Source organism: Sphingobium terrigena (genome assembly GCF_003591655.1).
Classification (GTDB): domain Bacteria; phylum Pseudomonadota; class Alphaproteobacteria; order Sphingomonadales; family Sphingomonadaceae; genus Sphingobium; species Sphingobium terrigena.
The window spans coordinates 1-57216 of sequence record NZ_QVRA01000023.1 but is presented as its reverse complement, the minus strand read 5'-3'; the positions used below and the strand labels follow the sequence as shown (position 1 = coordinate 57216).

At 60.6% G+C, this 57216-nt stretch carries 52 protein-coding genes and 3 pseudogenes (1 of these 55 only partly in view); 34 read left to right on the top strand and 21 right to left on the bottom strand.

Annotated features, from left to right (window positions below; all coding sequences use genetic code 11):
• Positions 1-19 carry the 3' portion of an FAD/NAD(P)-binding protein gene (locus D0Z70_RS19195; protein WP_119749242.1) on the top strand. Its footprint begins 1628 nt before the window's first position, so only the last 19 of its 1647 coding nucleotides appear in the window; its start codon lies off the left edge, out of view; the stop codon is at positions 17-19.
• Complete coding sequence (locus tag D0Z70_RS19190) at positions 16-516, top strand: DUF1543 domain-containing protein (protein ID WP_119749240.1); 501 nt, start codon at positions 16-18, stop codon at positions 514-516. The genes D0Z70_RS19195 and D0Z70_RS19190 overlap by 4 nt, the downstream gene beginning before the upstream one ends.
• Positions 517-574: 58 nt before the next feature.
• Here D0Z70_RS19190 and D0Z70_RS19185 read toward each other — a convergent pair whose 3' ends face one another.
• Positions 575-754: a hypothetical protein gene (locus tag D0Z70_RS19185; protein WP_119749238.1), complete on the bottom strand. Its 180-nt coding sequence runs from the start codon at positions 752-754 to the stop codon at positions 575-577.
• 384 nt (positions 755-1138) lie between these two features.
• Here D0Z70_RS19185 and D0Z70_RS19180 point away from each other — a divergent pair, with 384 nt between their 5' ends.
• The 4 genes from D0Z70_RS19180 to D0Z70_RS19165 all read left to right on the top strand — a co-directional run bounded on the left by D0Z70_RS19180 (position 1139) and on the right by D0Z70_RS19165 (position 8204).
• Positions 1139-3841 carry a PAS domain S-box protein gene (locus tag D0Z70_RS19180; protein WP_119749236.1) on the top strand — a complete coding sequence of 901 codons (2703 nt, stop codon included), beginning with the start codon at positions 1139-1141 and terminating at the stop codon, positions 3839-3841.
• A 118-nt stretch (positions 3842-3959) separates the two neighbouring features.
• On the top strand, positions 3960-4175 hold the full coding sequence (locus tag D0Z70_RS19175; protein WP_119749234.1) for a hypothetical protein: 216 nt from the start codon (positions 3960-3962) through the stop codon (positions 4173-4175).
• Between the two features lie 52 nt (positions 4176-4227).
• The gene (locus D0Z70_RS19170) at positions 4228-7359 is read left to right on the top strand and encodes a DEAD/DEAH box helicase (protein WP_239019027.1); all 3132 of its coding nucleotides are present in this window, start codon (positions 4228-4230) and stop codon (positions 7357-7359) included.
• A 74-nt stretch (positions 7360-7433) separates the two neighbouring features.
• Complete coding sequence (locus D0Z70_RS19165; protein WP_119749230.1) at positions 7434-8204, top strand: SDR family oxidoreductase; 771 nt, start codon at positions 7434-7436, stop codon at positions 8202-8204.
• Between the two features lie 7 nt (positions 8205-8211).
• Here the strand turns inward: D0Z70_RS19165 and D0Z70_RS19160 are convergent, their stop codons facing one another.
• The 4 genes from D0Z70_RS19160 to D0Z70_RS24675 are packed head-to-tail and all read right to left on the bottom strand — an operon-like array spanning position 8212 to position 10506.
• Positions 8212-9081: an inositol monophosphatase family protein gene (locus D0Z70_RS19160; protein WP_220475673.1), complete on the bottom strand. Its 870-nt coding sequence runs from the start codon at positions 9079-9081 to the stop codon at positions 8212-8214.
• Positions 9062-9952: a diacylglycerol/lipid kinase family protein gene (locus tag D0Z70_RS19155; protein ID WP_182914035.1), complete on the bottom strand. Its 891-nt coding sequence runs from the start codon at positions 9950-9952 to the stop codon at positions 9062-9064. Before D0Z70_RS19155 ends, D0Z70_RS19160 begins: the two co-directional genes overlap by 20 nt.
• 34 nt (positions 9953-9986) lie before the next feature.
• Positions 9987-10277, bottom strand: coding sequence for a hypothetical protein (locus D0Z70_RS19150; RefSeq protein ID WP_119749224.1), 291 nt, complete (start codon positions 10275-10277; stop codon positions 9987-9989).
• Positions 10278-10290: 13 nt separating this feature from the next.
• Positions 10291-10506: a hypothetical protein gene (locus D0Z70_RS24675; RefSeq protein ID WP_147418795.1), complete on the bottom strand. Its 216-nt coding sequence runs from the start codon at positions 10504-10506 to the stop codon at positions 10291-10293.
• 165 nt (positions 10507-10671) lie between these two features.
• On the opposite strand from D0Z70_RS24675, the gene D0Z70_RS19145 reads away from it, so the two are divergent.
• From D0Z70_RS19145 to D0Z70_RS19130, 4 genes and pseudogenes are all read left to right on the top strand, one after another.
• A complete protein-coding gene (locus tag D0Z70_RS19145; protein ID WP_119749261.1) occupies positions 10672-10899 on the top strand; it encodes a DUF3072 domain-containing protein in 228 nt (75 codons plus the stop codon).
• A gap of 148 nt (positions 10900-11047) precedes the next feature.
• Positions 11048-11623: an SRPBCC family protein gene (locus D0Z70_RS19140; RefSeq protein ID WP_119749222.1), complete on the top strand. Its 576-nt coding sequence runs from the start codon at positions 11048-11050 to the stop codon at positions 11621-11623.
• A pseudogene (locus D0Z70_RS19135) lies at positions 11623-12814 on the top strand (zinc-dependent alcohol dehydrogenase). The gene D0Z70_RS19140 and the pseudogene D0Z70_RS19135 overlap by 1 nt, the downstream one beginning before the upstream one ends.
• Before the next feature lie 11 nt (positions 12815-12825).
• Entirely contained in the window at positions 12826-13614 is a 789-nt protein-coding gene (locus D0Z70_RS19130) for an SDR family NAD(P)-dependent oxidoreductase (RefSeq protein WP_119749220.1), read from the top strand.
• Positions 13615-14100: 486 nt separating this feature from the next.
• On the opposite strand, the gene D0Z70_RS19125 is transcribed toward D0Z70_RS19130, so the two are convergent.
• The 4 genes from D0Z70_RS19125 to D0Z70_RS19110 all read right to left on the bottom strand — a co-directional run bounded on the left by D0Z70_RS19125 (position 14101) and on the right by D0Z70_RS19110 (position 16836).
• Positions 14101-14442 (bottom strand): helix-turn-helix domain-containing protein, encoded by a 342-nt coding sequence (locus D0Z70_RS19125; RefSeq protein WP_119749217.1) that lies wholly within the window; start codon positions 14440-14442, stop codon positions 14101-14103.
• Between the two features lie 6 nt (positions 14443-14448).
• Positions 14449-15363, bottom strand: coding sequence for a phytanoyl-CoA dioxygenase family protein (locus tag D0Z70_RS19120; protein WP_119749215.1), 915 nt, complete (start codon positions 15361-15363; stop codon positions 14449-14451).
• 12 nt (positions 15364-15375) lie between these two features.
• Positions 15376-16002, bottom strand: a complete 627-nt coding sequence (locus tag D0Z70_RS19115) for an acyl-homoserine-lactone synthase (RefSeq protein WP_119749213.1) — start codon at positions 16000-16002, stop codon at positions 15376-15378.
• A gap of 78 nt (positions 16003-16080) precedes the next feature.
• A complete protein-coding gene (locus D0Z70_RS19110) occupies positions 16081-16836 on the bottom strand; it encodes a helix-turn-helix transcriptional regulator (protein WP_182914034.1) in 756 nt (251 codons plus the stop codon).
• 740 nt (positions 16837-17576) lie between these two features.
• Here D0Z70_RS19110 and D0Z70_RS25850 point away from each other — a divergent pair.
• Positions 17577-18527: a DUF7146 domain-containing protein gene (locus D0Z70_RS25850; protein WP_420820393.1), complete on the top strand. Its 951-nt coding sequence runs from the start codon at positions 17577-17579 to the stop codon at positions 18525-18527.
• A 50-nt stretch (positions 18528-18577) separates the two neighbouring features.
• On the opposite strand, the gene D0Z70_RS19100 is transcribed toward D0Z70_RS25850, so the two are convergent.
• Positions 18578-18853, bottom strand: coding sequence for an HU family DNA-binding protein (locus D0Z70_RS19100; RefSeq protein WP_119749206.1), 276 nt, complete (start codon positions 18851-18853; stop codon positions 18578-18580).
• Between the two features lie 149 nt (positions 18854-19002).
• Here D0Z70_RS19100 and D0Z70_RS19095 point away from each other — a divergent pair, with 149 nt between their 5' ends.
• Entirely contained in the window at positions 19003-21042 is a 2040-nt protein-coding gene (locus D0Z70_RS19095; RefSeq protein WP_119749204.1) for a ParB/RepB/Spo0J family partition protein, read from the top strand.
• A gap of 114 nt (positions 21043-21156) precedes the next feature.
• A complete protein-coding gene (locus tag D0Z70_RS19090) occupies positions 21157-21408 on the top strand; it encodes a type II toxin-antitoxin system prevent-host-death family antitoxin (RefSeq protein ID WP_119749202.1) in 252 nt (83 codons plus the stop codon).
• A 169-nt stretch (positions 21409-21577) separates the two neighbouring features.
• Here the strand turns inward: D0Z70_RS19090 and D0Z70_RS19085 are convergent, their stop codons facing one another.
• Entirely contained in the window at positions 21578-22243 is a 666-nt protein-coding gene (locus D0Z70_RS19085; protein ID WP_088189794.1) for a UPF0149 family protein, read from the bottom strand.
• A gap of 128 nt (positions 22244-22371) precedes the next feature.
• On the opposite strand from D0Z70_RS19085, the gene D0Z70_RS19080 reads away from it, so the two are divergent.
• The gene (locus tag D0Z70_RS19080; RefSeq protein WP_119749200.1) at positions 22372-26652 is read left to right on the top strand and encodes a strawberry notch-like NTP hydrolase domain-containing protein; all 4281 of its coding nucleotides are present in this window, start codon (positions 22372-22374) and stop codon (positions 26650-26652) included.
• A 100-nt stretch (positions 26653-26752) separates the two neighbouring features.
• Here the strand turns inward: D0Z70_RS19080 and D0Z70_RS19075 are convergent, their stop codons facing one another.
• Positions 26753-27652: a Ros/MucR family transcriptional regulator gene (locus tag D0Z70_RS19075; RefSeq protein ID WP_119749198.1), complete on the bottom strand. Its 900-nt coding sequence runs from the start codon at positions 27650-27652 to the stop codon at positions 26753-26755.
• Positions 27653-27839: 187 nt separating this feature from the next.
• Here D0Z70_RS19075 and D0Z70_RS19070 point away from each other — a divergent pair, with 187 nt between their 5' ends.
• From D0Z70_RS19070 to D0Z70_RS19060, 3 genes are read left to right on the top strand one after another with little or no spacing between them, the layout of a single operon-like run.
• Positions 27840-28325, top strand: a complete 486-nt coding sequence (locus tag D0Z70_RS19070) for a hypothetical protein (RefSeq protein ID WP_119749196.1) — start codon at positions 27840-27842, stop codon at positions 28323-28325.
• Positions 28318-28980: a hypothetical protein gene (locus tag D0Z70_RS19065; protein WP_119749194.1), complete on the top strand. Its 663-nt coding sequence runs from the start codon at positions 28318-28320 to the stop codon at positions 28978-28980. Before D0Z70_RS19070 ends, D0Z70_RS19065 begins: the two co-directional genes overlap by 8 nt.
• Before the next feature lie 44 nt (positions 28981-29024).
• Positions 29025-29723, top strand: a complete 699-nt coding sequence (locus D0Z70_RS19060) for a hypothetical protein (RefSeq protein WP_119749192.1) — start codon at positions 29025-29027, stop codon at positions 29721-29723.
• A 410-nt stretch (positions 29724-30133) separates the two neighbouring features.
• Here the strand turns inward: D0Z70_RS19060 and D0Z70_RS19050 are convergent, their stop codons facing one another.
• From D0Z70_RS19050 to D0Z70_RS19040, 3 genes are read right to left on the bottom strand one after another with little or no spacing between them, the layout of a single operon-like run.
• Positions 30134-30481 carry a hypothetical protein gene (locus D0Z70_RS19050; protein ID WP_119749190.1) on the bottom strand — a complete coding sequence of 116 codons (348 nt, stop codon included), beginning with the start codon at positions 30479-30481 and terminating at the stop codon, positions 30134-30136.
• A gap of 60 nt (positions 30482-30541) precedes the next feature.
• The gene (locus D0Z70_RS19045; protein ID WP_182914033.1) at positions 30542-31093 is read right to left on the bottom strand and encodes a type II toxin-antitoxin system VapC family toxin; all 552 of its coding nucleotides are present in this window, start codon (positions 31091-31093) and stop codon (positions 30542-30544) included.
• A complete protein-coding gene (locus D0Z70_RS19040; RefSeq protein WP_043152347.1) occupies positions 31083-31355 on the bottom strand; it encodes a hypothetical protein in 273 nt (90 codons plus the stop codon). The genes D0Z70_RS19045 and D0Z70_RS19040 overlap by 11 nt, the downstream gene beginning before the upstream one ends.
• A gap of 183 nt (positions 31356-31538) precedes the next feature.
• Here D0Z70_RS19040 and D0Z70_RS19035 point away from each other — a divergent pair, with 183 nt between their 5' ends.
• The 3 genes from D0Z70_RS19035 to D0Z70_RS19025 all read left to right on the top strand — a co-directional run bounded on the left by D0Z70_RS19035 (position 31539) and on the right by D0Z70_RS19025 (position 34118).
• Positions 31539-32735: a DUF932 domain-containing protein gene (locus D0Z70_RS19035; protein ID WP_119749186.1), complete on the top strand. Its 1197-nt coding sequence runs from the start codon at positions 31539-31541 to the stop codon at positions 32733-32735.
• 93 nt (positions 32736-32828) lie between these two features.
• Positions 32829-33041: a hypothetical protein gene (locus tag D0Z70_RS19030; protein WP_088189804.1), complete on the top strand. Its 213-nt coding sequence runs from the start codon at positions 32829-32831 to the stop codon at positions 33039-33041.
• Positions 33042-33161: 120 nt separating this feature from the next.
• The gene (locus D0Z70_RS19025) at positions 33162-34118 is read left to right on the top strand and encodes a DUF5983 family protein (protein ID WP_119749184.1); all 957 of its coding nucleotides are present in this window, start codon (positions 33162-33164) and stop codon (positions 34116-34118) included.
• Positions 34119-34156: 38 nt separating this feature from the next.
• Here the strand turns inward: D0Z70_RS19025 and D0Z70_RS19020 are convergent, their stop codons facing one another.
• Together D0Z70_RS19020 and D0Z70_RS25005 are read right to left on the bottom strand one after the other, a co-directional pair.
• Positions 34157-35554, bottom strand: a complete 1398-nt coding sequence (locus tag D0Z70_RS19020) for a DUF6880 family protein (protein WP_147418794.1) — start codon at positions 35552-35554, stop codon at positions 34157-34159.
• Positions 35554-35730, bottom strand: coding sequence for a hypothetical protein (locus D0Z70_RS25005; RefSeq protein WP_182914032.1), 177 nt, complete (start codon positions 35728-35730; stop codon positions 35554-35556). The genes D0Z70_RS19020 and D0Z70_RS25005 overlap by 1 nt, the downstream gene beginning before the upstream one ends.
• 132 nt (positions 35731-35862) lie before the next feature.
• Here D0Z70_RS25005 and D0Z70_RS19015 point away from each other — a divergent pair, with 132 nt between their 5' ends.
• From D0Z70_RS19015 to D0Z70_RS18970, 10 genes are all read left to right on the top strand, one after another.
• A complete protein-coding gene (locus D0Z70_RS19015; protein WP_239019025.1) occupies positions 35863-37233 on the top strand; it encodes a sensor histidine kinase in 1371 nt (456 codons plus the stop codon).
• Between the two features lie 47 nt (positions 37234-37280).
• Complete coding sequence (locus D0Z70_RS25500) at positions 37281-37529, top strand: hypothetical protein (RefSeq protein ID WP_239019024.1); 249 nt, start codon at positions 37281-37283, stop codon at positions 37527-37529.
• Positions 37530-37594: 65 nt separating this feature from the next.
• Complete coding sequence (locus D0Z70_RS19010) at positions 37595-38158, top strand: DUF5983 family protein (protein WP_239019023.1); 564 nt, start codon at positions 37595-37597, stop codon at positions 38156-38158.
• Positions 38159-38252: 94 nt separating this feature from the next.
• A complete protein-coding gene (locus D0Z70_RS19005) occupies positions 38253-39455 on the top strand; it encodes an ATP-binding protein (RefSeq protein ID WP_119749177.1) in 1203 nt (400 codons plus the stop codon).
• A gap of 12 nt (positions 39456-39467) precedes the next feature.
• On the top strand, positions 39468-40754 hold the full coding sequence (locus D0Z70_RS19000) for a hypothetical protein (RefSeq protein WP_119749175.1): 1287 nt from the start codon (positions 39468-39470) through the stop codon (positions 40752-40754).
• Positions 40755-40981: 227 nt separating this feature from the next.
• Entirely contained in the window at positions 40982-41953 is a 972-nt protein-coding gene (locus tag D0Z70_RS18990) for a hypothetical protein (protein ID WP_119749171.1), read from the top strand.
• 402 nt (positions 41954-42355) lie between these two features.
• Positions 42356-42826, top strand: coding sequence for a DUF736 domain-containing protein (locus tag D0Z70_RS18985; protein WP_119749169.1), 471 nt, complete (start codon positions 42356-42358; stop codon positions 42824-42826).
• 86 nt (positions 42827-42912) lie between these two features.
• Complete coding sequence (locus D0Z70_RS18980) at positions 42913-43194, top strand: hypothetical protein (RefSeq protein WP_119749167.1); 282 nt, start codon at positions 42913-42915, stop codon at positions 43192-43194.
• Between the two features lie 72 nt (positions 43195-43266).
• Positions 43267-44277: a DUF2493 domain-containing protein gene (locus tag D0Z70_RS18975; protein WP_119749165.1), complete on the top strand. Its 1011-nt coding sequence runs from the start codon at positions 43267-43269 to the stop codon at positions 44275-44277.
• A 414-nt stretch (positions 44278-44691) separates the two neighbouring features.
• Entirely contained in the window at positions 44692-45672 is a 981-nt protein-coding gene (locus tag D0Z70_RS18970) for an SLOG family protein (RefSeq protein ID WP_119749163.1), read from the top strand.
• A 458-nt stretch (positions 45673-46130) separates the two neighbouring features.
• Here the strand turns inward: D0Z70_RS18970 and D0Z70_RS18965 are convergent, their stop codons facing one another.
• Positions 46131-46358, bottom strand: a complete 228-nt coding sequence (locus D0Z70_RS18965; RefSeq protein WP_239019022.1) for a hypothetical protein — start codon at positions 46356-46358, stop codon at positions 46131-46133.
• Between the two features lie 660 nt (positions 46359-47018).
• On the opposite strand from D0Z70_RS18965, the gene D0Z70_RS18960 reads away from it, so the two are divergent.
• From D0Z70_RS18960 to mobF, 4 genes are all read left to right on the top strand, one after another.
• Entirely contained in the window at positions 47019-47345 is a 327-nt protein-coding gene (locus D0Z70_RS18960) for a hypothetical protein (RefSeq protein ID WP_086486311.1), read from the top strand.
• A 159-nt stretch (positions 47346-47504) separates the two neighbouring features.
• A complete protein-coding gene (locus D0Z70_RS18955; RefSeq protein ID WP_086486312.1) occupies positions 47505-47804 on the top strand; it encodes a CopG family transcriptional regulator in 300 nt (99 codons plus the stop codon).
• Entirely contained in the window at positions 47801-49891 is a 2091-nt protein-coding gene (locus D0Z70_RS18950; RefSeq protein WP_086486313.1) for a type IV secretion system DNA-binding domain-containing protein, read from the top strand. The genes D0Z70_RS18955 and D0Z70_RS18950 overlap by 4 nt, the downstream gene beginning before the upstream one ends.
• A complete protein-coding gene (gene mobF, locus D0Z70_RS18945) occupies positions 49888-52842 on the top strand; it encodes a MobF family relaxase (protein ID WP_086486314.1) in 2955 nt (984 codons plus the stop codon). The genes D0Z70_RS18950 and mobF overlap by 4 nt, the downstream gene beginning before the upstream one ends.
• Before the next feature lie 1208 nt (positions 52843-54050).
• On the opposite strand, the pseudogene D0Z70_RS18935 reads toward mobF, so the two are convergent.
• The 3 genes and pseudogenes from D0Z70_RS18935 to D0Z70_RS18925 all read right to left on the bottom strand — a co-directional run.
• A pseudogene (locus D0Z70_RS18935) lies at positions 54051-54692 on the bottom strand (IS110 family RNA-guided transposase); the annotation flags it as partial.
• A 349-nt stretch (positions 54693-55041) separates the two neighbouring features.
• Positions 55042-56073 (bottom strand): IS110 family RNA-guided transposase, encoded by a 1032-nt coding sequence (locus D0Z70_RS18930; RefSeq protein WP_086486315.1) that lies wholly within the window; start codon positions 56071-56073, stop codon positions 55042-55044.
• Positions 56074-56231: 158 nt separating this feature from the next.
• Positions 56232-57122 (bottom strand): annotated as a pseudogene (locus D0Z70_RS18925) (IS3 family transposase); the annotation flags it as partial.
• Positions 57123-57216 lie beyond the last annotated feature (94 nt).

Sequence of the window (57216 nt, the reverse complement as noted above, 5' to 3'; positions counted from 1 at the left end):
GCAGGCTGACGCGGCATGAAGCTGTTTGCGATCTACATTGGAGGTGAGCATCCTGCGGCTCACATAGAAATTCATGATGTACGGTTCATAGTGGCACCATCCTTGAAGGCGACGCATGATGCGCTTCGCCGTCAGTGGTGGGGCGCGCCCGGCACGCTCCATATCGACTGCTGGGCAGAGATCGACCATGCGGACGGTTATGACGTTCAGCTGCGGCCGGAGCCATATAAGGGGCGCGAACGACTGTTTTTCGTAAATCTGGGTGGTTACGATCCGGCTGACTTCGCCGAACAGCATCGCAACATGTTCGTTGTCGCTGAGAATGTGACCCAGGCCAAGGCACGCGCGATGGCTACCCTCCCTGCGTGGAAGGAAGGCCATCGCGACGATCTATACGAGGCTGAAAAGGCGTTTGCTCTTCATGAGGTCATTGGCGAAAAACTTCACATCCACTTGGTAGCCACCGAAACGGCGCGACCACCGAAATTTGCCTGCCGTTACACTCCGCTAAAGTAAGGGAAAACGAAAACGCCGCCCTGTGAAGGGCGGCGTATTGTTCGGCAGAAATCAAATATTACTTTGCGCCGGTGCCTGGCTCAGAAGTCTTGGGCGCTTTGCCATCTTCCACGCGTCCTTCATTGCGCAGATCGCGCCCTTCCTGTGCCTTCTTCTGGCTTTCGGCGGACTTGCCATGCTCGAACGCCTCTTCCTTGACGTAGCCGGCTGCTTCTTTTGCTTTTCCTTCGATGCTCATCAGTCTCTCCTATATGACACTGCATTTATAACGAGCCGAGTTAGTCCAGTGTTCCCTTGATTGATTGGAACGTGACACGCTGGGATTTTAGATTAAATTTTCCGAGATGATCTGGAGAAAGACCGCTGTTTTGGGCAAGCCTGTCCTTACCGCCCTGAGTCACAGCGCAAACGCTGCGACGGAACCGAGGGCTATTAAAAACATTACGGCTTCGCCGTAATGCTGACCAAACGGTTTTAAGGGGGGGATGTGACAAACGACTGGCCTGACGTTTTCCCTGGCGATTCCCAAATGAGTGCTATCATGCGAGCGCATGATTGGAAGGCATCGAACTTAGGTCCGCCTGATCGATGGCCCGAAGAACTCAAGGCGTCGCTACGGCTCATGCTCCTGTCTCGGTTTGAGATGTGGCTTGGCTGGGGAGAAGACCTCAACTTCTTCTACAATGACGCCTATATTCCCACCTTAGGGTCCAAACATCCCACAGCGCTGGGTCGGCCCATGTCACAGGTATGGAAGGAGGTCTTTGAAGACGTCAAGGATCGCATCGTCTCGGTCATGCGAGATGGCGTTGCGACCTGGGACGAACAGTTGCTTCTGCTCCTCGAACGCAACGGCTATCCCGAAGAGACGTATCACACATTTTCTTACAGTCCTGTGATGGGTAGCGGCGGCGCTGTCGAAGGCCTGATGTGCGTCGTTCGCGAGGAGACCGACAGGGTCATCAGCGAACGGCGCATCAAGCAATTGAATGATCTGGCCGCCGCGTTGCTCCGATCGAAAAGTCGGTCTGACGTGATCGACGCAGTGCAAGGCCATTTTGGCAGCGAGAGCCGGGACTTTCCGTTCGCGAACCTACAACTGTTCGACCTGCCTGAAAGCCTTGATCCCGGCACTGGAGATGCTACGGGTTGGCCAGTTGCTGCGATTCAAAGAGGCGAAAAACAGGCCGTGGAAGCGCTGGGTGGCGCTTTTTCGAGGTTGCCGACCGGACCGTGGGAGATGCCGCCGCGTGATGCGTTGATCGTAGCTGTCGAGCAGCCCGGCGAAGCGCAAGCCGTCGGTGCACTTGTCCTGGGATTGAATCCCTACCGCCTGCTCGACGAAGCAACTCGTGATTTCGCCAACCTTATGGCCGCGCAGATAGCGGGGGCGCTTGCCACCATCGATGCCGTATCCGCCCAGCGACGGGACCGCGATCGGCTGTGGTCGCTTAGTCAGGACCTGATGCTGGTTTGCGACTTTGATGGCGTCATTCGCTTGGTGAACCCATCCGCGACGCGGCTCCTGGGGTGGCAAGAGGATGAGATGGTTGGACAGGTCCTGGCCGATTTCGTCCATCCCGACGATTTATCTGCCACAGCCAAGGAAGTCGAAAAGCTGGCTCAGGGCGTTACGACCCTTTTGTTCGAGAACCGCTATCGCTGCCAGGACGGCAGCTATCGATTGCTCGACTGGAACGCTGTGCCGGACGCGGGCCGCATCCACGCCGTGGCGCGCGATATAACCCGGGAGCGCCAACTCGCTCGCGACCGGGAGCGGATTTGGGCGCTCTCTCCGATCGTCAAAGTGGTGGCGACGACCAAAGGCATTATCAATGCCGTCAATCCATCCTGGACGAAGACGCTGGGGTGGAGCGAAGCTGATACGGTCGGCCGCAATATTTTGGAGTTTGTAGCGCAGGAGCAAGAAGCCGCGCAGCAGCGGTTGGCGAGACTCTCCGAATCCAACGCTGCTGTCGTCGAGTCACAAAGCGTCTTTCGCGCAAAGGATGGCAGCCACCGACACTTCGCCTGGACCACCGTTCCAGAAGCCGGGATGCTCTATCTATTCGGCCGCGATATCACCGCGGAGACCGAAGCGGCCGATGCCCTTATCGCCACAGAGGAGGCTTTGCGCCAAAGCCAGAAGATGGAGGCTGTAGGGCAGTTGACCGGTGGCATCGCCCACGATTTCAACAATCTGCTGGCAGGGGTTCTTGGCAACCTGGAATTGCTGGAACTGCGCATTTCCCAGGGTCGCCTAGAGGCGATCGGTCGCCATCTCGAAACCGCGCAGGGCGCGGCAAAGCGGGCTGCCGCGTTGACGCAGCGACTGCTTGCCTTTTCCCGGCGACAGACATTGGATCCCACAGCCGTCAATATAAACCGGCTAGTTTCTGGCTTGGAAGACCTCATACGCAGGACCGTCGGGCCCTCCATAGAGATCGAAGTGGTTGGATCGGGCGGTTTGTGGATGACGTTGGTTGATCGCTACCAGCTTGAAAATGCGCTTTTGAACCTTTGCATCAATGCGCGAGACGCGATGCCGGATGGCGGACGCTTGACGATCGAAACAGCCAATAAGTGGCTAGACAACCGCATGGCCCGCGAGCGCGAGCTACCCCCTGGTCAATATGTGTCGCTATGCGTGAGCGACACCGGAACGGGCATGACGCCCGACGTGATCACCCGCGCTTTTGATCCGTTCTTCACGACCAAGCCGCTGGGCGAAGGCACCGGTCTTGGTCTCTCAATGATCTATGGCTTCGTGCGGCAATCGGGAGGGCAGGTAAGGATTTATTCGGAGGTCGGCGCAGGCACGACCATGTGCCTCTACCTTCCAAGGCATATGGGACCGGTAACTGAGATGGAGCAGGAGTTGCGACCGACGCAGCTTGATGCTGGGGGGCATGGGGAGACCGTGCTGGTCATTGATGACGAGGCCTCCGTTCGCTCGCTCATCGTCGATGTCCTTACTGACGGGGGATATCACGTCATTGAAGCTGCGGATGGTCCCAGCGGTCTAAAGGTGCTTGAATCTGATCTGCGCATCGACCTTCTCATCACGGATGTGGGGTTGCCCGGCGGAATGAATGGCCGTCAGGTCGCAGACGCCGGCCGAGTGGGACGCCCCAAACTCAAGATTTTGTTCATCACTGGCTATGCGGAAAATGCCGTCATCGGCAACGGACTGCTGGAGCATGATATGCACGTGATCACCAAACCCTTCGGAATTGAGGACATCGTCGGCAAGGTTCGTGAGATGATCGACGAAGGTGACAGATATGGCCAAAAAAAGCAGCCGAGCAGCAACCGGCCAATCTGATCCTTAAGCGGCCGCCTCAGCGCGCGTCTTGCGGCTTTTCATTTTTGAACCGGACTTTTGCCGTTGGCGGAACCCGCGACATCATCGCGCCGTTAGCTGCCCACCTGTAGGAGAGCACATGGTGGAAGAAAAGAGAAAAGGCCAGGAACCGGAAGCGGATCAATGGCCAGCAGCGACGGGCGGCGTCTATGAGCAGGCCGCGCCGGCATCAAACGCTCCCCCATCCGAAAAAGAACGGACGATGATCGCGACCGCGCGTGTGCGCGCAGATCGCGACCGGGCGGAATTGCGCGCGACAGGGCATGGCTATCATCAGGGCGAAGAAGACTTTTGAGCTGGTTTACTGTCGGGCCTGACCAGGTCGATTTTTGCGCCTTGGTGGGCAAATGAGCGTTTCCCACGGAATTGGCGAGACCGCACTCATGCTGCTCGACGCCCTGGACGCGGGCGATCTGCTTTATCTGGCCGATGACGAGCAGGACGCCGAAGCGGTAGCCAGTGCGCTCATGTCCTTGGTGCCTGACAATGTCGTCTTTCTGCCGTCGAGTGACACCTTGCCCGGTGACGGCGCGCCAGCGTCCCCTTCCAACATCGGGAAACGCGTCGCCGCCTTGCGACATCTGCGGCGGCTTGCAGAGGAGTCCAAGCGCCGTCCTCTTGCAACCATTATGAGCGGCGAAGGGGCCGCGCGGCTTTATGCGGACCCCTCCGCCTTCGACGCCGCGCCCCCTAGCTTGCAGGTTGGCGAACCGATCGATCCCATCCAGTTCGCCGCTGAAATGGAACGGCTTGGTTATATCGCCGACGATCATGTCGATGAACCAGGCGAGGTGGCGGTGCGCGGCGAGGTCATCGACATCTTTCCGGCCGATGCCGGGCTGCCGGCGCGGATCGATATCGCCGATGGGCGCGTCGTCGGCATCCGGCGATATGATCCAATCACGCAGCGTACGCAGGCGCCGTGCGAGATGCTGGAGATTGGTCGCGCGGCCGAACCAGAGTCGGAGCGGAAAGTCACGATATTAGCCCACTTGCGGCCAGGGCGACTTTACGTCTCGGCAAAGGCCGAACAACGCCGCGCGCGTTTCATTCGCCTGGCCACCGAAGCCGCCGGCAATTCAGGTTCGGCGATCGATGCCGCATCCCAGTCACTATGGGCGAAGGATCTTGCCGCCTGGCGTTCCGGCGATCCGGCGGATTTCGATGTGTCGCCCATTCCCCGCTTTGTGGAGCAGCGCTCACCCCTATCGGCGCTGAAGCGCTTTGCGACACCGCATTTGCAGGACGGTAAGCGTCTGCTTCTGGTTGGCAGCGAGCGGGATGTCCGTTTTCTCCGGCCTAAGATCGCAAAGAGGTTCAAGTCTACGGTTGAAGCAATCGAAGCGATCGCGGCAATCGATGAACTTGCGCAGGGAGCGATTGCCGCGATGGTTGCGCCGATCGACCGGGGCGCTGTTGGCAGTAAGCTCGTAATGATTGCGGCTGCCGATCTCCTGGGTAGCCGGGCGCTTATAGTCGCAGTGCAGGACAGCGTTGCCGCAGGGCTTGCCCAGGCGGGCGGCGACATTCGTGCGGGCGATCTGGTCGTGCATGAGGATCATGGCGTCGCGCGCGTGCTGGGCCTTGAGTCGGCTCCTGGCGATGGCGACGCAGAACTGATTGCGCTTGAATATGCCAATGGCGCCCGGCGGCTCGTTCCGTGCCAGGAGGCCGGCTTGCTATGGCGTTATGGCGCCGATGGCGATGCGGTGCGGCTCGACAAGCTGGACGGATCAACCTGGGAAAAGCGGCGCGGGGCGATTGACGAGGCGGTGGCCCAAAGCGCGCACGATCTTCTTCGATTGGCGCGGGAAAGGGCCAAGGTCAAAGCCGCGATCATCGAACCCGATAGCGCCGCTTACGAACGATTTGTGGCCAGCTTCCCTTTCAACGAAACGGCCGATCAGGCCCGTGCGATCCAGGCGGTACGGGACGACCTAGCCAGCAGACGGCCGATGGATCGCCTGGTTATCGGTGATGTCGGCTATGGCAAGACGGAGGTCGCCCTGCGGGCCGCCGCGCTTGCCGCCCTTGCAGGCTATCAAGTCATCTTGGCCGCGCCCACGACGGTTCTCGTTCGGCAACATATCGAAACGTTCCAGCGACGCTTTGCCGATACGGGCGTGGTCGTCGCTGGCCTGTCGCGTCTGTCGAGTGCGGCGGAGAAGAAGGCGGCGAAGGCCGGGCTGGCGGACGGGTCCATCGGTATCGTCATCGGCACGGCTGCGGTGATGGCGAAGGATATACGCTATGCCCAATTGGGGCTTGTCATCATCGACGAAGAACAGCGCTTCGGCGCGGCCGATAAGGCACGGCTGCGGGGACGCACCGACCTTCATCTGCTGGCGATGAGCGCGACGCCCATCCCCCGGACGTTGCACCGCGCCATGATCGGCCTGCAACAGATGTCGGTGATCGCAACGCCGCCCGCCCGTCGCCAGCCGATCCGGACGAGCCTTGCCAGCCCCGACGATGCGATGATCAGGACGGCGCTTCTGCGTGAACGGTCGCGTGGGGGACAAAGTTTTGTCGTCGTGCCCCGTATCGAAGATCTCGCGCCCCTGGCCGAACGGCTGGCGCGGATCGTGCCGGACCTCGCGCTGATTGAAGCGCATGGCAAGATGCCGGTAGCCGCCATCGACGACGCCATGGTCCGCTTTGGCGGTGGCGAAGGCGATGTCCTGCTCGCGACCAACATCATCGAGGCGGGGTTGGACGTGCCGCGCGCCAACACGATGATTGTCTGGCGCGCCGACCGCTTCGGCCTTGCCCAGCTTCATCAGTTGCGCGGGCGGGTGGGCCGCGGCAATCGCCGGGGTCAGGTCATTTTGCTGACCGAAGCGGGAGAGATTGCCGAACGTACGATGAAGCGGCTGCGCACGCTGGCGACCTATGACCGGCTGGGTGCGGGCTTTGCGATCAGTGCAGCCGATCTCGATCAACGCGGCGCTGGCGATCCTCTGGCCGACACGCAGGCCGGACATATGAAGCTGATCGGCATCGACCTCTACCAACATCTGTTCGAAGCGGCTTTGAAAGAGGCGCGGGGCGAAGATGCCGGACTGTGGACGCCCGAACTCAATCTAGGCAGCGCGGGCGGCTTGCCATCGGACTGGATACCCGACCCCGACATCCGCCTGGGTCTCTATGTCAGGCTTTCGCGGCTTGTCGATGAGGCTGGGCTCAACGCTTTGGAGGAGGAACTGGCGGATAGATTTGGTCCGCTGCCCCCCGCCGCCGAATGTCTGATCGATGCCAACAGAATTGCTATTCTCGCGCGGGCGGCCGGGATGGCACGCGTCGATGCAGGCCCGGCCGCGATAGCGCTGACGCCGCGCGAAACGGGTCGCGACATGAGCCAATGTGCAGGGCTTTCCGAAAAAGACGGCCGCTGGCTTTTGAAGGTGCAGACCGACGAGGCTGATCGGCTCGCAAGGGTGACCGACCTGCTCGAAAGCATTGGCGCTTTGCGGAACTAACGCTTGGACGTTGCGTCGATCAACCTGACGTGCGGCGCTGGAATTTTTCGGGCCATCGAGAGGGCGTACACAATATGAAGATTGCGGTCGTTACAGGCGGTGCTCAGGGCATCGGCAAAGGCATCACCCAGGCCCTGTTGACGCAGGGCTGGAGGGTGGCGGTGCTGGACCAGGACGCCGAGGCGGTTCGCGATCTTTCCGATGAGTTGCCGACTGCCAAGCTGATCACGATCCGTGCTGACGTCGCTAGTGAGCGCGACGTCGAAAAGGCGTTCGATAAGATTACGGCATGGCAAAAGACGACGGGACAGGCGGAAGGTATGGATCTGCTCGTCTCCAATGCGGGCCTTGCCACGCCGATCAGCGGTCCGGTCGAAAAACTGGAACTTAAAAAATGGCAGGCATGGCAGGACAGCCATGTGACCGGTGCGTTCCTGATGGTGCGCGCTGCTGTGCCGCTCCTGCGTCAGCGCAAGGGAGCGATCGTTATCATGGCATCGACACGGGCGATCCAGTCAGAACCCGATACGGAGGCCTATGCTGCGGCCAAGGGTGCGCTATGCGCCATGACCCATGCACTGGCGATCAGCCTTGGCCCCGACATCCGCGTCAACGCCGTTTTGCCCGGCTGGATTGAAACCTGCCCCTGGGCAAAAGCACAGGTGCGCGAAGCGGTGGAACATCGCGCTATTGACCGGGAACAGCATCCGGTGGGCCGGGTCGGCGAACCGTCCGACATCGCGGCTACCGTCCTGTTTCTGGCGTCAGAAGGTGCGGGCTTCATCACGGGCCAGCAGATCACTGTCGATGGCGGCATGACCCGAAAAATGATCTACGCGCATTGACGGATCGCTATATCCGGCGGCTTCGATCTTGTGCGTCAGCGCGCTGGATGTCGGTCATGCGGGCGGCATCCTCAGGCGTCCCAAGGATCAATGGACGACGCCATTGCGCCATCTGCGCCAATTGGTCGCCAAAGCTGGCGAATGGCGACCAATTTCCATCTTCCTTCTGAAACACCGAAGCGCCAGATGCGTGCGCAAGGGCTATGCCCCCGGCGACATCCCAGATGTTGGGTGTCGCGAACCTGGCGACTTGTAGCAGGCCTGCGGCCACGAACGCACATTCGATCGCAGCCGATCCTGTCTTGCGCCCATCCCATGGCCCGACGCCAGACTGGCCGTGCGGATCACCCGCGAGCCGTTTGCGAACGGCAGGGTTTGGCAAGCGCGACACTGGCTCGCCTTCAAACCGCAATCCTGCGGTGCCACCGCAATGATACACGCCGGGCGTCAACAGATGACTGGTGCTGCACCATAAGGCGCCCACGACCGGAACGCCTCGGTACAGGACGCCGACGGATGACGCGAATAGCGGGAAGCCGTTGATGAAGTTGCTTGTCCCATCGATCGGATCAACCGCCCAGACAAAATCGCTGCCCAGTCCCGCCTGGACAGCCATTTCTTCGCCGATGATGCCATGGTCGGGGAAATGATCTGCCAGATGGCTGCGGATCATCGCTTCGACCCGGCTGTCGACTTCGCTTACCGGATCGCGCATCAAGGCAATGGCGTTATCATCCCCCTTATATTGCACGGCCATAAGGCTGCCCAGCGTAGCCAGGATTTCCCGGCCGCCGATCGTGGCGAGTTCCACCGCAACAGCTTCCATGCGGGCAAGTAAATCCGGTGTTGGCATCGGCTCAGCAACTGTCATCGTCATGTCCCGTCATACTGCCAGGCACCAATATCGTCACCGGCTCGTCATCCAGCCGTATTTCGACCGTCCATGTGTCGTCAGGCATGTCGATGGGGCGATCGTCGATCCGGGGGCACAGCCCCCTGGCCTGAAGCGTGACGACGCAGCCTGTTTCCAGGCGGGCCGGTGGCGGGCCGGAGAAATGTTCGGCCCATCTCACCATGGCGTCGCGATCGGACTCGCCCACCAGCAGGATGTCGAGCAGCTTATCCTGCGTGTCCGCCCTTGGCGCGAACGGGAGCCGTGGGCCGATCGCGCCGATGTTGAGAATTTCTACAAGCAGCCATGGCCCGTCGAAATGGCGTCCATCGATATCAACGACGCACGCGATCGGTTTAGCCTTGCGCAACGTCTCCCGAAATGCCGCGCGGCCGTTTTCGCGCTTCTCCTCCGGGGTGTCGGGCGATTCATCGACAAGTTCGATGGATTGATTGAGCGCGCCAATACCTACCGCTTCCAGAAAGCCTTTCCGCCCGAACGGCCCCGTCACGCTGCCTACGGTCAGCTTCTTTTCGCGCGCACTGTGGAGGCCATCAATGACAGCACCCACCGACTGGCGGATGCCCAGCGCCCTTGCTACATTATTGGATCCACCCATCGGGAGGATGGCAATGGGTACAGACCGGTCGGGTATCTCGGTAGCGACCGAAGCTACGGTTCCATCGCCGCCCGCAGCGATCGCCATCTCCATGCCGATCATTCCGGATCGAATATCGTCCCGGCCATGTTCGCAATAGTGGATGGCAAAGCCAGCCTCTTCCAATTGACCAATGCGTGACCGCATCGGCTCGGGCTTTGTTCCGGCATTGGGATTATGGATGAGCAGCGCCTTCACCAGACCAGCCCATATCGTGCCGTTGGCGCGGGTCTCATATTTCAGCTCCGAACTCTTCCAGCGCGGCTGTTACAACCTCGACTTTCGCTTCATCCTGCAAATCGATCGAGACCGTGATCCCACCAGCAAGGGGAACATCATCCCTTTCGGCCTGATCGACCGTCTCGTTATCAGCGCCTCCAATGAGGTTGCCTGCACTGTTTTCCGTGCCCGAGGCAGCCACGAAAATATCGGTTCGTTCGATTCCGATTTCCTGGACCAGCCGTTCCACAGCCATGTCCGCCTGTTCCCGGCTATCAAAGGTGCCTGCCAACGTCGTGCTCATGGTGATCCTTTCATCAGGGCCTGGAATCGGCGCGATCGGCTTCTGGATAATCGTCTGGTTTAACCGTGCCGACGGTGGGGCGATCCTCGACATCCTCCTGCGACTTGCCGCCGCGTGTGCGGGGATCGGGATCATCCTCATTGGGTTGGACGTCGCCGACAGACCCGCGACTGGGCATCTCGTCCGATTGACCCTGTCCAGGGTCGAGACCATTCTCGTTTCCAGGCATCAGCTTGATCCTTCCCTTCCATAACCCAATAGCCGGAGGCTATCCCCGGCCTTGGTATGAAGCGCCGATCGAGCGATCGGTTGCATTCCTTCTCCGACCGTAGTGCAGGAACCACATGCTACGTGGACGGTTGTGTCGGAACATATCAAGAACAATGAGGCTGTCATGACCGACCATTTCCATAATCCCAAACTCGACGAGCACCCGGCTTCGAACGCTGAGAAAGATCCAGCAGATTGGGTGTCGGGCAACGAACCCATCACTGGCGCGCAGGCGTCCTATCTAGCGACCTTATGCGAAGAAGTGGGTGTGGAACTGCCAACCGGAGACCTAACGAAAGCAGATGCATCGCGGCAGATCGATGAGATGAAAGCGAAGCTTGGGCGGGAGTGAGGGCACAAACTAATTTCGATCAGCTAGATTTTCCGACAGGCTATTGGACCCATCCGACATCCAGGCGTTGTCCGCTCATACCGAAAGGCAGCCTCCGAACGATCGGACTGCTCCGCGCGGACCTCATAAGAATAGCTGGAGAAAATCCATGACGATGGCGACAGACGATGCCCCACCGACGACATCGAAATTGAACGAAGAGCGCGCGAGCGCAATCGCGGCCGTGACGCTACCCAAGGGTGACGACCTGATCGGGCGCGCGGTCACGATCAACCGCCCTCGCGACGAACTCTTCGCCTATTGGCGCGATTTTTCCAATCTGCCCTCTTTCATGGATAATGTCGAACGCATCGACATCCTGTCCGCCACGACATCGCATTGGGTGGTGAAGGCGCCGGCTGGACGCACTGTGGAATGGGACGCGAAAATTACGGAGGAAAAGGCCGGCGAATTGATCGCCTGGACCTCTGGCGAAGGCTCCGATGTCCCCAATAGCGGCCGCATCGAATTTCGCGATGCAGGCGCGCGTGGCACCATCGTTACGGCAACCATCGCCTATGATCCGCCCGCGGGCATGGTGGGCAAGGTGATCGCCAAGCTCTTCCAGCGAGAACCCGCCATGCAGGCACGGCGCGACCTGCGCCGTTTCAAACAATTGATGGAAACCGGCGAGGTCGCGACCGCGGCTTGGACCCAAAAGCAACGTGACGAGGAGAAAGCCTGATGCGCGCGCTCACATGGCACGGCAAGCATGACGTCCGCGTCGATACCGTCGATGATCCCGAAATCCTCAACCCGCGCGATGCGATCATCAGGATCACGTCGACGGCGATCTGCGGGTCCGACCTGCATCTGTACGACGGCTATATCCCGACCATGCAGGCCGGCGACATATTAGGCCATGAATTCATGGGCGAAGTGGTCGAAACCGGTCCCGGGTCCACCTTGCAAAAGGGACAGAGGGTCGTAGTGCCCTTCACCATTGCCTGCGGCAGCTGCTATCATTGCGGCAAGCATCAATATTCCGCCTGTGACAATGGCAACCCGGCTGACAATCAGGACATCGGCCAGGAAATGTACGGCCAGCCGATGTCGGGTCTGTTCGGCTACAGCCATCTGACCGGCGGCTATGCAGGCGGCCAGGCCGAATATGTCCGCGTGCCGTTCAGCGACGTGGGGCCGATTGTGGTGCCTGATGGACTGGACGATGACGAAGTGCTGTTCCTGTCGGACATCCTCCCCACTGGTTGGCAGGCGGCGGAAAATGCGGACATCGAACCGGGTGATACGGTGGCTGTGTGGGGCTGCGGTCCGGTCGGGCTGTTTGCGGTCCAGTCCGCTTTCCTGATGGGCGCTCATCGGGTCATCGCGATCGACCATTTTCCACACCGCTTGGAACTGGCGAAAAAATTTCGGTGCTGAGACGATCAATTTCGAGGAATCCAAGACCTACGAAGCCTTGATGGAGATGACTGGCGGCATTGGGCCGGATGCAGTGATCGACGCGGTTGGCCTGGAAGCCCATGGCTTCTTTGTTGATAATGTGGTCGATCAGATCAAGGCGTCGCTGTTTCTGGGCACCGATCGCACCCATTCGATCCGGCAGGCAATTCATGCCTGTCGCAAGGGCGGGCGCGTATCGATGCCAGCCGTCTATGGTGGCTTCGTGGACAAGTTTCCTTTGGGTGCCTTCATGGAGAAGGGGCTGACCCTCAAGACCGGCCAGACAAGTGTGCAGCATTATATGCCCGCCCTGCTCAATGCCATTCTGGAGGGCAAAATCGATACGACCTTCCTGATATCGCGTCGCATGGGCCTGGAGGATGCGCCCAGGGGCTACAAGATGTTCCACGACAACCAGAATGAAGTGACCAAGATCGTGCTGAAGCCCGGTCTTGCCGTCGCCGTGCGATAGGAGAGACAGACATGGCCAATAAATTCACGATCGTCACCGGCGCCTCCACCGGCATCGGCTTTGAACTTGCCTACATCGCCGCGGAAAACGGGTATGACCTGCTGGTCGTGGCCGACGAACCGCTGATCGATGCCGCTGCGCAGGATTTCAAGCAGCATGGCGTCGAAGTTATTGCGGTCGAGGCCGATCTTTCAACCCTGCAAGGCGTTGATACACTCCTCGCCGCGGCCAATGGTCGGCAGGTCGATCTGCTATGCGCCAACGCCGGCCGCGGGCTGGGTCACGGCTTTCTCGACCAGGAGGTGAGCGACTGGCGGCGGGTGGTGGATACGAACATCACAGGCACGCTGTATCTGCTGCAAAAGGTCCTGAAGGCAATGGTGGCGCGTGACGACGGCAAGGTGCTGATCACCGGATCGATCGCGGGCTTCATTCCAGGCAGCTTTCAGGCGGTCTATAATGGTAGCAAGGCCTTCGTTGACAGCTTCGCCGATGCGATCCGTAACGAGATCAAGGACAGCAAGGGCGTCACCGTCACGACCCTGATGCCCGGGCCGGTCGAAACGGAATTTTTCGATCGCGCAGACATGCTCGATACCAGCGTCGGATCATCCGACAGCAAGAGCGATCCAGCCGACGTCGCGCGCGATGGCTGGGATGCGCTGATGAAGGGCGAGGCGCATATCGTGTCCGGGTGGAAGAACAAGGTACAGGCGGCCGTTGCGCATGTGACGCCTGCAGCAGTGTTGGCGGAACGGCATCGCAAGATGGCGGAACCGGGGTCGGCCGACGAAGGCTAGAAGACCCTGTGCAAACCTATCGGTTTTGCTCGGTAGACGACCGGCATGAGAAGCTGCGCTCCCTCTTCCGCCCAAGGAAATCGATCTACCACATCATCAATTCGCCATGATGAATAAGCGGAATTAAATAGGGGCTGATTATACCTATCAGTGCTCTAATGCCGCTTTCGAGGAGGTCTGTTAGTACAGCGCAAATGGATGGTGCCCGCGAACGCCGATGGGGTCCGCCTGAGCCGACCTTCACCGCATCGAAACGACGTATTTTGGTCGGCGTCTATCAGCGGGTCTGCGGCGATTAGAGTCGAAATTCGGTCGCTCGCAAACGGACGCCTTAAATTATTTAGAGCCACACCGTGCCCAACGGAGGAAACTGACACTGAAATCCATTGTCCGGGCGTCGGCAGTATGCTCGAATAAGGCGATGCAATGTTCGCCATTATCGTGATTGCCGCGGTAGCTCAGGCCGTACGACGATTCTGCAGGAACTCATGCGAGCAGCAGCGTCGCAAGACTGTCCATCACCTTGTCCATTTTCGCTCTCGTCCGGTCCGACAAGCGGATGAAACTCCGCCTGCGATCACGAGGATCGGAGATTCGCTCTAGCAGGCCGTCATCGACCATTTCGACGGTCCTGCGATAGCCGGTCGTTTCTGATCGACCCGAATTGCGCGAAAATTGCCTGAACACTTCCTCCATGTCTTGCTGCTCGATCATGTAGAGATCGAGCAGCATCATCCATTCCGACCACTGATATCGGTCGAGACCCAATTCGCGTTCAGTGATCCGCGGCTGCTCGATCAGCGCATTGCAAATACGACGGCGCGCCACGACGCATTACCCGTCATCACCCGGCTGGCTGGCCGTGTTTGGTGAAAGACGGCCCGCCCGATAGTCCGCGATCAACTGCTCCTGTTCGGGATGGAGAATATCAATCGCGCCTTGCGCTGCATCGGCATTATCACTGAGCAGGAGGGACGGACAGCGCCCCTCATAGGTACCAAGATTTGGCCGATGCGCCTGATAGCCTGCAAGTGACATGAGGGACCGGGGGAGCGAACGGGCGATTTCGGGGGGATAGGCGAGCCACGGCAGTTCATAAGGCTTGAGCCAGCCGAGGCTGTAGCTGATGATCATCCCCCGGCGGGCGTCGAGCGATCTGTTAGCGCCGCCAGCATGCAAGGTCGATCCGAGGAATACCAGCGCGTCGCCAGGGATCATCTCCGCCGCGACGGCTTCCTCCAGCGGCATGACGATTTCATCCTGTCGTCGGTGGCTGCCGGGCCAGATCAAGGTCGCGCCATTCTCCGCCCGATAGGAAGTGAAGGGCCACATCACGTTGATCATATATTCCACACCAGCAGAACGAACCGGCCACATCTCCTGATCGCGATGAGGCGGCTGTGGGAGACCGCCCGGCTCTATCTCGATCGCCTGGGTGAGATTGATCTGGATCGTGTCGCACCATGGCTTGAGAAAGGTTTCGACGATCGCGACAACCAGTGGATCGAGCGCGAAGCGGCCGATATGGCGCGATCGACGAAGGAGCCCGTGAAATCGCCGCGTCTTCTCGCCATAAAATGGACCCGTGGAATGGGGCGTTGATTGGAAATCCGATGCGAGGTCGTTCGCCAGCCTCTCAACCAGGAGGGGCGGGACAGCACCGCGAATGATGCAGTAGCCGTGTGCATCAAGTTGTGTGCAGCATGAGTGCGTATCCGGCGCCAGCCGGTCGATAGCGATGATAGTCATAAATTATCTCCTTCACGCGGCAGCGCGGCCATCAGCGTGGGCATGGACGATGCGCATGGGCACATATGTGCCTGCTGTCCGCAATTTGTCGGGCGTATCGCTGTCGATTTCGATAACCAGAGCCCCGGTGTTCAAGCCAGCAATCTCTCTGGGAAGTCCGAGCGGCCGGCAGTCCCATCCAAGCGACAGGATCTGGCTCAGCCAGCCGGAATCCGCGATGCATGTGAACCGATCAATTCCCCGCAACAATGCAAACTCGACGACTGCCGTCGTCACGGCGTTGCGAACCTGCAGCCGACGCGCTGCCCTGTTGCGTGGCGACAGGCAGGCGCGACTGAGCTCGAAAACGTTTTCGCCGACAGGGATCGCGCCGTCGCACAGTTCGGGAAAGATACTCCCGAGGACATGCGGTCGCCTGCTGGGCAGCAACCGAATCGAGCCTTCATGTTCGCCCTTCTCGTTTGTGGCGACCACATAAATGGCATGTTCGTCGTCGAACTGGTCTATCTCGTAGGCGCCGTCGACGACCGGCACGTCCCAGCCCAGCAGATCGACGAAAATCTTTTTCCGGTCGCGATACATTCCATCAAGTATGGGCAGGCCGTTGGCCCACTGCGCGCCTTCGAAAATCTGGATCATGATGATGCTCCCTTGGTGGCGGAGAAGGCATCATCGGTGCGATGGACAATAACGGCCTATGACCCAAACTGGGTATTGCTATTGCTTTCGCAGCATTTCGGGAAAGCTCGCAATGCCGTCATACAGCACCCGGGCAATCAGATTGCACCGCTGGATGTTGCCATACGCCCTAAAAACCAATTTGCAGTGCTGGTGCGCCGTCTCGCGGGATATTCCCAGGATCATGCCCATTTCCGCATAGGTCTTGCCTTGACCCATAAGCAATATGACTTCGCGCTGCCTATCGGTGAACTGCGGGGGAGGCTCCAGCCCAAGTCCCGCCGCTGTTCGCGCCAGACGCCGAATGGCTTCGAACGCATGAGACGCAGCGAAGAAGGCCGCAGGCAAAACGTTGTGAGCGATGGTGCCCGAGGTCGGAGTGGCGAACGTACAACTTCCTGAATATTCGCCAGGGAGATGAACTGGGATCGTATAACCGGACTGGAAATTGCGTAACGCGCCGCGTTCGAGAATATGGCGATGCCGCTCATTCAATCGATTCAACAGGTGCGACTCCGGCCAGGCAAAGCCTGCATGTCGCCCGTTGCAAAGGAAGTGAATGGGGTCGTCCATGAAGTACCGCTCATGAAAGACTTCATTCAGCCAGCCCGACGAATAGTTTGAAATGCCAAAGGACGCGATCGGTGGATTGAGCAGGTCGACGTGGTGGCCAATGGCAAAATATTTGAAACCGAGAAAATATGTGAGGTGATCAAAGGTCTCATATATGCCCTGTTCGTCCTTCGCATCATAGAATGCCTGAATGATCGACTGGAATTCCTGGCTCTGTATCATGATTGTCTCCTTCATAGCGACGGATGCCATCACTCGAACCGTTGGCGACGGCTCGACAGAATCCACGCTTGAAAATTCTATCAAGAATGCATCGCAACGGAAAATTTCTGTGCCGGTTCAATCCGTAAGTCAGCTTGGTTCGCAAGTGCGAAAGGATCGAGCGGACTGGAGGGGAGGCTGAGGGGGGAAATGGAACCTGTCCGGTGACAGCATGACTTTATCAAAGGCCTGGCATGCCCTCCCGCTTCAAAAGCAAATTGGCTCATACGCCATGTATGCGCATCTCCGCTGCGCTCCGCGCGGCAAGGCAAGTGCGGAAGGACGCGCAATGCTTGCGTAGAATTATCCGTATGGAGCCTCCTGCGATCCGGCCAGTCCTTGAACTCTATTTTGTTCAGAGAATGGCTGTTGACGATATCGCCGCCCAACTTTGCATAGCCCCCGGAAAAGTGCGCCGACACATATTGCAAGCAGCGCGGCGCTTCGATGAAAAACAGTCTTCATAGTTGCAGTTACCAAACAATCTCCTGGAGCTCAAACCTGGCGGGAACGCCGTCACAGCTGCCGTCCAGGCTCTGGCCGAATGGCTATTTTAGCATTTCGCATGGTTCCGCATCTTCGGGCGGTGCAGCGCCGATGCGACGTGGGGCAGATAATTCTTAAGTTGCTTTGGCGAAAAAGCGGGTCGTGCGCAGCGACAGCTACGCACTCTGCAAGTGCATCGATGAAGTCCAACGACAATGTGCGGTGGCGCGTGGACATGTTGCCGAACTCGAACATGGATCACGCATAATCCGTCAGGCGAGACTGTTATGATAAAATCTTTTGAACTGGAATTTGAGGGCGAAGCCCTTTGCCGAAAGCTAGGCGGAACATGGCAAAAGGATCGTGGTCTGTGCCTATGTCCGGCCCATGATGACCATAATCCCAGCCTGTCTATCCGTGTTGGCAGAAGCGCGCTGCTGTTCAAATGCTTTGCCGGTTGCGACACGAGAGACGTTCTGCGAGCAATCCGGCATTTACGCCTGCCTTTTGCGGACCGGCACATTTCCGATTTGTCGCGCAACGTGCCCTCGCCTCACGCGGGTGCAGGGCCAGCCCTACGCATATGGAACGCATCCGCATCCCTCGTGGGCACGCCTGCGCAAAGCTACCTGTCTGGGCGCCTGCTCACGCCACCCTGGCATGATCTGCGCTATAATTTACGCACGCCGCTGGGACGAGGCAGCCGCGCGCTGTTCCGGCCCGCCATGATTGCCGCCGTACGGGAGAGACGACGGCTCGTCGCCATCCACCGCACCTTTATTGATGCCGCAACCGCCACCAAAGCAAAGGATCTGGCCGATCCCCGCATGATGCTCGGACGTCCGGGGCGCGGCGCGGTACAACTCATGCCTCCCGCTTCGGTGCTCGGCCTCGCCGAAGGCATCGAGACCGCGCTGGCGGCGATGCAACTGCACAAGATCCCGGTATGGGCAGTCCTCGGAACAGAACGGGCCGGACATATCCTGCTACCCGACTGGCTCGAACGCCTCGTTCTGCTGTTCGACCGGGATGAGGCTGGATGGAAAGCGAACAAAAGTGCGCGCCTTGCCTATGAGCGCCCAGGCCTTGAGATCATCAACGCATGGCCGCCGTCGCCCAATAATGATTGGGCGGATGTGCTGGAAGGGCAGTCACGCGCTGCCTGATAACAGGTTCCGCTGCCCTGCACCTGTCGGCAGCAGGGCCGCGATTTCGATCAGCCGTTCAGGCGATCCTTGATCGCCTTGGCGGGCGTGAACGTCAGCTTCTTCGACGCCTTGATGGAGATGGTTTCGCCGGTGGCCGGATTGCGGCCCTCGCGCGCTGCAACGTCCTTAACCTTGAACTTGCCGAACCCGTTCAGCGAAATCTCGTCGCCTTTGGCCGCCGCGTCGGCAATGACCCCAAACAGGGCGTCAACGAGTTTGCGTGCGTCAGCCTTGGTCAGTCCATGATCGGCGCTGAGCGCTTCAGCCAGCTCGGAATTGTTCATAAAACGTCCTCCTGAAATTATGCAGCTGCCGTGTCTAGCGTCACGGCACTGTGCCGTCACGCCTCAAAACGGCGCAAACGAAAGGAGAGGGGGAAGGAAGCGAATGCGCGGTTCGATGTGCGGGCCGCAGCTTTTGCGGAGTTTGTTGCATGACCAAGCCATCCATCCTCGTCCCGGCAACCCATCTCACCAAGTCGCCCGTCAATGTGCGCAAGCGGACCGATCTCCGCGCTGACGCTGAACTCGAAGCCAGCATCGCCGGGCATGGGCTCATCCAGAATCTCGTTGGCGTGCCGGTCTCCCGTAAGAAAGGTCATTATCGCATCACTGCCGGTGGCCGCCGCCTCGATGCGATCCATCGCCTGATCGAGAAGGGAACGCTGCCGCCCGACTATGAGGTGCCGGTTCTTGTTCTTGCCAAAGCGAAGGACGGCCGCGAAATCAGCCTTGCTGAAAATTACGACCGGCTGCAGATGTCGCCTGCCGAAGATTGCCTCGCATTTCGCGATCTGATCGAGGTCGAGGGCCGCAGCACGGCGGAGATCGCCAAGCGCTTCGGCATCGAGGAACGCTTTGTCGTCGGGCGCTTGCGTCTCGCGAACCTCGCCCAGCCGATCTTCGATGCGCTCGAGGCTGACGAAATCACGCTCGATGTGGCCAAGGCCTATGCGACGACCGCGGACACCGCCCGTCAGACGGCGATATGGGAATCGCTGAGAGGCAGCTATTCCCGCGACAATGTCAATGAAATCCGGCGGGCGCTCAATGGCTACAGCTATCGCGCAACCGACCCCAAGGCCCTGCTGGTCGGGCGGGATTCCTATATCGCGGCAGGTGGCCGTGTCGAGGACGCGGACCTGTTCTCCACTGCAGCCGACGAGCGCTGGATCGACACCCATATTCTTGATGATCTGGCGGAGACGAAACTCGCCGCGCAGGCCGAGGCACTGCGTGAGCGCGAAGGCCTGGGGGAAGTGCGCATCGTTACCGGCGCGCGCATCCCCTATATGGAAACCTATGCGCTGCAACCGCTGACCGGCGTCGCCGAACCGCTCACGCAGGAGCAGGAAGCGCGTAAACGGGAGATTGAGGAGGAGATTGCCGATATCGAACTGCTCGCCGAAAACGAGGGCTATGAGCCGGAAGAGGATGAGGAACAGCGCTATGCTGCCCTGCGGGCGGAACTCACGGCGATCATTGAGCGCGAGGTTGTGATCGATCCTGAGCAGAAAGCGACCGCTCTGGGCTATGTGGTGCTCGGCCAAGACGGCACGCCGCAAATCCATCATCAACTCTATATCGCGCCAGTGTCTGATGAAGAGAGCGGCGAGGCCGATGATGACGGCGACGAGGGCGACGATCATGCCAGCGTTGAAACGCAGGAGAACGATACCGCCAATGACGCTCGCCCTGTGATGAGCCAGCGCCTTCGCGAAATGCTGGCGATGATGAAGACTGAGCTTCTTGCGGTCCACGTCGCCAGTGATCCCGCATTCGCGTTAGATCTGGGGACTTTCATCATGGTCGATCGAGAATCCCGCCTGGCGTCCTTCGACATGCCGAGCGATCTGCGGGCTTCGGTGCCTTCCCGTCTCTTGCCCGACTTCAAGCCGGAAACAGCGGCGGCGGGTGAATGGACGAAGCTTGACGGGGCGCTCGATCGGAGCTGGCTCCACCACCCGGCCGTTCCAGATCGTTACGACGCCTTCTGCGCGCTGCCCGACGATGCACGTGCGGCCTGGCTCGGATGGGCGATCGCGCGCACGCTTCATGCCGTTCCTGCCGGACGACGCGAGGCAAGCTTTCTCGATCATCTGGGGCGCAAGCTCGGGATCGATGTCGCGGCTTGGTGGCGGCCGACGGCGCTCACCTACTTCGACAAGCTGACCAAGCCTGGCATCCTCGCTTTGTTCGAGGAGATTGGCGGACTGGAACTTCGCATGCGTTATTCCGGGTCGAAGAAGCACGATCTGGCCGCGTCGGCCGAGCGGCTATTTGGTGGCGATGTCATCATCGAGCCGGAAATCCAGGAACGGGCGCTCGTCTGGCTACCCGATGAAATGCGGTTCGCTGCGCCGGAAAGCGGCGAAGAGCTGACCTCGCCCGACAATAGCGAGCACGACCTGGCGGACATGGTGAACAAGGAAGGTGGCAACGAAGGCGACCAAAGCTTCGCGCAAGCCGCCTGAACATGGCCGGGGGCACGGCTTAGTCCCCGCCCCCGGTTTTGGCCTTGGATGGAACTGTGCAACGGTCTAAAATGAGCCGCTGCTCTTAATCGCCAGGGATAATGGCCCACGCATATTTCCATATCTGATGCGGCGGGCCAACTCATCGACCTTGTTCGGCGCTCGGAAGCAAGGGAAGAAATCATCCTGACCCGTGAGGGGCACGCTGCTGTCCGTCTTGTTCCGGTCAATATGCCTACTGACAGAGCCAGCCGCCGCGTTTTGCTGGAAGAGATGCGCTTGGCCGCCACAGCCAAGACGACAACCGGCCCCAATGCGGCAAATAGCCGGGACTTTCTTTATGGCGATGAGGGCATGCCCGTATGATTGCGGTCGGCACGTGAAAGAGCGAACGTGTCTGCTGCTTTTGTCGGAGACGATTTCAGCCGGGGCGAATGTCGATCGCCGTTTAACTTCATCGGGTTGACGGGTTTGGAAGCGCGCACAGGAAGACCCAGCTGACGGTCATGCCGCGCCCGCAGTTGTCCGCGATCATTTAGTTCAAACCGCAGCACTTCTTGTACTTGACGCCCGACCCGCAGGGACATGGATCGTTACGCCCCGTCTTTTCGCGCTTGATGGTGACCGGTCGGTAGGGGTCATTTTCAATCCGCCACTGGTGCAGCATCTCGACCCAAATCGGGATCAGGTCAGGTGCTTCCCGATCCCATCGGTCTTCCGCAGTGAGAGTCAGCTTTTTCGTCCCATCGGCAAACGAGCGAAGTTCGCGAATACCCTCGATCGCGGCGCGGCAACCGGGATCATCGTCATTGAGGACACGCTGCCAGCCCGAAGGGGCAAGATCCATCGCCTGTCCAAAGCCCTCGATCCACATCTCCCACAATGTCTCGTCCGACCGTGTGTCGATCTCCAGCACGGGTTCGAAGCTGCCCGGCTGACCCAGGCAGGCCAGGATGACATGATAATGGTGCATGATGAGGTCTGTGAAATGCTGGAAACCGCCCATTTCACTAAACTGCAGCATGCCCGTGCCGTCATCACCAGCCCAGATCTTCTTCAGCCATTGGCTGGGTGCAAGCAGATCGGGGCTGACGAGGATGCCGGTGAGGAAGCCGTCCAGCTGCGACAGCAGCATGCAATCCTCGCCTTGATCAAGCAGCAGCCGGTCGAGTTCGCCGAGATAGTCGAGTGGAAGAGCCATGCTCTTCCATAGCCTCGAGCCGATCCCCCGTCACCGGTTCTGATCTATCCTTCCTGCACGTCAGGGGCCGGAATGAAGGAGAGCGGGAAGGGGAGAGCCGGATTGTCCTATTCTCGCATGAGGTGCCCATGACCTTGCCCCAACTCGCTTTGTCGCAAACCCACGACGCGCCCGAATGCCTGTTCGAGGTTGCGCAGTCCCTTGCCCACCGCCTGCGCAATGGCGGCATCGTCAATCGCCAGTCCCTCAAGCGCATGATGACCCAGGCGTTCGGCGAAGATGATGCCGGCGGTGCATGGTCGATGCGCGATGCCTATGATGCGCTGGAAACCGCGCAGATCCTGCACCTCGCCGATCCGCAATGCGCGCTTCTTGCAGGAACACCTGCCGACATCTTCAAACGACTGCGGCAATTTGAGCGCGGATTGCCAACGCAGACCTACCGCTCGGAAAAGCAGGTCGAGCTCCAGCAGTTCAGCACGCCCCTCAGCCTCGCCTGGCTCGCAGCCATGGCGGCACGCTGTCGCTCGGACGATATCCTGCTCGAACCCTCGGCCGGCACCGGCATGCTGGCAGTCCATGGCGCACGCGCAGGCGCGCGGCTGCTGCTCAATGAGCATGATCCCGCCCGCGCCGACCTGCTGTCCCGAAGCTTGGGCGAGATCGTGACACGCCATGATGCCGAACATATTCAGGATATGCTGACCACCGAGCAGATTCCCACGCTGGTGCTGATCAATCCTCCTTTCAGTCGGAGCGTTGGCCGCGGGATCGATCGCCATGCCGGCGCGCGCCACGTGCGCGGCGCGCTTGCATCTCTCGCACCAGGCGGGCGATGCGTCGCCATCATGCCGACAAGCTTCTCGTCCGAAGGTTCGGCCGCGCTTGGCTACAATCTAGTCGCGGAGCTTGTGCCGCCCCGCATCGAAATCGCCATATCGGGTAGCCCCTATGCCAAACATGGAACGGGGATCGATGTGCGACTGCTGATCCTCGACAAGGGATGGATCGGCGTGCCGGAGCGTCACGTCGCCTGCAACATCGAGGCAGCACTGGACCTTGTCCTCGCTATCCCTGATCGGCTCGATCCCCTGCAGCCTCCACCTTTCCTTGCGCCGCCAGCCGTCGGTCTTTTGCCTTCCCGACCAGCCACCGATGTCGCGCGAGGAAACCTCTTTGCGCATATGAGCGGGCAAAGGCTTGCGCCGCCGTCGCGCGTTGCAGCGGTGGCAAAGGACGCGCGGCCAATCACATATGTGGTTCGGGAGGCGCCGCTCGCTCCCGGCGAGACCGTGGGCATCTATTCTGCCTGGCGGCCCGCACGGATCTCCATCGATGCTGCCTCCAGGCATCCCGATGTTCTTGTCGAATCCATTGCCATGGCCTCGGTGTCCCTGCCGGTGCCGCGCTATCAACCCCTGCTCCAGGATCGCGCGGCCAAGGCACTGTCTGAGGCGCAGCTTGAAACCGTTATTTATGCCGGTGAGGCGCATACGCGCGATCTTGTCGGCCGCTTTTCATCTAACCTCGCCGGCGATCGCCTGATCGAGGACAGGGAAGGCAAAGCCTATCGGACCGGCTTTTTCATCGCTGACGGTACTGGTGTGGGCAAGGGTCGCGAGGCGGCGGGCATCATCCTTGATCAATGGAACCGGGCCAATCGCCGCGCGATCTGGATTTCCATGGCCGACCTCATCGAGGACGCCCGCCGCGACTGGACGGCGCTGGGCGGGCTTGCCATCGATATTCAGCCGATTTCAAACTTTCCCCTGGGTACGTCGATCACGATGGAAAGCGGCATTATCTTCCTCACTTACGCCGCCTTGCGCTCCGCGCGCCACGATACAGCCTCCCGCCTGCAACAACTACTGGACTGGACTGGCGAGGATTTCGTCGGCGTAATCGTCTTCGACGAGTCTCACGCGATGGCGCACGCGGGCGGGACCGAGACGGATTTTGGCAAAGCGCAAGGCTCGGAACAGGGGCTTGCCGGCGTTCGATTGCAAAATGCGCTTCCGCGCGCTCGCATTCTCTACATGTCCGCGACCGGCGCGGCCAGGCCGGACAATCTCTCCTATGCTGTTCGCCTGGGGCTCTGGGGACCGGGCACTGCCTTTGCCACGCGCGACATGTTCATGAAGGCCATGGAAGAGGGTGGTATCGCAGCCCTTGAGGTCGTGTGCCGGGATCTCAAGGCTATGGGCCTCTACACGGCCCGGGCGTTGAGCTTTGCGGGCGTCGAATATGAGCCGCTGGAACATGCGCTGACGCCAGATCAGATTTCGATCTACGATGCCTACGCAGATAGCTGGAGCATCATTCATCGCGGATTGCACGACGTGCTGGCCGAGATCGGCATCGTCGATAGAATGTCGGGCAAGACCCAGAACGCTCGGGCGCGGGGATCAGCCCTCAGCGCCTTTGAATCTGCGAAATTGCGCTTCTTTTCCAGTCTCCTGGTCAGCATGAAAATGCCCTCGCTCATCAAGGCGATAGAGCAGGAACTGGCGTCGGACAACGCCGTGCTGGTACAACTCGCGAGCACGGGCGAGGCTATCATGGATCGGCGTCTCTCCGAACTCTCCGCGCAAGAAAGGGCGATGATGGATATTCAGGTTTCGCCAAAGGAGACGTTGATTGACTATTTGAAGAATGGCTTTCCCGTGCGCCAGATGCGGGTCTTTCGTGCCGACGATGGCGCGATGCGCGCCGAACCAATGACCGATGCGCAAGGCAATCCGGTGCTTTGTCGGCAGGCGATAGCCGCACGTGACGAACTGATCGAGGAACTATGTGCGCTGCCCGCGATCCCGACCGCGCTCGATGCACTTATCGCGCATTTCGGGACCGACCACGTCGCCGAGATCACGGGGCGCTCGCGGCGCATCTTGACCGACACCACCGGGCGACAAAAGGTCGAGAGGCGCAGCGCTCAGGCCAATCTGTTCGAGGTTCAGGCGTTTCAGGATGGCCGCAAGCCCATCGCCGCCTTTTCCCTGGCCGGGAGTACCGGACGATCCATGCATTCCGATCGGAACTGTGGCAGCGCGCACAGGCGCCGCGCGCATTTTCTGCTGGAACTTGGGTTCCGCATCCTCTCGGCGGTGCAGGGCTTTGGTCGTAGCCACCGGACGAACCAGCTGACGCCGCCCGTCTATCGCCCGCTCACCACCGATTGCCGGGGGGAGCGACGCTTCCTCAGCACCATCATCCGCGGTCTGGAAGCGTTGGGCGCATTGACCAGGGGACAACGCCAGACCGGATCGCAAAATCTGTTCGATCCTTCCGACAATCTGGAATCCGACTATGCCCGCGATGCGCTCGTTCAATGGTTCCATCTCCTCTATGACGGCAAACTCCGCAGCGTCTCGCTCGCTGATTTCCAAGAGATGACGGGCCTTGAGCTTTGCGACGAAGGCGGGGAACTTCTGGAACGTCTGCCGCCCATTCATCGCTGGCTCAACCGCATATTGGCACTGCGGATCGCAACGCAGAACAGCATATTCGAGGAGTTTCTGGGGTTGGTCGAGGACCGCGTCGAAGCGGCGCGCGCTGCCGGCACGCTTGACCTGGGCATTGAAACCATCCGCGCCGAGAAAGTGGTTCTGCTTTCCGACAGGCTGCTGCGCACCGATCCTGTAATCGGCGCCCAGACACGGCTTTTGCGGCTCGAACTGCACCGGCGGCCACCGATCACCAACTGGGCTGCGTTGCAGCTTATTTGCAAGAACACGGACAATATTGCGTGGCTCCGCAATGCCCGGTCCGGCCGGGTCGCACTGTGCATGCCGACATGGCCGGGACAGGACGACAATGGCGAATGGATCGAACGCTGCTATCTCATTCGTCCCAGCGGTCAGCTCCGCATGGATAGAGCGGCCCTAAAAGCCAGTCATTGGAGCGAGATTGAGCCCGATGCTTTCCAGGTCTTTTGGGAGGGGGAAGTGGGTGAAGCGACGAAAAATCTCTTGGTCGAAACGATCACGTTGGCCACCGGGCTGCTGCTGCCCGTATGGCACAAATTGCCGGAAGATGACGTGCGCGTCTGGCGGATCGACGATGGCGCTGGCGGTTCAATCCTGGGGCGCATCATCCATCCAGCAGCCGTCGAACGGATCCAAAGGGAGTTCGGCCTCGATGGCGCGACAGCTCTTGGTCCCGACGAAATCATCGATGGTGCGCGTTCGGTGGGCGGAGTATCGATCCCAGGTCTTGGTCCGGCCAGACTTGCCCGGGTTCATGTCAACGACAGTGCGCGCCTCGAAATACGAGACTATCGACCCGAGGATCGGACCTGGTTGAAGGCTTGCGGAGCATTCAGTGAGGTCGTCGCCTTCAAGACCAGGATTTTCCTGCCTCCTGACCGTGCGGGCGACATCCTTGCCAGGATTATGGCAGAGCGGAGCTAGTCTTCGCCGCGGTGCGCCCTATTGCGCGACCGATGATGCTCGCAAGGTCAGCGGTCAGACGAGATATGGGTTGGATAAACCCATATCTCGTCGGTGACCATTATTCCGTAGATGTCGGTGTTGGAACAGGCGCTTTCTTCTGCTTTACACCGGATACCCGCCGCCCTGCACCTTTCGGCTTCGTGGACGCCGCAGCTGTTGGCGTTGCGGTCTTTCCAACTGTCCTTTTCCCGTTGGCTGGCTTGGCAGGTTTGGCCTTTGCGGGCTCTGCTACTGCGGGTTCCAAAGGCACCTTCACGGATGCTGTCGGGGCCTTCGCAGTTCGCGGTGCGGTTTGTACGCCCAGCTTCTTCCTGGCAGGCTTTATCGTCGCGGCCTCCGCTTGTGCGGGCACATTCGCAGGTTCAGGCTTTGGCTCGGGCGCAACGATTTCGGCTTGATTGCTGGGTTTGGCAGCGGCTGCCTTACCACGGGCGCGCTTTGGCTTTGCTTCCGTTGTACTTACCGGCGCGACTTCGACAACTGGTGTCGCTTCGAGAACTGGTGCCGCCTCTACCACGGGTGATGCTTCCACTACCGGAATCGCATCCTGTGCTTTCGCGCCAAACCGCCGTCCAAGACCGAGCTTTTGCGCGACGGTGCGCCGCTGTTCCGAATAGGCAGGCGCGACCATGGGATAATCCTTGGGAAGCTTATAGCGCTCGCGATATTCGGCGGGTGTCATTCCATTGACCGCCAGATGCCGCTTGAGGGTCTTGTACGGCTTTCCATCGAGCATGCTGATGATGTGTTCGCGTGAGCCAAGGCTCTTGCGGATCGATACAGCAGGAACATGCTCGGGTGCCGCTGGCGCTTCCACCTCGGCCTTCCGTTCAAGCGCGCCGCGGGTCGCTTCGATGATGCCGGCGATGTCGCCGGCTGGAACCTGATTGTTGGAGAAATAGGCGCTCAATAACTGCACCGTCATTGCGGTGAAATCAGGCTGCTCGGTATCGGCCACGAAAGGACTCCTGGTTGAGAAACGAATGGAGGATGCCGGTTATCGCCGGACTGGAACTGCGCTGTAGCTAAGCGGGAATCTGCAGCTCATGCAAGACGGGAATGAGTGACGGTCATACGGTCCGGTAAAGGGGAGGGGGTGAGGATGGAGAGACCGACTGGAGTCCAGTAACTACGAAAGGCATGTCATGGCCGACCGTGTATCCGCGCATATCATGATAGGCGGTGTGCTGCCCCGCTCACAAAATCCCGTTCTCGTTCAGGCGATCGGCAGCGACAATGCGGCTGTATATTGGGACGGAACGCCCTTCGATCCCGCCTGCCTTCCCGTAAATGATCCTCTCACCTTGATGGATCACGAGGTGGCCAATGGATGCTTCGAGACAATCGAATTATGCTGTCGACGTCTTGGCCTTCAATATGTCCGATGGTCAGGCGGATATGCAGGAAGCTTCCCCTCCGTGCGCGTCATTTACAGGGGCCATGGCGAACCGCGACGCTATCTGACGACTGAAGATGACCAGCAGCTCTTTTCGATCGAAAGCATTAGGGAACTGGGAAGCATCGTGGCAATCGAAAATGACTACCAGCTTGCATGCCAGAACCCGCCGCCGCTGGTGCTCATCGATGAAGAACCAATCGATGAAGCAATGATGGAGCCGGTCCATGGCTGACCATTATGTTCAAGCTTCCTTCGCCTTCACCTGCATGGCACGTGAAGCTGCGTTGATCGAGGAGGCGTGGCAGCACGCGTCCGACCTGTTGGGTAATTTTGCCCCGGGGGAACCGAGCGCTGAATTCTTCGCCGCCTTCATGCCGACCGATCTCGCCAATCCGTTCAACGGCCTGCTCGAAATCTTCGATGATCCCGACTTCCCGCATTTCGGGGCTGAGATCGAGATTGCGGGTGCAGCCGAGTGCATCGTCGCCATTTATGGCACGACCGACTTCCAGCCTGGTCCGATTGCTGAACTCATCCGGCGCTGTTGCCAGGAGAGCTTGCAGACCGCGCCTGTCGGGTTCGACTGGAGCTATGGCTGTTCGCGCCCACGTCGCGACAGTTTTGGTGGAGGGTGGTGCGCGATATTTGCCGATCATGTCGAATTTGCCAGCACCCAAGAAGAGCTGGCGCGCCGTTTGGTCCGATCTGCAGTGGCGCCACCGGCGGAGCCGCCTGATCCATGGATCGACTATCCACAATATCCCTCGGCCGATTGGCAGGCCGAGGTCGCCAATGGCGATACGCGTCTTGGCTATCTCGACTGGGCTCTTGCCCGAAATGAAGCAGGCCACAGCGAGCCTGCCTTAATGGAAGTGCCGCCGGCCTGACGCACTCGCCCCTCCAAATCTGATCGAACCATAAGGATGACATCATGACCGACGCTAACGCGCCGGGCGCGTCCGCGCGCCTGTATAGCCAGACCGACCATGACGAACGCGGCAATTTCCATTATGAAGGCGATCTCTATCGCGCCGGCGAAGCGTTGCCATCGCTCGCCTCCCGGATCGATCGCCATCTCGCCCAGCATTTTACCGGCACCAGCTTTGCGATCCGCACCGAGACATTTGCGGGCGGATGCAAGGTCATCGCGGAAATCCTCAATACACCGGACGACCTCACCGGCCGTGAAGCGCACGACACCTTCATCGGCGAGGTGCGCGATCAAATGGAACGGTTCGGGTTCACGCGGACCAATCCGTTGCAGGATTTCTGGTCATGCAGTTTCTACAGCGAAGCGCGCATCGGCCAGGCCTACTGGGCGGCATTGGCAAAACGTCAGGGTATCCGTAATCCCGTCGATAGGGTCCTATCATTGGCGGCGTTCAAGAAGCGCGTAAAAGCAGGTGATCGGCTGAAGCTTCTGGACGCACCGTCTGGTCATCGACTGCTTGGAACGACCCGCGACATCACCAAAGTGCGCTCGGGCGACCTGATCCTCGAAGGTCGTTCTTACCTTTCCTTTCCCAAGGCCTCCGCCTTCGCCTGCGACGGCCGCCTGATCCGGATCGCCATCGGCTCGCAATATGGTCCTGACGATCATCTGCTCTACGAATGGCTAAGGGCTTCCTGAGCGCCATTTCCTATGGTGATCGCACTTGCCGAGGCCATGCGCGATATCGGGCATAATTATCAGCGGCACCTTCATGTGACAGCGATCGATATCGATCCGCGTGCGATCCACATGGCCTATATCCAGTTTTCATTGCTTCATATTCCAGCCCACCTCATGGTCGGAAACGCCTTGTCGGGCGAGATACAGGACCATTGGTTCGCCCCAGCGCATATATTGGGGGGATGGACCGCTCGGCTCGCCCTTCGCCAACGTTGCGGACCCGTGGCTGAGATCGCCCAACGCGCGACCATCGCGACCGGCCCGACTTCACCATCGCAAGGCGCCGTTCCGCCATTGTACGAACCACGGGCATCGCAGCGATCCATGCCGCGACAGTTGAGCCTCTTCTGACATTCTCACGCCGCACATCATAGGAGATTGGCATGTCCCGACATGTCCATATCGACGCCCTGGGCCGGATGACGTCCGGCACAGCAATCATAACTTTGGCCATCTGCGGACCGCGCCGCGGCATGCGCGCCGTCGAGGATATTTCGATCGATGAAGCCGAGAAAATGGTAACGCAGCTTCAGGCTGCGGTCGCTCATGCTCGAGCCGGGGCCGCCATCGCTCCAGTTGATCGCTTCATGCAGGACGTCATCGACCGGCTCGCCGATCAGGGGCTCGCGCTCGATCCTTCCTTCCGTACATGGTGTGCCGGCAATCACGGCCTGCTCAGTCCACGGCAGGCCGCTGAACGCTGGTGCTGCTGGCATGTTGCCTGACCGATCCTGCCGGTCGCGAGCATGGTCGGTTTCCCGCGCCTATGTGACGGTTCAATACAGGATGACGCCCGTCCCGGGAATGATCTGATCGAAAAAATCGAAGTCGCGCCGGTTGCCTGTCAGCAGGTCACAGCCGGTCGCCGCCGCCTGCAGAAACAGCAGGGCGTCGTTGAGCAGGGCGATCGAATGGGGTTGGCCAGAAAGCCTCGTGACCATGCCTGCCAGCATACCGGCCTCTCCGAACATGCGGGAGGAGGGCGCGCTGAGGCGATGCTCCGGGATATCGTCGATTGTCCGTCCCAGCGTCTTGAGGACCGACGCGGTGCGTTTGTCGGCCGGATCGAGCGCGCCCATCAGGTGGGTCATCTCGGCAAGCGCCACGCAGGAATGATTGACGATCCTGTTTTCCAGCAAACAGTCTACTTCAACCGGTGTCTTGCCCTGGAGCACGTCAATATAGACACACGTGTCGAGCAGAAGCTCGCGGCCTATGACAGCTGCCTTGTGAACGAGCGGCAATGCCTCTTCGGGTCGTCGCGCCAGCCTGGCAGCAGATCGCTGCGGCCTGATCCTGCGCAACGAGGCCTTGCGATCAAATCCCAAGCGCAATGTCCGCAGGGATCGCACCCTTCCGGCTCACAAGCCTGGTTCCGAAATCATCTTCGAGCGCCACTTTGGCGAGCGCATATTCGACAAGATCGGTGGTCGAGGCGATGCCGCTGCGCATCTTGGCGCGATCGATGAGTTCGCGTGGCACGCGGGCGCCGACCGCGCTGTTCGTGCCCGACAGCAAACCCGCCGCCTTGGCAGCGGCCACGACCGCTTCATGTCGCTGAGACAGATGATCCTCGTGCTTCGTCGCCATCACGGCCTCCTTTCGTTGAACATATACGCCAATTTGTAAAACATACAAGCCGCCGTCGTACCTGCTGCCGCCGGTCGGGGTCTCGTGAACCCATATCGCGATGCGCGAAAGGGAAGGAAGGGGCGGGAATGTGACAGGGGCCGTGAAGCACCTGTCGCTTTGCATCTCAAGGAGACGATTTCCATGGCGACCCTTGCCCCCATGAACGAAAACCCCCGCGTTACGGCGCCCTATCGGATCGATGTCTCACGCGGACGCATGAGCAGCCGCGTATCGTCCGAGTGGTTCTCCCGTCCGGACGATGAGAAATATCTCTCGCTGACCAGTCTTTATGATGCCGTGCGCGGCCGCGCGGACCGTGCGACCACGCGTATCGTTGAAAGCCGGTCGATCCGGGTCGAGGCGAAAAGCGACAATCCAGAGCGGCTGATGCTGGTGGCGCCGGGCGATGATCGACCGCTTGCACCCACTAACTGGTCCTTTGGCCAGGTAGCAAGTCTCGTCGGTGCCCCGGCCTCTTATCTGCGCCAGCTGCCTGCCGCGCTTGCCGGCATCAACCTGCAGCATGGGTTGATCAACCACCGGGGCGAGCAGGTCAAACTGCTCCAGACCGAGAATGGTCGCACCGAATTGCGCGCGGCGACCGGATCGGAATATGGCAGGATCTTCGACTGGGAACTGGTCCAGGCGGTGATGGCCTTTGCCGGCGATGGCGTCGGCGACACGCGCTGGAAGGTGCCTGGAACGCTCGACTGGGGCAGCATGACCTACAACCCTCATGTCGATATCACCAGGGAGACGACCACGCTCTACGCATCGGACCGGGACATTTTCCTGTTCCTCGTGGACGACACGCACCCTATCGAGGCCGGCAAGCTCCCTAATGGCGATCCCGACCTTTATTTTCGAGGGTTCTACGCCTGGAACAGTGAAGTCGGCTCCAAAACGCTCGGGATCGCGACTTTCTATCTGCGCGGCGTATGCGCCAACCGCTGTCTGTGGGGTGTCGAGAATTTCGAGGAGGTCAACATCCGCCACTCGAAATTCGCCGGTGCCCGTTTCGCGCATCAGGCCGCGCCCGCGCTCGAGCATTTCGCAAACTCCTCGCCGTCGCATTTCATCTCCGGCATCAAGGCCGCTCGCGAGCGGATCGTCGCGCGCAAGGAGGAAGAGCGCGAACCCTTCCTGCGCAAGCGCGGCTTTTCCAGGGCCGAGACGGCAAAGATCATCCAGACCGTGCTGGCCGAGGAAGGCCGTCCGCCTGAATCCATCTATGACTTCGTCCAGGGCATAACGGCGCTGGCGCGCGCGAAGCCGCATCAGGACAGCCGCCTCGATCTGGAAAACAAGGCCAGAAAGCTGCTCGAACAGGCGCTTTGAGGCCCGACGCCGCCGCTCTCATGCCTTCTCCACCTCCCTCCTCGCCATCCCGGTCATTCGCCGGGGTGGCCATCGTCATGAAAGGATGCCGCCATGCGCGCCCAATCGTCCCTTACCCTGCCGCAATTTATCGTCGACATCGCCTTCTTTAGCGGCGGCGAATACTATGCCACCGAGACTTACACCGTTCCTGCATCCACCTGGTTTGCTGCGGAGCAACAGGCGCTGCAGATGTCGGTAAACAGCGTCTATGACGATGCGCGCATTCCTGACCTCAGCCGAACCGCCACTGTCCGCACGGCCTGATCATGCTCTGAGATCAATCTCGATGACAAAACTTCCGAACCGGAATCCTGGGACGGGTGTGCCGATCCAGCCGCTGTCCGAACCGTGGGCGCCGTGCCACCTTCCCCTGGAGCCATCTCCATGACCCGCTACACATTATCCCATCTCGAAACCGCTGCTTGTCTTTGGGAAGCCGTCCTTGAATTGCGCGATCGGCCAGAGACCACTCCCGATGCAAGCAGTCTGGCGCTCGCCTTGCGCAAATGCGTCGATACGCTCGGCACGGCGGCGCTGCGTCTGATCGTGGTAGGCTGGGTCGATGCGGTGGAGTCCGCATGGCGTACAATAGAAGGCGAATATCCGTTGTCGTTCGATTGGGATTTCGTGCCCCGTTGGATTGCCGACACGATCGACTGGTCAGATCCGCGCAGTCCGGTCATTCGCGCAACTGCGCCCGTTCGGTACGTCAGATCGACGTCGTTTCCACCTATAGGATATGACGCACCCCCCCAAACCGCGATCGGGACCAGCCATGAGGACCATCTGGCGATAGAGGTCCACACTGCCGTGATTGAACATCGACATGGAATGAATATCCACGTCGCGGTCGATGCGACGGCTCTCGACGTGGAAATCGCTGCTTATTGCCGTGAATATTGGAGCGAGATCGACGACGCGCGCGACCCGAACGCTCTGTCCGACGCCGAAGCTATATCAAGCTATTTCGAAGGTCATCCGTCGGAAAGCTGCACGAGGGATCGCATGCGTATTGCGTCCGTCGCACACCCGTCTCCTCTTGCTGCCGGATCGATCGAGCAAGGCCGCCATTGTGTACTATCAACCGCCCATCTGACGGTTCATACCGCCTCATGCCTCGATAAATGGGCGTCCTGGCCGCCCAGTGATCGACCGATCGACATCGCGGCTTCGGTCTATGGCTGGTTCGTACCGACGCGCGCCATTGATGATGACCGCCGTGCGCAATTGCCGCAGGATCTGCTGCGGCTCATCGCCTTCGGCCGCGCGCACGGCTTCCAGTTCCTGCTCTTCGACTGTGACGGCAGTGACGTCGACGGACTGCCGCTCCACCATTGGTAGGGAGGTTTCCAATCTGGCCGCCCCGGCATTCTCCGCGATTATCCGAATTTCCCCGCGACCTGATTCCAGAAGCCGATCTTGCGTCCATGCACCTTGCGAAGATCGGCCAGCCAGTCATCATGCGGTACGACATCGACATCGCCTGCGATACGGTCGGCCAAATCCGTCGCGGCTGCAAAGTCCCGCGCGGCATAGGGGTAATATTTCGAACTCGCCCGGTCGAGTACGCCAGTCACCAGTCGGCGATAGAGCAAGGTGGCCCCACCCGGATCGGCCTGAGACAATGCCTCGGCGGCAGGACGCAGAATGTCATAGGCCCGGGCTTCCAGACCTTCGAGCCTTTCCCTGGTCAGCCTGCCCGCGCGCTTGAGATCGGGCCAGGCAATGAGGAATTCCAGTGCCGATGTCGCTCGATCATAGGTCATGGCCTGATCGAGAGCCTGCCTCTCTGCGGCGACATCCTCGAAATCAGGCAAAGCCCTAAGCCAGTCGCGCAGTACCTGCCCGTCGAGCCAGCGGTCGAAGATCGCCTTGCGCTGCGCCTGCACATCGTCCCTGCGGCCGAGCGCCTCAAAGGCCCGTAATTTGAGATCGGCAAGTTCGCGCTCGTTATGGCTGCGCTCAACCGGTGCGTCGATCCAGTCGAGGGCTTCTACCGCACGACCCTGCGCGATCAGGCGGGCGGCAACCTGCGCATTGACCAGCGTATTGCGCCGATCAGGATCGACTGTCGCAATATAGGCGTCCACATCGCCGTCGAGGTCAGCGAGCTTGGGCAACAACCAGCCGACCTTATAATCGAATTGCCGTCGCTCCGGGCCGGTCAGCCCCGCCTGCCGCTCCAGCAGCATCCGGCGCAACGCTGCGCGGCCTGTCTGTCCCAGAGCCGGGGAGGCTGCGTCCGGCAGGTCGTCGAACACGCCATAGCCATCCCCTTCGATCAGCGTTAAAATATCCCCGGCGAGCTGCTCGACATCGGGTACATCGGCTCGGGCCCACAGCCCGCCCAGATCTTCGCCGCCTTGCCGGAACACCGTGCCCAGCGAACCGCTGCTGTCGTCTGACCTTTCGAACACCGGTTCGGCAAGGCTCAGCAGCAGCTTCATGCAATCGACCGCCTGGCTCAGCGAGGTTTGGGCCAGTGGTCCCAATATGGTTTCCCGCAACTGGTCGAGTTCGCGCGCGAGCGGACCTACCTTGTCCCATTCGACGAACCCGCGCGAACGCCGAATGGTCTTCAGCCGCTTGTCGATTTCGTGGGCCAAGGCGCCGCTATCGTCCTTCGCCGCCAGCTCCATGCGGACCGCGCGGGCGAATATGGCGTCACGCTCGGCCTGGGCCAGGACAAGCCGGGCAAGGCGCGCGGGTCCCAGCGCTTGGAGCGCATCGAGCGTCACCCTGCCGGTGCCGCGTTTACCACTGCCAGAGGTCGCCATCAGATGTCTTCACCTCCCGACCGTCCTGCCCCCTTGACCAGCGCAAGCAGCATGGCGTGCAGCACCTCTTCCGCGCGCTCGCGCCGCGCCGGATCGGCGGCGGAAATGTCCCGGCGTATCCAGTCCGGCAGGCGGCGCAGAAAGTCGGTGAGTTGCGAATCCAGATCCTGAGGCATTCCCTGTCCTTCGCAGTCCGGGACCGCTGCCGCAATATCGGATGCATAGTGGCATCCGCGGCCCTGGAAGACGAACGGAGGGGAGGGAGCGGGGCGGGGTGAGGGTTCCAGTCCGGACCCAGGGAGATCACCATGCCCCTTCCAACAACGATCCATAGCGCTGTCAGTCCCGACGCGATCCGCCGCGCATCCCGCCTTTTTTCAGGCGACAGCCGGGACTGCCTTCATGAGATGTTCCAGAATGCCAGACGCGCCGGCGCCACCTGCATCGCGGTCGATCTGACCGAACAGGAAGGCCGATCCCTTCTGCACATCCGGGATGATGGCTGCGGCATCGATGATCCCGCCGCCCTGCTGATGCTGGGCCATTCGGGCTGGGGCGATGACATTGCCCGCAGCGAAGACCCGGCCGGCATGGGTATGTTCAGCCTTGCCGGCCGCGCGGTCGAAATCCAGTCCTTCTCTCCCTCTGCGGGCACGGCCTGGAAAGTCCAGATTCCGGCAGACGCATGGGACAGCGGCGCGCCGCTTGCCATCGCCCCGGCCATGATCGGTTGGGGCACGCTGATCTCGATCGAACTGCCGCCCGACTGGAAGCAAGGCTTGTCTGCGGTCGTCGCCGATGCAGCCCGTCACTATCCCTTACCGGTCACCTTGAACGAAACGCTGCTGCCCCGCGAAGACTTTCTCAAGGACGCCATGTTTGTCGAAAACGCCTGCGGCTGCCGTATCGGTGTCTATGATCGGGATCCTGATTGGCCAAGAGACCAACGCATCAATTTTTACGGGCACCGCGTCAAATGCGCCTTGCCGACGGTGCGGGAAGAAAAGGATAGCGGTAGTCTCTGGACGGTCCGGATCGATATTATGGATGCGCCGGAAATTCATATGGTTCTGCCGGCGCGCAAGGAGGTTATCGACAACGCGGCATTGAAGGCCCTTCGCGACGCTGCCGAGCAGATCCTGTACAAGGCCATCGCGACCCGCCCGGACCATCGGCTGCCCTTTACCGCCTGGCAGCGGGCGTGCGAGCTGGGCGTCACGCTGCCGCAGGCGCGCTCAGGGCTGGCGATCTGGCGGCCGCAGACCGCCGACGACTGTCATGGGCGCAGCAGCTGCATGATGGCTCCTGAAGGCGCAATGCTGATCGTGCCGGCGCTGGAGCCCGATATTGCACAGGCGCTTGCGCTGGCTCGGGGCAAACCGCCCATTGAGGATGTGCAACTCGTCGAGGCGGAAGACGCGCTGCAAGGCTACGCCTGGTATGACACGCTCCCAGTGATCAGGGATATTTCCCTGCGCATCGACCGGGAAGGCTCCGTCCATCGCTATGACGACGACATGTGTCTCCCCGCCGATTTCGCTTGTGGCCTGGTCGACCGGATCGTCATCGAGCTGACGGTTGTGAAACCGGTCGCACGGACGCGCCACACAGCGTCCATTCCATCGAAATCCCGGCGCTCGTCTGCCGCAATGGCGGTCGGGATATTGCGGAGGCCATAATCCTGGCCACGCGCGATGATGGTATCACCCCGGACAGACTGAGCCGCATGATCTATGCGACGATCTTCTGTGGGGCTGATGATGGCGACTGCGACAGCTGGGACACCCAGTCGCGATCCTTCGAACGCGAGGCGCGGCAGCACGCTACGCATATCCTCCTTGGGGAGGACGCTGCCACCCTCGAAGCCATCAACATGAGCGCATGGGATAATCTGAGCTGGCTGATCCCGCTCGATCGCAAGATCGTCATTCACGCCGAGCGCGGTGCCATCACGGTCGATTTCTTGCCGAATTGAAAGGGTGCCCGAGTTTGCTCGCCGCGCCTGTCACCCCTGTCCCAACCCAATCAAGGAGACCGGCCATGCGCCGCTTCCCCGTCTGCGCCTGTTCGACAGCGCATCTTCCCCGCGCCGAGAATGACGCCATCGACCGGCTGATCCAGCACGCGCCGCGAAGGAGCGGCCGGATCATCGTCGATCATCCGATCTTGTCGATCGAGGCCCACCAATATGGCTTCTGGGTCCATCTTGGCTTCATCGATGACTGGTCCGATCGCCCCGATGGGCTTTCGCCTGAATTCTGGGCTTTGCTGTCGGACGCCCGCAAGGCTGGAGCGAATTGGCTGAGCTTCGACCGTGATGAACCGCCTTCCGATCGGTTCCCGGTCTTCGCGGCCGGGCAGGGGGAGGCAACGGGCGACGCGGGGAAATCGGTCAATGCCGCAAACCCCGCTGCCAGGATCACGATCCGCTGTTCTGCATGTGGCAGCGCCGAGGTAATGCGCGATGCCTGGGCGCGCTGGGACGATGATGCCCAGGACTGGGCGCTCGGCGCTGTGTTCGACGCAGCTTTTTGCGAGGCCTGTGAAAAGGATGCCACGCTCTCCGAACAGTCGATCGAGGGATCGCAGCACAAGCATCCCTGATCGCCAGGCCGCCAGCCACTTATCGCGTCAAGCCCATTCCCTCGACCAGCATCTCCGGCCGCTCTGCGCGACGCCGGGTGAAGAAGGACATCAGATGACCATCGCCAACCATGATTTCACCCGTGACACGAAAGTCCCGCTCGGCCGCTCTTCGACGGGTCCGCTCGAACTGGATCTCGGCAAGCTGATGTCGGGGCGCTGTCTGATTCAGGGATCTTCGGGCGCGGGCAAAAGCCAGACGCTGCGCCGGATCATTGAAGAAGCGTTCGATTATCTCACCACCATCATCATCGACCCGGAAGGCGAGTTCGCCAACCTTGCTACGCATATCGGCGCAACGACGGTCATCGCACGCGAATATGCCAATGATGGTCTCACAGCGCTCGCGCTGCGAACGCGGCAGCATCGTATCGCCCTCCATCTCGACCTTACCGATCTGGAGCCCGATCATCGCATCGAGAAAGCGGCGGCCTTCTTTGCGGGCCTGCTCTCGACACCGCGCGAACATTGGGCCCACACCGTGCTGGTATGTATCGACGAGGCGCATCTGCTCGCGCCGCATATGGCAGCCTCGGCCCGCGACGCGGAGACCCGCCGTCTGGGGGTCGCCACCTTGACGGATATGTGCGCTCGCGGCCGCAAGCGCGGCATTGGCACGATCATCGCGACCCAGCGTCTCGCCAAGCTCGCAAGTTCGGTGGTTTCCGAACTTCACAATCATCTGATCGGCCTCAACGTCTTCGACCGCGATGTCGCGCGCGCTGCCGACCTTCTGGGGTTCGGCAGCGATCAGGCGGCGCTGCTGCGCCAGCTTCCGCCCGGAGAGTTCTTCGCCTTCGGCCCGGCGCTCGCGGCAACGCCGGTGCTGGCGAAGATCGATACCACGATCACTCCCCATATCGGGCGCACGCCTGATCTCGTTCCTGCCGCCGATCTCGACGCGGACGAGAGCCGGACCCTGCTCGATCTTGACACCCTGCGCGAGGTCGCGCCGACCAGAGGGAACCAGGTGACCATGCGAGGCCAACGCGCGCTCGACGCCTTCCTCCTCGATCCCGCCGCCTCCGCCGCTGCACGGATTGTCGGCGCGCTGGGCAGCATAGCGCCCAACGCCACCACGGCGGACGATCTGGTGCGGCACCTTGCCCTACCTGCGAACGATATCGATGCCGGGCTAGACCTGCTCGCCGCGATCGGTGCGTCCGACACCATGCCGCGCGGCGATACGCGGATCGCGCGGCTGTCTGCCCGGTTGCGCCTGCGTGTCGTCGATACGCCCGTTATCGGCCTGGTCTGAACGGAGAGTGCCATGAAACAGACAAGCTTCGATCTCGACGCTGAAATCGTCGAACTCACCCCGTTCGTCCCTGACCAGCAAACGGGTACAACCGCGCCACTTGCCGAACTGGCTTTCCGTGCCGACGCATGGCTCCCCGATGAAACGCTGCGTTTGCGCGCCGCCTTCGCCGATGACTGCACGCTAGAGGAGATTGCCACAGTGCTGGGCCGATCGCGTGCCAGCATCGCCACGCGTATCTATGATCTTGGCCTCCGCCGAAACTCGCGGCGATCCTGGATCGCGTGGGAGGATGAGGAACTGGCGCGCTGCTATACGCATGAACCAACCGCGACACTGGCCGCCCGCCTAGGCCGCGGTGTGAGCGCCCTCTATGCCCGTGCGCAACTGCTCGGACTCTCCGAGCCCGGATCGCCGCCCTATAGCGGTTGGGAAGATGCACAGCTTCGCGCCGGGTACGCCAAGGGTGTTCCCGTCGCCCAGATTGCCAGCCTCATCGGCCGTCCCTTCGCTGGTGTCATCTCCCGCGCTTCGGCGCTGGGTCTGCGCCATGCCTGCCAGCCGGACGACTGGAGCGACGCGGAAATGGCTCGCGCACTCACACTCGCGGCCACAGGCGTGCCCTATGTCGTCATTGCCAGGGCGCTCGCTTCTGAGGGATTTCCGGCCCGGAACAGTCGCAGCCTTGGCCAACGCCTTCGCAAACTGGGTTACGGCAGAGGGTGGGGCAGGCCGTGGATCACCGAAGAAGACGAGCTGCTGCGCTACGCCTACGCGACCGGGGCGAGCCTGACGCCGTTGCGGGAGCGGCTTGGCCGCAGCCCGCATTCCATCCGCTGGCGTGCAGAGGCGCTTGGCTTGCGCGGCACGCATGTCCGCCGCGACGGGTTTCGACAGGGACCGGTCTGGACGGCCGGGGAAGAAGCCCGGTTGCGAGCGGATTATGGCAAGGTCCCGACGCGGGAAATTGCCGAGGATATTGGGCGGGGCGTGCGCGCTGTCCTCTATCATGCCAATCGCCTGGGGCTGGTGCATGGCTTCATGCGCGCATTCAGTGCGGACGAGGATTGCGCCATCCGCAACGCCTGGACCCATGGCGTCTCGATGGTCGATGTCGCCCAGGCGCTCGGCCGCGATCCCGCCGTCATCGGCAAGCGCGCTGCGCGTATCGGCTGTCGGTTCAATGATCCGGCCAGGCCCTCCCGAGGCCCCAGGACCCGGCGGGCAAATCGCACACCCGTCACGCTCGAAAGCCTGCTTGCACTTAACGCCGCTGCCGACCGGCCACTCGCTGCCTGAACCTACCCTAGCATGGAGGCCATGATGCCCTCGTCCGATCTGCCCGCCCTGTTGTCGCCTTGCCGGCACCGCTTATGCTCATTCGATCACGCCTATAAAATCGCCATCAACCTTCGGCGGAACACAGGCATCCCACATTATGTCATCCGCGGGATTGTGCCCTTGCAGGCCTATCAGGTGACGACAAGGCCGCCGGTCTGGCCGGATCGGTGGCTGGCGATGGCGGCATGAACGCGGGCAAGCGTGCGCCCGTCGTCGCGGCATGGGGGGCGGGCACTAACTCGACCGCGATGATCATCGAACTTGTCCGTCGGGGCGAAATCCCTGACATGACCTTGTTGGCGGCAATGCCCGAGCAGCCTCACACCCGCCGGCTTATCCCTGTCTTCCGTCAGTGGATGGACGATCATGGCGTTCCCAACGAGATCGTCGAATATCAGCCCAGATTCTTCAAGCATTGGCCGCCCTACACCTCGCTTCTCGATGCCTGTCTGACCAACGGCACATTGCCGTCGATCGCATTCGGGCAGCATAGTTGTTCGGCGCGACATAAAATTTCCCCACAGGACAAATGGGTCAAGGCCTGGCCTGCGGCACAGCATGCCTGGGCCAATGGTCAGAAAGTCGTTCGGCTTATCGGTTACGACTGCTCGGCCCGTGACAATCAGCGTTATGCCCATCGCGAAGGGCATATCTCAGATCTTTATGAATACCGATATCCACTGCGGGATTGGGGTTTTACGCGTGAAGATTGCGAGCGTGTCATAGCGCAAGAGGGCTTGCCAGCTTTCCATAAGAGCTCGTGCTTCTTTTGTACCGCCATGCAGATTTCTGAGGTCCGGGCGTTGCCGCGCGCGGAATTGCGCCTCATCGTCCTTCTCGAAGCGCGCGCGGCACCGCGCCTGCGCACGATAGAAGGACTATGGCGCAAATCGACCCGGAAGCGCCCCGGATCGATGACGGCCTTCATTCGGGCCGAGGGACTGCTCGATCCTGCCGATATTGACGAGATCGTAGCCAACGCACCGCTCGATCTTCTCGAATTCCAGCGTGCGGCCGCCGCTGTCCCGATCGAACGCCGTGCCCATATCGGCACCTGGATCGAACGCTTCAATGCCGGACAGGCCTGCTCCTCATTGCCTGCCAATGCGATCAATGTCTCCGAGGATTCCGCTATGCGGTCCGCCGCCATCAGTTGATCGCTCGAGACTGGAAACGCACCGGTCCGTGCCGGTCCTCGCAATGCTGTCGGTTCTGCCTGTAGGTGCCACCTGATCTTGCCTCGCGCACCGCTACCACTACCCGCTCGACCCTAGCGCCAACGCGGCTACCGCCGCGTCTCCAGCCTCATCCCCCCAATTCAACGTGGCCGTCGCCTGCTCGTCTGCATTCGGGCCTCGTCGTGCTGCAGGTTTGCGCAGAATTGTGGCCTGGCCTGGCGTTGCGGGTGGAGGGGACGGGGGAGCGTCGCGCCGGAGGATGTGGAGCGCTGTTCCCGGGGCGGGCGGCGCGCGGGGCAAGGGCGGGACAGAGAGGAGAGAAGGGACGGGGAGGGTGTCGCCGGAAAATGGATTTCGAGCGACATTCGAAAGGTCAAGACGATGAACATCGGTGAAATCTTCAATCAGAACGGCCGCCTGACGGGCTCGATCGCCACCCGCACGATCGATCTCCCGCGCATCGGGCTGCGCAAGGTCATGAGCGAGAATGAGAAGGCTCCGGTCTATGAGATCCTGGCGCTCAACGTCGCGCGTCGCTGGGTTCAGGTCGGCGCATTGTGGGAGGCTGCGTCCAAGCGCACCGGCGAGGTCTTCCTTGCCGGCAATATCGACGATCCCAGCCTGCCTGAACCGCTGCCGATCGCGCTCTTCCCGGCCGATCATGGCGGCTACATGGTCGCATGGCGGCGCGACACCATGCGCTCCGATTTTGGGGGCAGCATGGGGACCAGCCGGACCAATTATGACGATCGCGGTTCGCGCGACGAAGGCGGCTTCGGCGACAGCACCGCAGGGACTGACGGCGAACTGGCCGGGGCGGGCGCAGCGTTCGGCGAGGAGGACCCGTTCTGATCACTCGTTAATCGGAACCCGTTCCGGGCCGGGGAGGCGTCAGGCCTCCCCGGCCCTTTTCCTTTCTTCGCATGAGGAGACAGTCCATGCCGCTTCCTTCTTTTCATCACATCGCGCCGCTGTCTGATCTCTCAGCGCTCTGCGCCGCGATTATCGCCAGTCCCGCTATCCGGGACCTGCTGGCACTCCAAAACACGCTTGCGGGCCGCTCGCCGGAGATCCCTGGCGGCGTTACATGCGGCGAGATCATCACTGCTATCTATGACCTGCTCGAAGGCACGCCCTTTGCGCCCCATGCGGCGCAAATCGTCGATGCCGTCCTGACGCGCTCAACCGCTTTCGCCAGCGTACGGGCGAACATGCACTGATCGACATAATGGGGCGGGACGCTGTTGCGCGTTCGCGCCCCTGTTTCCTTTTCCATGATGAGGAGAAGTCCCATGACCCATGACCATTCGCACAGTATCAGCCACTTTGCAGACCTGCCGACACTGTTTGCACAGATGACGGCGACACCGGAATTCAAACGCGCCTTTGGCGATCCCATCCCGCTTTCGATCATCGCGCCGGGCGACGAACCGGGCGAGCATGACATGCCCGAACCGCTCCACGCGCAGGCCGATTGCGCGGGTGTGATCGCCACCATCTTCGATCTCTTGACCGATACCCGCCTGGACGCGCTGGCGCCCGAGATCGCCTGGGGCATGGTCAACAGTTTCCACTTCGTCGCGGGCAAGCTTGAAAGACAGGAAGACATGCTCGCCCATGAGCTGCGCGACATGATCCGGCGGATCGAGCCTTCCGAGGTCTTCAACAGCGAACTGGAGGAGAAACAGCTCCTGTGCCAGTCGCTGACCGAACAGCGCGAGGCGGTCGAGTGTATGCGCGATTATGCCGCCGAAACTTTCCGCGTGCTATCGGGTCGCCCCTGGTCGCCGGCGCGTGGATCGCGCGTCTCGAAGGCCGCTACCGCTACGCAGGTGTCGATACAGGATTTCCTGCGTGCCCGGGAACTGGTCGAACGCGAGCGATACCGCCCCCGCGGACCGATCGTCATCGCCTCAGGCCATGCGGAATGGCATGACTGGCAATTGCTCTGGGATCGGCTCGACACGATCCTCGAACGTATCCCGCATATGACACTGGTGACGACTGCGCAGCGCAAGGGCTTCGACGCGATCGTGGCCTCTTGGGCTGGCAATCGGGAGGTGCAACTTGTGACATATTCGCTGACGGGGTCGGGGCGCGGTGCGCCCTTCGCCCGCAATCGCAAGCTGGTGGATCTAAAGCCTGTCGAAGCTTTGCTGGGTGAGGGATCGGGTATTCAGGCCAATCTTTATCAGGCTCTGCGCAAGGCAGGCGTTCCGATCCATGCCTTCCGCAAGGCCGATCAGGTTCCGGTCGAAAATGTCACTCCGCCCCGGCGCAGCCAACTTCGCCGTGCCGCCTGACATTACATCGTTTGCATTTCGTTCGGGGACAGCGCTACGTGCGCTGTCCCCTTTTTCATGGAACAGATGCTGACCCTGGCGATGAGGGCAAGCGTTGCCAGCCTCCCCCGCGAGGTCGGCGCCTGGAGGCACCCATTTGCGAATCAGGGGCATCGAGCCCCAGATTCGCAACGCCTCTTCTCTCTCTCAAGAATTCCAAGGGTGGCACGGGACCGCGTCGGCCTCAAGGACGACGGGGCCCCACCATTTTTCGGGGCGGGTCAGGCGCCGCGCTTCTCACTCGACCATGGTGGCCGCCCCAAAAAATCGTGACCCCCATCGCCGGCTGCGCCGGTCGCGTTCCGCGATCCTTGACCCCACCGCTCGGAGCCCGTGCCCAAGGGGGAACCTCTTTCGTTTCAAAAGGAGGTTCATATGACGAAGATCAACCAGACCGATCGCCCCCGTTCCGACATCGACGCATTCATCACGCAGGAGACAGCGACCACCACCGACGACTTCCATGCTGCCTTCGCCTCCGATCTCGAAGGCATCCGCATCGGGCAAGGCGGTGAGGAGTTGGCAACCGACATGCCCGATGCGAGGGAAGCGCAGCTCGCCGTCGAACTGATCGTCACGACACTCTTCGACGTATTACGGGACACGCGCTTGGAACCCGCCGCGCAACGCCTGGCATGGGGTATCGTCAACAGCTTCCATCACGTCGCCGACCAGTGGGAGGGCCAGGCCGACAAGGCAACACGGCAGGTTCAGGACCTGCTGCGTCGCGCCGATGGCAGCGAAATCCACAGCGTCGAACTCGAGCAGGCACGCGACGAGCTCGAATATCTCGACGAAGCTACCGATGCGCTGCGGTGCATGCGCGACCATGCCGCCGACGTCTTTCACACCGAAACCGGACGGCCATGGTCCGCGCCGAAAGGATCGCTGGTGTCGAGCAAGCGCACGGCGTCGGTTATTGCCGCCACCGATTTCCTCGCCGCCCGTCGTCAGCGCCGAACCGACGCTCACAACCCGCAGGGGCCCATCGTGATCTTCTCCGGCGGGGCGGAATGCTGGTTCGACGACTGCCTCATCTGGGAGAAGCTCGATGAAGCCAAATCCCGAAATCCGATGATGGTGCTGGCGACGACTGCGCAGGACAAGGGGTGCGACGCCATGGCCGCAGCCTGGGCAGCGTCGCGCAAGGTGACGCTCATCACCTTCCGGCTCAGCGCAAAGCTGGGCAAGCGGGCGGGGTTCGTACGCAACGAGCAGATGGTGGGCCTCCGTCCCGTCGAGGCGCTGGTCTGCGAAGGATCGGGATTGCAATCGCACCTCGCGCGGCTGGTCAGAGAGAAGAGTATCCCGGCACGGTTCGTCCGACTGAGCGATCAGGAATGGGAAGCGCAGTGACGCCCGAGAGGATCGGTCTGCTTTGTCGGGCCGGTCCTCATTTCTTTTTCGAGCGCAGCACTCGCCCCCGCTCAGGGACCCGCGCGCGGGCCCGTCGCGGAGGCGATGCGGAACCGCCAGCGCGGTCCCGGCCTCCTGCGCGCGGCTTCGCCGTGCTCGTCGCAGGGACACCCTTCGGGTGCGGTTTGGAAGGGCTGGTCGTCGCGAAAACGTTCAGCGTGACGATCGGAGGAGGGGAGGGCCATAGCGCGGAATGCCTCCTATGGCTTTATCATCTAGAATGATCGGAGCAGGGGAAGTCTCGCTGATATCCGTCGATGTGCAGAACGGGGATGCTTCATCACTATCGGGTTTGCCCCGGAAGGCCGCATCGTCATCCTGCGCTCTGATACCGACAGGAATGGGCATTTTATGCTCCACTCCTGCCGGTCATCATCAGATTGCCGCTTCGCGGCGGGTCAGGTCACCGGCGGCAACTTTTTCAGGGCCGTCAGCGCTGCGCTGCCACCAACCCGGATCGCCTGCATCAGAAGTTCGCGGAACTCGCGCTCCGTCAGCGTCTCTATCGGCACGTCGTTCACCATTGCCGCATATTTTCCGCGCAAAGCGCGGCGGGCGGTTTCCAGATCTTCCGTCAGCTTGCGCTGACGTGTTTCGAGGTCGGCAAGCCGATCCCTTTCGGTCATCTTTGGCATTTCCATCGTCCTTCCCCGATGGCCTGCCCGTCACACGCAACTGTGCCATATCGACGGGCCAAAGCAAGTGCGGCTTGCCGCTTCCTGGGGGACTGGCGGGGTGTACGGCGCGCTGACGAGGCAGCGATGCTGGCAAGCGAAGCCCGGCGTTAAATCCCCTGATGAAAGGTAATCACGCTCTCGGGACCGGGCCTTATATCCGACCTCCATTTTAAATTCTGGGAGAACAAGCTCATGAGCTCTACCCCTCAAACCGCCCTGATATCGGTCCCTGAAAACCAGCAGCAAGGGTGCCCCGCGCCTACCGGCACGAGACAGCGCAGCGCGAGCGCGCTGCGTAAGGCGAGACGCACGGCGCAAGGCCGTTTTGTAATGGACCCTACGCACGGGTGCTGCGCGCGCATTATGCCCTGAAAACATTAAGATAAGTCTGTACTACATGTCTTACGTCGAACCGGTGGGCTGTCGTACGCGAAACACCACGCTCACTTGGTCCAACCTATCTTATTGAAACGACATCTGGAATTTGGTGATACGCGTCGTACGCCATTGCGGATCCCAGAATGTAGTGACGCCGGAACCGTCGGGGCGACGCCCGTTGAATCCTGGCCGAATTCATGGTCTTTTTGCCGCTTCAGAAAGGATAGCGCCATGCCGGAATTGAACGAGGACTATATCAGCGACCTACGCCGGGCGGTGGTAAAGGCCATCTGCGAAGTGTCGGCGCAAAGGCAGCACTCTCCGGAAGCGGGGAAGGGGGACACACTCTATATCGGCTCAGCCGAAGTCTGTCAGATGCTCACGATTTTGCTGGCCGAGTTTCTGGAGGGCGTCCCTGGTCTCGATACGCCCAGTGAGGTGCGGCGCATGTCGGACGTTGTAGCCAAGAAGATCAGACTGGGGATCGGCGAAATCCGTCGACACCGCGGGGAGACAGGCGGAACGCCGCCGCCTTCCATCATCATCAGAGGCAACTGACAGAGTCCGCTCAGCCCGTTTTCCTGTCGGCAGGTATTCTCAGCGCTAAATCTCTGGATCAATCTGGTGATAGGGCGGCTTGCACCAATATTGCCGTTCCGGTAATATGCGACCGCTTCATGATATTTTCGAAGGTCTCCGGATAAGGAGACCCTTCGCTTGCCCAAGCTAAATTTCCGCCTCGATGAATCGCTGCATGCCGCCTTGATGCGCCGTGCGCTCGGCGCGAACCTGTCCTTATCGGGGTTCATCCGTCAGCTCCTTGAACAGGCGGTCGATGAGCGCAAACGCTATGTCTTCTCCTCCCAGGATGAGATCCTCGCCACCTCGATCCAGATCCTGTCAATCGTCGCGACGTCCGTCGGCGAGCAATCTCCCAGCGCGCTCGAGCAGGGCATGGCGCAGGCCCGAATGATCCTTGCCGAACGTGGACTGCTTGGCGGCGAGGATATCCCATGAGCATCTTTCGCAACGACACGTTAGGCTCCTGGACGCGGGGCGGACAGGCGATCGTCCACAATGTCCGAATGACGACCCAGGTCTTCTACCAGACCATATTGGCCGGCTTCATCATCTGGATCATCGGCACGCTCTGGTATGCGTTCGAGAAGTCGACCGAGTATGAGCGGTTCGTTCTGGTCAAATTGGCCGAAGCCACGATCAAGGTGGATGCCGCCGCCGGGACCAATGATCCGGTGCAGTTTCGCACCCCCGAAGGCCAGGCCTACTGGACCTCGGCGGACTGGCTGGTTGCCTCCACCCTCGCGAAAAAGACCCTGCATGCATTTGAAGTCTATCTGCTGCATGGCGCACTGCTCTCTGGCCTGTTCACCCTTGTCATGCTCGCCTGGGCCTGGTTCTACTTCACCCGGACGGGTAAGGGCCTGGGCTCCAACGAATATCTGCGAGGGGCAAGGTTCGGCACGATCCGTCAGGTGAAACGCGCGCTATGGCGACAGACCAAGGGACCGCTGGTAATCGGTAATGTGCCGGTGCCTGAGGCCTATGAGCCTGAGCATATCCTGCTGTGCGGTGCGCCGGGCACAGGCAAGACAAACCTGATCGTCGGCATGCTCGACGGCATCCGCAAATCGGGTCGGCGCGCCATCGTCTATGATACCGCCGGGACCTTCGTCGAGAAATTCTATCGGCAGGGCACTGACATGTTGCTCAACCCGCTCGACCAGCGCGCGGCGCGCTGGTCGCCCTGGGTCGATGTGCCGCGCGACTACCATTATGATCAGATCGCGGAATCGACCATTCCCGACAAGCATGGCGATCCCTTCTGGGCGAAGGCGGCGCGGGGGACGCTGGTTGCGGTCATGCGCAAGTTGGCGCGCCAGAAACATACCTATGTCTCGGTCCTGCTCGACCGTCTGCTGCGCTCTAAACTGAAGGACCTCGCCGCCTTTGTCACCGGGACCGATGCCGCCGCCTTCATCAGCACCGAAGGCGAACGGACATCAGCCGGCATCCAGGCCGAACTTGCATCGGTCATGCGCAGCTTCGGCTATCTCGATGACACCGAAGACGGCTTCTCGATCCGAGACTGGGTGGAAAAGGGCGCTGATGGAAGCTGGCTCTTCATCACAGTGAAAGCCGATCAGCTTCCCTCGCTACGCCCGCTTATCACCGTCTGGCTCGACATCGCAATCAGCGCGATCATGAGCCTGACGCCAGATCGCGACCGGCGGCTCTATTGCGTGATCGATGAACTGCCGACGCTGCATAAGCTGCCGTCGCTCTCGGATTTCCTTGCCCGTGCCCGCAAATATGGCGGCTGCGGCATATTGGGCTTCCAGTCCTATCCCCAGCTCAAGGCCACTTACGGCAAGGACGATGCGGCTGCGATCACTGGCTATTGCTCGACCTGGGTGGCGCTGCGCGCGAATGACACGGATACCGCCGAGCATGTTTCGATCAACCTTGGTCAGGTCGAACAGGTCGAAGCCAATGAGGGCATGTCCTATGGGGTCAACGACATGCGCGATGGGGTCAATCTGTCGCGGATGCAGGTGACGCGGCCACTGGTCATGTCGACCGAGGTCACCAACCTGCCCAACCTGGTGGGCTTCCTGCGCTTCGGCCGCAATTTGCCCGTGGTGCGGTTCGATAGCCGGTTCAACGACGTACCCTCTTTGGGACCAGCCTTCCTCGAACGCACGACACCCCCCATTCAGATCGACAAGGCCGAGATGCTCGTTCGCATCGCTCACGCCGAAGCGCGTGTTCGTGAAGCGATGGAGCGGGAAGCCACGCAGTCATCTCCGCCAGCGACACATGTCGAGATCAAGCCAGCGAAGCCTTCGCTATCTTCAGAATCTGTCCCGAGGCCATCACCGCAGCCGGAACTGTTTACGCTTCCAGCGCCGAACATCGATCCGCAACGTGTGGAAGATTTATTGCTCAATGACGAGAATGCGGATTTGCCTGCGCCCGCCCGCAACCTTTGGACGATCCTTGCCGGCAAGCAGGGAGAAATCCGGTCCGATCTTGTCCAGCATGGCCGCGATGACGGACCGCGTGAGCGGGCGAGGCCAGCATGATCCAGCCGCAACGCCTCCATGGCACACCAGCCAATATCGCCCGCTACTACACGGTTGGCGATTACTACACCAAGGGCGGTAACGAACCGTCTGAATGGGGTGGGAAGCTGGCAGCCGATCTCGGCCTCTCCGGCGCTGTTGATCCAAAGCTGTTGCGCGACCTACTTGCTGGAAAAGTCGGCGATCAACAACTCGGACGACACCGTGCGGATGGCGAAATTCAGCATCACCCCGGTTGGGATTTTGCGGTCAATGCGCCAAAGTCGGTTTCGATCATGGGGCTGGTGGCAGGTGACGAACGCGTGCTCGCCGCCCATGAGCGCGCGGTGAACGCGGCTATCTCCTATCTGGAAGAGCAGGCGCAGTTGCGCCGCCGTGATGAAGGGAAGATCGTCCACGAAACAACGGGCCGGATCCTGGTTGCTCGTTTCACCGAGCATGGCAGCCGGGAACTCGATCCACATCTGCATACGCATCTCGTCGTGCTCAACATGACGAACCACGAGAATGGCGATCCCATGGCAAGCCTGGAAAGCCGGGTCATGTATGGCGAACAGCGCGTGGCCGGGCAGATCTATCGCAACGCGCTGGCCTTCGGTTTGCGCGAAGCGGGCTATGAAATCGATGCTGATCCGCGTTCCGGATTGTTCGAGATACGAAGCGTGCCGAAGGACCTGATCGACCATTTCTCGAAGCGCGCCGAGGCGATTGAAGACCATGCGCGCGAGCATGGTCTGGTGGGCCAGAAAGCCCAGCGTGCTTCCTTTTACGCCACCCGCAAGGCGAAGGTGAAGATCGGCGAGGCCGAACTCAGCGCGCAATGGCATCAGCGGACAGGCAAGCGTGTCGAAACGCTGCAGGAGATTGCTGCGCTGGCGCGGGGTCTGGAAGGGGAGCATCCGGCGCCCACGGAACGCGATGCGTCGCGTGCGGCTCTTTTTGGCTTGCGGCAACTGGAGACATCCGAGGCGGTCAACAATTTAGGCGATATATTGCGCACTGGTCTTGCTGCCTATGTCGGTGAAGTCCGGCTCGACGATATCCGTCCCCGGATCGCAGCACATGAGGTCCTGCGCAAATTGCTGCCGACCCATGATCAGACCGGTGACAGGGTGTTGACCCGTGGCCGCACCAGCCGGAAGTCCTGGCGTCTGGAGCTGGCATTGACCCAGCATATCGCGCTTGGCCTTGATGACGCGCGTCCAATCGCCACCAGCGATCGCTTGCTGGCCGTGCTCGACGGGACGTCGCTCAACACGCAGCAGCAGCGCGCACTTGTCGAGACGGCGCTGACGCGGGATCGGGTCACGGCGATTCACGGTGTTGCCGGTTCTGGAAAATCGACGCTGGTGAGAGTTCTCGCTGAGGCGGCCGAGCCGGGAACGTCATTGATTGCATTAGCACCCACATCATCGGCCGCTGCGGAACTGGGAAGCAAGGCGAACATCATGTCTCATACTGTCGCCAGCTTCGTCGCGCGCGGCGGGCAGGGAATCACGGACCGCCATGTGCTGGTTCTCGATGAAGCAGGGCAGCTCGGCAGCCGCCAGGCCCAGCGGATGCTGGAGATCAGCGGGACAACCGGCGCACGGCTGCTTTTCCTCGGAGACGAGAAACAGACCGGGGCGATCGAGCAGGGCAAACCCTTCTGGTTGATGCGAAGGCTGGGCTTGCCGACGGTCGAGTTGACGCAAGCCGTTCGGCAGGAAACGAAATCGATCAAGGCTGCCGTTACCGCCGCGCGCGCCGGGAACTTTGCCGAGGCATTGGCAAAGCTCGATAGCGTCAACACCGTCGACGACAATGAAAAGATGGCGGAGCAGGTCGTCAATGCCTGGATACGGCTCAAGCCGGAATCACGGGCAGGGACCAATATCCTTGTTCTCGACAATGCGACCCGGCTGATCGTCAACAGTAAGATTCGCGAAGCGCTGAAAAACGAGAATGGGCTGGCCGCCGAGGATAGTAGGTTTTCCATCCTGGCCCCAGCGGGCTCGACCAATATCCAGAAGCATATGGCCCGCTTCTACGGGGCAGGACAGGTGGTGCGTTTCGAGCGGGACATTGCAGACCTCGGTATCGCACGGCACGCCGACTATCGGGTCGCTGGACTAGGCCGGGAGGTCAATGGGCGCCAGGTTGTGCGTTTTGTCGACGATCAGGGGCGCGTCATACGCTGGGATCCGCAGACGACGAAGGCCCGCCACATCAATGTGTTCAATCCTGAAGAACGGGATATTGCGGAGGGTGACCGTATGCAGTGGCGGCTCGTCAATCGCGAACTCGGGCTACGCAATGCGGAGCGCGGCACCGCAGAAAAACTTGATGGGCCGGTAGCGACGATCCGCTGGGATCGAGATGGGCGCGTGCAGCAGGTTAATCTGTCGGAACACCGGACCTGGGATCATGGTTATGCAGAGACGGTCTATTCCGCCCAGTCCAAAACCTATCCGCGCGTTTTCGTGCTGGCGCCGGTCGAATCGCCGCTGGTCAACGCCCAGAATTTCTACACTGCCATTACCCGCGCGGCATTCGGTGCCAGGCTATGGACCAACAACGTCAAGGAACTGATTGGCAAGCTCGAGCGCCAATCAGGAGAGAAGACGTCTTCGTCGGAAGGGTTGGGCCGGTTGAAGACTGACCGCGTAGATGCCTTCTCGAAACGCCGGGAAGGCCATCTGGAAAATTTGAGGGCCGAGCAGGAGCGAGACCGAAACGAGCGGCGCGATCGGGCGCTCGAGCGACAACTCCACTATCGTGACCGCTCACCCCGTGGCGCGGCTGAGCATCTTGCCGACGGTGCCCGGAACATCGCGCAGGTGCTCGACAGGTTTCTCGCAGGCATTCTCGACCATGCGCGCGCCGAATGGACAGCGCCGAAAACCGGCATCGACCGGGAAAGCGAATCTCCTGCGCATCGACCCGGACCCTCCCATGGCCCCGAACGATAAGGTAACTGCCTATGCTTCGCTGTAAGTTTGCCGTTCAGCTGACCCAGGGAAAGCGCTTCGCGGGCGCTGTCCCACCTCTGCATGGGTTTGAATTCCGTACGTCGCGCCTGACCGGAAGGTGTAGAGTTTCCTTCAGACGCATTGGATGGACCGGGCCTGACAGCTGGACTTCTTTCGCTCGTAGCGCCGCCGCCGAGATCAGTTCGGGGAGAGCGCTCTATGCATTTCTGAAAGGTGGCCCAGTTGCGGCGCTGTCACTTTACAGTGATCCGACCAATACGATCACTACGCCTGGAACCGCTATCAGGAGGGTCGGATGAGGTCATACGGCATCCCCAGGCTGCTATGCACTGCCGTCATCACTATGGCATTGTACACCGCCCCCACACTTTCGAAGTCTTCTGACGAGGGGGACTTGCGGATCTCCGCCTGTATTCGGCGAGCCTCGCTTGGTCAGCCCTGGCTCGAGAAAACGCTTTGGGGATTGCGCGATCAGGAAGCGGGCTGGATCGGCGCTGAGGTTCGTAACATCAATGGCTCTTACGATCTTGGTCCCTTGCAGATCAACAGTTGGTGGATACCTCGCATCGCTGCGCTTGTTGGGCGTGCACCTGTTCAGGTTCGACATTGGCTGCGGTTTGATCCCTGCTTCAACGCGGAGGCTGCAAGGTGGATATTCTTATCTGCCCTGCGCTCGAACGGCAATTACTGGAAGGCGATTGGCGTCTATCACAGCCCGACGACGTGGCGGCAGAGACGCTATCGTAGTTCGGTAGCTCAGCATATGCGGACGAGATACGGAGATGCTGTCTTTCGCCCGTGAGTGACCTTGATTTGCCAGACCGAGTGCACAGAGTGTTTCGTGAGTAGCATGTGCTTTCACCCGCAGCTGGCGCAGCGGAGTCGATCCCCAAGTCGCTGTGTGGATGAACCATGCTACGTGGCGCTGCTAAGAGTCTTCTCTGATTGGGGCCCTTTGGGTCAAGCTGCTTCCTCGATTACGTGATCGTTCCCATGGATCACTCGCTTCTCTCCGCGGTCGGCGCAAGGCCGCCGCATAATGGGGTCATGGAGAGCAAGGCGTCTCAATCTGTTTCGCGACCTTCAGCTGGGCTGAGGTTCCGGACTCTAAGCGAGATCGTCTTGCCCTTCGTCCCCATGGGAACGACGCTACCCGTCTTCTCAGGCGGGATTCTGATTGTGCCTCCTCATGCTGCCTGGCCTGCAGGAACCTTCCCCCAGCGAAACTCGGTCTGATCGCTCCACATCCGATGCAGGATCACTGCGAGCTTACGGGCGACAGCGACGCGGGCCTTTGCCATCCCCCGCCGCTTGGCAATACCTATGCCCCAGGCCTTGAGCGCCGACCATTTCTTGCATCGGGTCAACAACGTATGGGCCGCCTCGTAAAGCAATGTGCGCGCGAGTTCATCGCCGCACCGGCTGACGCGTCCCTGCACATCTGTTTCACCCGATTGATATCGCCTTGGAGTCAGGCCAAGGTGGGCACCGACATCGCGAGATCGTCGGAAGCGGTCAGGTCGATCCACCGTCGCGCGAAAGGCGAGCGCCGTCAGCGGCCCCACGCCGGGCACGGTCATCAACTGTCGGCAGATCGGTTCAACTCGAACAGCCTCAAGAACACGGCGTGTCAGCCGTTCAAGTTGGCAGTGCATGGCGGCGATGATGGCCAGCAAGGGTTCTGTAATATCCGCCAGCGAAGGATCGGTTTCAGCGAGTTCGCGCACCCGCGTGGCGAACAGCTTGCGCCCTGGAGCTCCCACTTTGAGCCCGCTTTCGCGTAGTACGGCGCGAACCGCATTCTCCATGTCCCGCACTTTGCAGAGCACCGTCTGGACTTGTAACGGTTGTATAATCGCATCCCTGCAGTCAAGCGTGGTTGGCATGGGAAGGCTAATCGCGTCGGGCAGGGCGTCGACACGTTAATCAACCTTGTGCTTGTTTTTCTCAATACGGCGTGTCGCGCGAGGGTTTTCGTATGCCGGGAGCAGGGTTGTCTTCGCGGTCGGCATAAAGCCGCCGCATGATGGGTCTCCGCAGGCAAGGTCTTCCTATGTTTTGTGCGCAGTCTTTAAAAAGCTGCAGCCGTTAAAGCGGAATGACCTGACCCACGTCCGCGGCAGGGACGCCTCAATACGTCAGATGCTGACGCGCTGAGAAGTTAAGCAGGTGAATTGGTTATGCGGTGACGCCAGCCGATGTGTTGAATGCCTCTCCTGTATTGAGCATTGTGTGCATGATGACTGCCAGTTTGCGGGCCACAGCGACCGCGGCGCGCTTGAAACCCAGCCGCTCGCGCAGCCTGAGGCCCCAGTCTTTGAGGCCGCTCTGGTTGCTAGCGTGGGTACGCGTGAGAATGACCGTTGCCGCCTCGTATAAGAGGCCGCGCAGATAGTTGTCGCCTCGCCGCGAGATGTGGCCGTCATAATCCACTTCGCCTGATTGGTAACGCCGCGTGGTAAGCCCGAGCCAGGCGCCGACCGCGCGTGAAGTTTTGAAGTTTGCTGGGTCTTCGATCGCCGCAGCATAGGAGACGGCCGTGACCGCCCCGACTCCCGGGATCGTCATCAGCAACTTGATTGCCTGGCTTTGCCGGGCTGCGGCGAGCAACTGACGATCAAGTTCTGCGGCGCGCTTGCGGATGTCGCGCCAGGCCTCTAGCAAAGGCAATATGATCTGTGCCAGGCCATCCCTGCCGTCCAGAAGCTCGCGGACATTCCCGTCGAATACACGGCCTGTACCCTTGGGAACGATGATGCCAAACGTCTTCATGACCCCGCGGATCTGATTGCTCAGCTGCGTTGAGATGGTAAGCAACAGGTTGCGGGCGCCCACCAGTGTGCGGGTCAACATGGCGTCGAACGACTTCACCCTGACCGCCTTGTAAAAGCCGGCTTCTGCCAGTTGGGCCAGACCGTCAGCATCATTGGCATCAGTCTTGTTGAGCGTCTCGTTCAATATTTTCTGCGCATGACGCGCTTCGATGCAGACCGCGGGAACTCCCGCCGCCGTTAATGCATGATAGAACCATGTCGACAATGGACCTGTCTCGAATACCACCCGCTCCGCATGCGGGGCGTGTTTGCGGACTATCTGCGCCAGGATCTGGGGATCCGATGCGCACTTGCCGCGCCAGATCCGTTTTCCATCCTGACGAATGGAAATCGCGGTATCTTTTAGTGAAACGTCAAAGCCTATATACTGTTTCATGGTTGCTCTCCGTGCGATGCTTGGGCCCGGTGCCAATCGTGAGCCCGTTTTTCCATCATATCGGGGGGCAACCACCCCTGTCAGCTATATCAAAATGCTGATGCCCGGGACGAATCGCGCCGCGATTATCCCATGTTTTGTGCCGGTCACCTATCTCATTATGCCACCTTGGCTTCGAACGCGAGCGGGCTGATGCCGCCCAGATATGAATGGCGACGACGGGTGTTGTAGAAGCCATTGATGTACTGGAAGATGGCGGCTTCTGCCTGACGCCGCGTCGGCCAGCTCTGCCGCCAGATGAGTTCGGCCTTCAGGGATTTGAAGAAGGTCTCGACGGACGCATTGTCGTAGCAATTTCCCTTGCCGCTCATCGATGGACGCAGGCCATAGGCCTGCAGCTTTTTCTGATAGTCGTAAGAACAATATTGGCTGCCACGATCCGAATGAAAAAAGCAGCCTTCCGGAGGCTGGCGCAGGCGCACCGCCATATCCAGCGCTCTGATCGCCAAGTCCTTCTTCATTCTGTCGCTGACTGCCCAGCCCACGACGCGACGGCTATGCAGGTCGAGAATGACGGCAAGGTAGAGCCAGCCTTCTGAGGTCCAGATATAGGTGATGTCGCCCGCCCACTTACGGTTGGGCGCATCGGCGGCGAAGTCGCCGTCCAGCCAGTTCGCTGCGACCCCCAGGCGATGGTGGCTGTCGGTCGTGACCTTGTGCTTGCGCGTGCGGACCGGCTTGATCCCGTTGATTTTCATCAGCCGCCCGACCCGGCGTTCGCCAACGTCGAGCCCAACCTCTTTGAGTTCCATGGTCATCCTCGGACGACCATAGCTGCCAAGGCTGAGGCTGTACTGTTCCCTGATATGGGCCAGCACTTTCATATCCGTCCGCTCCCGCCGACTGATCGGTCGCGAGCGCCAGGAACGATAGCCGCGCTCACTGACAAGCATGACACGGCAGAGCAGTTCAACGGGCCATCGGTGCCGCCAGCTATGCACAAAAGCGAACTTCACGGCTTTTGGCTCGCGAAGAACTGCGTGGCCTTCCTAAGAAACAGCCATATCAGGCTCCCCAGGCATTTCGTGCAGGATGAAGCCGAAGGCCTTGGCGCGGCGCTGCAGATTTCCGATCACCCGACTG

Excerpts from the sequence above, each read along its gene's own strand:
- D0Z70_RS25005 (WP_182914032.1), bottom strand. The coding sequence starts at position 35,730 with ATGCCTCAGGATCTGGATTCGCAACTCACCGACTTTCTGCGCCGCCTG.
- D0Z70_RS19030 (WP_088189804.1), top strand. The coding sequence starts at position 32,829 with ATGCGCGCCCAATCGTCCCTTACCCTGCCGCAATTTATCGTCGACATC.
- D0Z70_RS19025 (WP_119749184.1), top strand. The coding sequence starts at position 33,162 with ATGACCCGCTACACATTATCCCATCTCGAAACCGCTGCTTGTCTTTGG.
- D0Z70_RS25850 (WP_420820393.1), top strand. The coding sequence starts at position 17,577 with ATGTGCGGTGGCGCGTGGACATGTTGCCGAACTCGAACATGGATCACG.
- D0Z70_RS19175 (WP_119749234.1), top strand. The coding sequence starts at position 3,960 with ATGGTGGAAGAAAAGAGAAAAGGCCAGGAACCGGAAGCGGATCAATGG.
- D0Z70_RS19100 (WP_119749206.1), bottom strand. The coding sequence starts at position 18,853 with ATGAACAATTCCGAGCTGGCTGAAGCGCTCAGCGCCGATCATGGACTG.
- D0Z70_RS19035 (WP_119749186.1), top strand. The coding sequence starts at position 31,539 with ATGGCGACCCTTGCCCCCATGAACGAAAACCCCCGCGTTACGGCGCCC.
- D0Z70_RS19145 (WP_119749261.1), top strand. The coding sequence starts at position 10,672 with ATGACCGACCATTTCCATAATCCCAAACTCGACGAGCACCCGGCTTCG.
- D0Z70_RS18990 (WP_119749171.1), top strand. The coding sequence starts at position 40,982 with ATGAACGCGGGCAAGCGTGCGCCCGTCGTCGCGGCATGGGGGGCGGGC.
- D0Z70_RS19170 (WP_239019027.1), top strand. The coding sequence starts at position 4,228 with ATGAGCGTTTCCCACGGAATTGGCGAGACCGCACTCATGCTGCTCGAC.
- D0Z70_RS19095 (WP_119749204.1), top strand. The coding sequence starts at position 19,003 with ATGACCAAGCCATCCATCCTCGTCCCGGCAACCCATCTCACCAAGTCG.
- D0Z70_RS19050 (WP_119749190.1), bottom strand. The coding sequence starts at position 30,481 with ATGCCAGCAGCACCAGCGTTCAGCGGCCTGCCGTGGACTGAGCAGGCC.
- D0Z70_RS18950 (WP_086486313.1), top strand. The coding sequence starts at position 47,801 with ATGAGCATCTTTCGCAACGACACGTTAGGCTCCTGGACGCGGGGCGGA.
- D0Z70_RS19020 (WP_147418794.1), bottom strand. The coding sequence starts at position 35,554 with ATGGCGACCTCTGGCAGTGGTAAACGCGGCACCGGCAGGGTGACGCTC.
- D0Z70_RS19065 (WP_119749194.1), top strand. The coding sequence starts at position 28,318 with ATGGCTGACCATTATGTTCAAGCTTCCTTCGCCTTCACCTGCATGGCA.
- D0Z70_RS18970 (WP_119749163.1), top strand. The coding sequence starts at position 44,692 with ATGACGAAGATCAACCAGACCGATCGCCCCCGTTCCGACATCGACGCA.
- D0Z70_RS19070 (WP_119749196.1), top strand. The coding sequence starts at position 27,840 with ATGGCCGACCGTGTATCCGCGCATATCATGATAGGCGGTGTGCTGCCC.
- D0Z70_RS19115 (WP_119749213.1), bottom strand. The coding sequence starts at position 16,002 with ATGATCCAGATTTTCGAAGGCGCGCAGTGGGCCAACGGCCTGCCCATA.
- D0Z70_RS19085 (WP_088189794.1), bottom strand. The coding sequence starts at position 22,243 with ATGGCTCTTCCACTCGACTATCTCGGCGAACTCGACCGGCTGCTGCTT.
- D0Z70_RS18960 (WP_086486311.1), top strand. The coding sequence starts at position 47,019 with ATGCCGGAATTGAACGAGGACTATATCAGCGACCTACGCCGGGCGGTG.
- D0Z70_RS19110 (WP_182914034.1), bottom strand. The coding sequence starts at position 16,836 with ATGATACAGAGCCAGGAATTCCAGTCGATCATTCAGGCATTCTATGAT.
- D0Z70_RS19015 (WP_239019025.1), top strand. The coding sequence starts at position 35,863 with ATGCCCCTTCCAACAACGATCCATAGCGCTGTCAGTCCCGACGCGATC.
- D0Z70_RS19010 (WP_239019023.1), top strand. The coding sequence starts at position 37,595 with ATGCGCCGCTTCCCCGTCTGCGCCTGTTCGACAGCGCATCTTCCCCGC.
- D0Z70_RS19160 (WP_220475673.1), bottom strand. The coding sequence starts at position 9,081 with ATGACGATGACAGTTGCTGAGCCGATGCCAACACCGGATTTACTTGCC.
- D0Z70_RS18930 (WP_086486315.1), bottom strand. The coding sequence starts at position 56,073 with ATGAAACAGTATATAGGCTTTGACGTTTCACTAAAAGATACCGCGATT.
- D0Z70_RS18985 (WP_119749169.1), top strand. The coding sequence starts at position 42,356 with ATGAACATCGGTGAAATCTTCAATCAGAACGGCCGCCTGACGGGCTCG.
- D0Z70_RS19150 (WP_119749224.1), bottom strand. The coding sequence starts at position 10,277 with ATGAGCACGACGTTGGCAGGCACCTTTGATAGCCGGGAACAGGCGGAC.
- D0Z70_RS19005 (WP_119749177.1), top strand. The coding sequence starts at position 38,253 with ATGACCATCGCCAACCATGATTTCACCCGTGACACGAAAGTCCCGCTC.
- D0Z70_RS19190 (WP_119749240.1), top strand. The coding sequence starts at position 16 with ATGAAGCTGTTTGCGATCTACATTGGAGGTGAGCATCCTGCGGCTCAC.
- D0Z70_RS19165 (WP_119749230.1), top strand. The coding sequence starts at position 7,434 with ATGAAGATTGCGGTCGTTACAGGCGGTGCTCAGGGCATCGGCAAAGGC.
- D0Z70_RS19080 (WP_119749200.1), top strand. The coding sequence starts at position 22,372 with ATGACCTTGCCCCAACTCGCTTTGTCGCAAACCCACGACGCGCCCGAA.
- D0Z70_RS19185 (WP_119749238.1), bottom strand. The coding sequence starts at position 754 with ATGAGCATCGAAGGAAAAGCAAAAGAAGCAGCCGGCTACGTCAAGGAA.
- D0Z70_RS18965 (WP_239019022.1), bottom strand. The coding sequence starts at position 46,358 with ATGACCGAAAGGGATCGGCTTGCCGACCTCGAAACACGTCAGCGCAAG.
- D0Z70_RS19040 (WP_043152347.1), bottom strand. The coding sequence starts at position 31,355 with ATGGCGACGAAGCACGAGGATCATCTGTCTCAGCGACATGAAGCGGTC.
- D0Z70_RS19130 (WP_119749220.1), top strand. The coding sequence starts at position 12,826 with ATGGCCAATAAATTCACGATCGTCACCGGCGCCTCCACCGGCATCGGC.
- D0Z70_RS19000 (WP_119749175.1), top strand. The coding sequence starts at position 39,468 with ATGAAACAGACAAGCTTCGATCTCGACGCTGAAATCGTCGAACTCACC.
- D0Z70_RS19120 (WP_119749215.1), bottom strand. The coding sequence starts at position 15,363 with ATGACTATCATCGCTATCGACCGGCTGGCGCCGGATACGCACTCATGC.
- D0Z70_RS18975 (WP_119749165.1), top strand. The coding sequence starts at position 43,267 with ATGACCCATGACCATTCGCACAGTATCAGCCACTTTGCAGACCTGCCG.
- D0Z70_RS24675 (WP_147418795.1), bottom strand. The coding sequence starts at position 10,506 with ATGCCTGGAAACGAGAATGGTCTCGACCCTGGACAGGGTCAATCGGAC.
- mobF (WP_086486314.1), top strand. The coding sequence starts at position 49,888 with ATGATCCAGCCGCAACGCCTCCATGGCACACCAGCCAATATCGCCCGC.
- D0Z70_RS19060 (WP_119749192.1), top strand. The coding sequence starts at position 29,025 with ATGACCGACGCTAACGCGCCGGGCGCGTCCGCGCGCCTGTATAGCCAG.
- D0Z70_RS25500 (WP_239019024.1), top strand. The coding sequence starts at position 37,281 with ATGATCTATGCGACGATCTTCTGTGGGGCTGATGATGGCGACTGCGAC.
- D0Z70_RS19180 (WP_119749236.1), top strand. The coding sequence starts at position 1,139 with ATGCTCCTGTCTCGGTTTGAGATGTGGCTTGGCTGGGGAGAAGACCTC.
- D0Z70_RS18980 (WP_119749167.1), top strand. The coding sequence starts at position 42,913 with ATGCCGCTTCCTTCTTTTCATCACATCGCGCCGCTGTCTGATCTCTCA.
- D0Z70_RS19140 (WP_119749222.1), top strand. The coding sequence starts at position 11,048 with ATGACGATGGCGACAGACGATGCCCCACCGACGACATCGAAATTGAAC.